The 42,428-nt window shown below is 71.2% G+C and carries 41 protein-coding genes; 22 read left to right on the forward strand and 19 right to left on the reverse strand.

What is annotated here, in order from left to right:
- Positions 1 to 163: 163 nt before the first annotated feature.
- From RB628_RS11910 to RB628_RS11920, 3 genes are all read right to left on the reverse strand, one after another.
- Positions 164 to 961: a hypothetical protein gene (locus RB628_RS11910; RefSeq protein WP_318320323.1), complete on the reverse strand. Its 798-nt coding sequence runs from the start codon at positions 959 to 961 to the stop codon at positions 164 to 166.
- A 285-nt stretch (positions 962 to 1,246) separates the two neighbouring features.
- Positions 1,247 to 2,467 carry an acetyl-CoA C-acetyltransferase gene (locus RB628_RS11915; RefSeq protein ID WP_318320324.1) on the reverse strand — a complete coding sequence of 407 codons (1,221 nt, stop codon included), beginning with the start codon at positions 2,465 to 2,467 and terminating at the stop codon, positions 1,247 to 1,249.
- Between the two features lie 522 nt (positions 2,468 to 2,989).
- Complete coding sequence (locus tag RB628_RS11920; RefSeq protein WP_318320325.1) at positions 2,990 to 4,027, reverse strand: SGNH/GDSL hydrolase family protein; 1,038 nt, start codon at positions 4,025 to 4,027, stop codon at positions 2,990 to 2,992.
- A gap of 150 nt (positions 4,028 to 4,177) precedes the next feature.
- On the opposite strand from RB628_RS11920, the gene RB628_RS11925 reads away from it, so the two are divergent.
- On the forward strand, positions 4,178 to 5,569 hold the full coding sequence (locus tag RB628_RS11925; RefSeq protein WP_318320326.1) for a cystathionine beta-synthase: 1,392 nt from the start codon (positions 4,178 to 4,180) through the stop codon (positions 5,567 to 5,569).
- Positions 5,570 to 6,045: 476 nt separating this feature from the next.
- Here the strand turns inward: RB628_RS11925 and RB628_RS11930 are convergent, their stop codons facing one another.
- The gene (locus RB628_RS11930) at positions 6,046 to 6,492 is read right to left on the reverse strand and encodes a hypothetical protein (RefSeq protein WP_318320327.1); all 447 of its coding nucleotides are present in this window, start codon (positions 6,490 to 6,492) and stop codon (positions 6,046 to 6,048) included.
- Between the two features lie 108 nt (positions 6,493 to 6,600).
- The gene (locus RB628_RS11935) at positions 6,601 to 7,563 is read right to left on the reverse strand and encodes a glycine betaine ABC transporter substrate-binding protein (RefSeq protein ID WP_318320363.1); all 963 of its coding nucleotides are present in this window, start codon (positions 7,561 to 7,563) and stop codon (positions 6,601 to 6,603) included.
- A 142-nt stretch (positions 7,564 to 7,705) separates the two neighbouring features.
- Here RB628_RS11935 and RB628_RS11940 point away from each other — a divergent pair, with 142 nt between their 5' ends.
- From RB628_RS11940 to RB628_RS11950, 3 genes are all read left to right on the forward strand, one after another.
- On the forward strand, positions 7,706 to 9,268 hold the full coding sequence (locus tag RB628_RS11940; RefSeq protein WP_318320328.1) for an aromatic amino acid ammonia-lyase: 1,563 nt from the start codon (positions 7,706 to 7,708) through the stop codon (positions 9,266 to 9,268).
- Positions 9,265 to 10,254 (forward strand): MurR/RpiR family transcriptional regulator, encoded by a 990-nt coding sequence (locus tag RB628_RS11945; protein WP_318320329.1) that lies wholly within the window; start codon positions 9,265 to 9,267, stop codon positions 10,252 to 10,254. The genes RB628_RS11940 and RB628_RS11945 overlap by 4 nt, the downstream gene beginning before the upstream one ends.
- Positions 10,255 to 10,366: 112 nt before the next feature.
- Entirely contained in the window at positions 10,367 to 10,960 is a 594-nt protein-coding gene (locus RB628_RS11950) for a hypothetical protein (RefSeq protein WP_318320330.1), read from the forward strand.
- 31 nt (positions 10,961 to 10,991) lie between these two features.
- Here RB628_RS11950 and RB628_RS11955 read toward each other — a convergent pair whose 3' ends face one another.
- From RB628_RS11955 to RB628_RS11975, 5 genes are all read right to left on the reverse strand, one after another.
- Positions 10,992 to 11,366 (reverse strand): hypothetical protein, encoded by a 375-nt coding sequence (locus RB628_RS11955; protein ID WP_164318636.1) that lies wholly within the window; start codon positions 11,364 to 11,366, stop codon positions 10,992 to 10,994.
- 26 nt (positions 11,367 to 11,392) lie between these two features.
- Complete coding sequence (locus RB628_RS11960; protein WP_318320331.1) at positions 11,393 to 11,896, reverse strand: roadblock/LC7 domain-containing protein; 504 nt, start codon at positions 11,894 to 11,896, stop codon at positions 11,393 to 11,395.
- A 34-nt stretch (positions 11,897 to 11,930) separates the two neighbouring features.
- Positions 11,931 to 12,797 (reverse strand): transcriptional regulator, encoded by an 867-nt coding sequence (locus RB628_RS11965; protein WP_318320332.1) that lies wholly within the window; start codon positions 12,795 to 12,797, stop codon positions 11,931 to 11,933.
- Positions 12,794 to 13,219: a hypothetical protein gene (locus RB628_RS11970; protein ID WP_318320333.1), complete on the reverse strand. Its 426-nt coding sequence runs from the start codon at positions 13,217 to 13,219 to the stop codon at positions 12,794 to 12,796. The genes RB628_RS11965 and RB628_RS11970 overlap by 4 nt, the downstream gene beginning before the upstream one ends.
- Positions 13,220 to 13,460: 241 nt before the next feature.
- Entirely contained in the window at positions 13,461 to 14,843 is a 1,383-nt protein-coding gene (locus RB628_RS11975) for a diaminopimelate decarboxylase (RefSeq protein WP_318320334.1), read from the reverse strand.
- A gap of 148 nt (positions 14,844 to 14,991) precedes the next feature.
- Between RB628_RS11975 and hutU the strand changes: the two genes are divergently transcribed.
- From hutU to hutI, 4 genes are all read left to right on the forward strand, one after another.
- Positions 14,992 to 16,656, forward strand: coding sequence for a urocanate hydratase (gene hutU / locus RB628_RS11980; protein WP_318320335.1), 1,665 nt, complete (start codon positions 14,992 to 14,994; stop codon positions 16,654 to 16,656).
- 179 nt (positions 16,657 to 16,835) lie between these two features.
- The gene (locus RB628_RS11985) at positions 16,836 to 18,047 is read left to right on the forward strand and encodes an allantoate amidohydrolase (protein ID WP_318320336.1); all 1,212 of its coding nucleotides are present in this window, start codon (positions 16,836 to 16,838) and stop codon (positions 18,045 to 18,047) included.
- Positions 18,044 to 19,408, forward strand: a complete 1,365-nt coding sequence (locus tag RB628_RS11990) for a formimidoylglutamate deiminase (protein WP_318320337.1) — start codon at positions 18,044 to 18,046, stop codon at positions 19,406 to 19,408. Before RB628_RS11985 ends, RB628_RS11990 begins: the two co-directional genes overlap by 4 nt.
- A gap of 59 nt (positions 19,409 to 19,467) precedes the next feature.
- A complete protein-coding gene (gene hutI, locus RB628_RS11995; RefSeq protein WP_318320338.1) occupies positions 19,468 to 20,733 on the forward strand; it encodes an imidazolonepropionase in 1,266 nt (421 codons plus the stop codon).
- On the opposite strand, the gene RB628_RS12000 is transcribed toward hutI, so the two are convergent.
- The 3 genes from RB628_RS12000 to RB628_RS12010 form a co-directional block, all read right to left on the reverse strand.
- Positions 20,734 to 21,612 carry a hypothetical protein gene (locus tag RB628_RS12000; protein ID WP_318320339.1) on the reverse strand — a complete coding sequence of 293 codons (879 nt, stop codon included), beginning with the start codon at positions 21,610 to 21,612 and terminating at the stop codon, positions 20,734 to 20,736. It lies immediately after the preceding gene.
- Between the two features lie 155 nt (positions 21,613 to 21,767).
- A complete protein-coding gene (locus RB628_RS12005) occupies positions 21,768 to 23,348 on the reverse strand; it encodes an RICIN domain-containing protein (protein ID WP_318320340.1) in 1,581 nt (526 codons plus the stop codon).
- Positions 23,349 to 23,576: 228 nt separating this feature from the next.
- On the reverse strand, positions 23,577 to 24,506 hold the full coding sequence (locus RB628_RS12010) for an RNA polymerase sigma factor SigF (RefSeq protein WP_412180644.1): 930 nt from the start codon (positions 24,504 to 24,506) through the stop codon (positions 23,577 to 23,579).
- Between the two features lie 299 nt (positions 24,507 to 24,805).
- On the opposite strand from RB628_RS12010, the gene RB628_RS12015 reads away from it, so the two are divergent.
- From RB628_RS12015 to RB628_RS12040, 6 genes are all read left to right on the forward strand, one after another.
- Positions 24,806 to 25,201: an STAS domain-containing protein gene (locus RB628_RS12015; protein ID WP_318320342.1), complete on the forward strand. Its 396-nt coding sequence runs from the start codon at positions 24,806 to 24,808 to the stop codon at positions 25,199 to 25,201.
- Positions 25,202 to 25,383: 182 nt separating this feature from the next.
- Entirely contained in the window at positions 25,384 to 25,860 is a 477-nt protein-coding gene (locus RB628_RS12020) for an ATP-binding protein (RefSeq protein ID WP_318320343.1), read from the forward strand.
- Positions 25,861 to 25,997: 137 nt separating this feature from the next.
- The gene (locus RB628_RS12025) at positions 25,998 to 26,738 is read left to right on the forward strand and encodes an LPXTG cell wall anchor domain-containing protein (RefSeq protein ID WP_318320344.1); all 741 of its coding nucleotides are present in this window, start codon (positions 25,998 to 26,000) and stop codon (positions 26,736 to 26,738) included.
- A gap of 37 nt (positions 26,739 to 26,775) precedes the next feature.
- Positions 26,776 to 27,630 (forward strand): hypothetical protein, encoded by an 855-nt coding sequence (locus RB628_RS12030; protein WP_318320345.1) that lies wholly within the window; start codon positions 26,776 to 26,778, stop codon positions 27,628 to 27,630.
- On the forward strand, positions 27,627 to 28,721 hold the full coding sequence (locus RB628_RS12035; protein ID WP_318320346.1) for a hypothetical protein: 1,095 nt from the start codon (positions 27,627 to 27,629) through the stop codon (positions 28,719 to 28,721). The genes RB628_RS12030 and RB628_RS12035 overlap by 4 nt, the downstream gene beginning before the upstream one ends.
- Positions 28,718 to 30,055 (forward strand): hypothetical protein, encoded by a 1,338-nt coding sequence (locus RB628_RS12040; protein ID WP_412180641.1) that lies wholly within the window; start codon positions 28,718 to 28,720, stop codon positions 30,053 to 30,055. Before RB628_RS12035 ends, RB628_RS12040 begins: the two co-directional genes overlap by 4 nt.
- Positions 30,056 to 30,139: 84 nt before the next feature.
- On the opposite strand, the gene RB628_RS12045 is transcribed toward RB628_RS12040, so the two are convergent.
- From RB628_RS12045 to RB628_RS12055, 3 genes are read right to left on the reverse strand one after another with little or no spacing between them, the layout of a single operon-like run.
- Positions 30,140 to 30,328: a hypothetical protein gene (locus RB628_RS12045; protein WP_318320347.1), complete on the reverse strand. Its 189-nt coding sequence runs from the start codon at positions 30,326 to 30,328 to the stop codon at positions 30,140 to 30,142.
- Positions 30,325 to 30,489, reverse strand: a complete 165-nt coding sequence (locus RB628_RS12050; RefSeq protein WP_318320348.1) for a hypothetical protein — start codon at positions 30,487 to 30,489, stop codon at positions 30,325 to 30,327. The genes RB628_RS12045 and RB628_RS12050 overlap by 4 nt, the downstream gene beginning before the upstream one ends.
- Complete coding sequence (locus RB628_RS12055; RefSeq protein ID WP_318320349.1) at positions 30,486 to 30,638, reverse strand: hypothetical protein; 153 nt, start codon at positions 30,636 to 30,638, stop codon at positions 30,486 to 30,488. Before RB628_RS12055 ends, RB628_RS12050 begins: the two co-directional genes overlap by 4 nt.
- A 770-nt stretch (positions 30,639 to 31,408) precedes the next feature.
- Here RB628_RS12055 and RB628_RS12060 point away from each other — a divergent pair.
- Together RB628_RS12060 and RB628_RS12065 are read left to right on the forward strand one after the other, a co-directional pair.
- Complete coding sequence (locus RB628_RS12060) at positions 31,409 to 32,086, forward strand: response regulator transcription factor (RefSeq protein WP_318320350.1); 678 nt, start codon at positions 31,409 to 31,411, stop codon at positions 32,084 to 32,086.
- A 188-nt stretch (positions 32,087 to 32,274) separates the two neighbouring features.
- Positions 32,275 to 33,546 (forward strand): ATP-binding protein, encoded by a 1,272-nt coding sequence (locus tag RB628_RS12065; protein ID WP_318320351.1) that lies wholly within the window; start codon positions 32,275 to 32,277, stop codon positions 33,544 to 33,546.
- Between the two features lie 45 nt (positions 33,547 to 33,591).
- Here RB628_RS12065 and RB628_RS12070 read toward each other — a convergent pair whose 3' ends face one another.
- Positions 33,592 to 34,176 carry a GtrA family protein gene (locus RB628_RS12070; RefSeq protein ID WP_318320352.1) on the reverse strand — a complete coding sequence of 195 codons (585 nt, stop codon included), beginning with the start codon at positions 34,174 to 34,176 and terminating at the stop codon, positions 33,592 to 33,594.
- Between the two features lie 144 nt (positions 34,177 to 34,320).
- Between RB628_RS12070 and RB628_RS12075 the strand changes: the two genes are divergently transcribed.
- The 4 genes from RB628_RS12075 to RB628_RS12090 all read left to right on the forward strand — a co-directional run bounded on the left by RB628_RS12075 (position 34,321) and on the right by RB628_RS12090 (position 38,507).
- Positions 34,321 to 35,472 (forward strand): 5-(carboxyamino)imidazole ribonucleotide synthase, encoded by a 1,152-nt coding sequence (locus RB628_RS12075; protein WP_318320353.1) that lies wholly within the window; start codon positions 34,321 to 34,323, stop codon positions 35,470 to 35,472.
- Positions 35,469 to 36,014, forward strand: a complete 546-nt coding sequence (gene purE / locus RB628_RS12080) for a 5-(carboxyamino)imidazole ribonucleotide mutase (RefSeq protein WP_318320354.1) — start codon at positions 35,469 to 35,471, stop codon at positions 36,012 to 36,014. The genes RB628_RS12075 and purE overlap by 4 nt, the downstream gene beginning before the upstream one ends.
- A 5-nt stretch (positions 36,015 to 36,019) precedes the next feature.
- A complete protein-coding gene (locus RB628_RS12085) occupies positions 36,020 to 37,198 on the forward strand; it encodes a dipeptidase (protein ID WP_412180645.1) in 1,179 nt (392 codons plus the stop codon).
- A 160-nt stretch (positions 37,199 to 37,358) separates the two neighbouring features.
- Positions 37,359 to 38,507: a dipeptidase gene (locus tag RB628_RS12090; protein WP_318320356.1), complete on the forward strand. Its 1,149-nt coding sequence runs from the start codon at positions 37,359 to 37,361 to the stop codon at positions 38,505 to 38,507.
- Between the two features lie 33 nt (positions 38,508 to 38,540).
- On the opposite strand, the gene RB628_RS12095 is transcribed toward RB628_RS12090, so the two are convergent.
- Positions 38,541 to 38,900, reverse strand: a complete 360-nt coding sequence (locus RB628_RS12095) for a VOC family protein (protein WP_318320357.1) — start codon at positions 38,898 to 38,900, stop codon at positions 38,541 to 38,543.
- 96 nt (positions 38,901 to 38,996) lie between these two features.
- On the opposite strand from RB628_RS12095, the gene RB628_RS12100 reads away from it, so the two are divergent.
- Positions 38,997 to 39,506, forward strand: coding sequence for a CGNR zinc finger domain-containing protein (locus tag RB628_RS12100; RefSeq protein WP_318320358.1), 510 nt, complete (start codon positions 38,997 to 38,999; stop codon positions 39,504 to 39,506).
- Positions 39,507 to 39,662: 156 nt separating this feature from the next.
- Here RB628_RS12100 and RB628_RS12105 read toward each other — a convergent pair whose 3' ends face one another.
- Positions 39,663 to 41,006, reverse strand: coding sequence for a UDP-glucose/GDP-mannose dehydrogenase family protein (locus tag RB628_RS12105; RefSeq protein ID WP_318320359.1), 1,344 nt, complete (start codon positions 41,004 to 41,006; stop codon positions 39,663 to 39,665).
- A gap of 223 nt (positions 41,007 to 41,229) precedes the next feature.
- Here RB628_RS12105 and RB628_RS12110 point away from each other — a divergent pair, with 223 nt between their 5' ends.
- Positions 41,230 to 42,387 (forward strand): acyl-CoA dehydrogenase family protein, encoded by a 1,158-nt coding sequence (locus RB628_RS12110; protein ID WP_318320360.1) that lies wholly within the window; start codon positions 41,230 to 41,232, stop codon positions 42,385 to 42,387.
- Positions 42,388 to 42,428 lie beyond the last annotated feature (41 nt).

The following is a 42,428-nucleotide window of genomic DNA, read 5'->3' on the forward strand; positions in this document are numbered from 1 at the left end:
GCGGGTGCGGGTGCGGGTGCGGGTGCGGGTGCGGGTGCGGGTGCGGGTGCGGGTGAGTGGGGGCTTGTCGCGCAGTTTCCCGCGCCCCTGTCGGGGCGCTTCTGCCAACGGCGCTTGAAGGCTCAGCCCCTTTGGGGACAGAAGCCGATGGCCATGCCCGCCGCTACAGGGACGCTATGACCCTGTCCGCCAGTACGTAGACCGTTTCCTCGCCGCACTCGAAGGTCAGGGCGTAGGCGCCCGAGATGCCCGAGCCGCCCAGGAGGACCGGGGCCTCGCCCGAGCGCAGCGCCGCGGAGAGACGTTCCGCCGTTTCGCGGTGGCCCGGGGTCATGCAGAGAGTGGTGCCGTCGGTGAAGACGTAGACGTCGAGGGTGCCCAGGGGGCCGGGGCGGACGTCGGCCAGGGCGGTGCGGGACTCGGCGAGGTCCTCCAGGCAGGTGACCGTGCGTTCGTGGTCGTTCACGATCGGCGACTGGGCCGGCACGAAGTCGGGGTGCGAGGGGTGCCGGCGACGGGCGGCGGCGAGTTCGGCGGACTCTCCCGCGAACTCGTCGGAGTCCGTGCTGGGCTCGGTCACCGGCTCCAGGGATTCCAGGCCCGCGAAGTCCGCCGGGCGCGCCAGGAACAGCTCGCTGTCGGGGAGGCCGAGCAGGGAGGGCGCGTCAGAGGCGTCACGGGCCTCCTGGGCGGCCCAGAAAGCACGCGCCTCGGCGAGCTCCCGCTCCCGCTCCTCGGCGAGCGCCTCGGCCACCGCGGCGCGTATCTCGTCGGTGTCACCGGAGGCGCGCGCCTGCGGTACGAGGCCGTGCGCGCCGACGGCGAGGCTCTGGGCGGCGAGTTCGGCGTGCAGCGCCGCGATCTGCCGACGCAACCCCAGCAGGGTGCGCAGAACGGCGACGCCCACGGCCGTGGTGATGGTGGCTGTGGCGAGCAGCAGAGCAAGAGGCGTAGTGCTCACTGACGTACTCCCGGTTCAAAGTCGACCCCCGACTTCCTACATCAGCTTGAAGGGTGGACTAACCACCTGTCAGTGCGTAACGTCACGAAACGGACAGGACTTTGGACCCGGGGTTTGGTGTCGAACCTGTCCTGACCTGCGCAAATACCCCTCCGGAGCGAGATAGGTCACATCCTGGGGGAGATTGGATCACAAATAGGCCCGGAGCCCCGGTGGTTACGGGGTTCCGGGCCTGTCCCTCACGCAGGGTTTCGGGTCAACTACGGTCGGAGACCGGGGTGGAGGTCAGCTCAGGCGCTCGATGACCATCGCCATGCCCTGGCCGCCGCCGACGCACATCGTCTCCAGGCCGAACTGCTTGTCGTGGAATTGGAGGGAGTTGATGAGCGTGCCGGTGATGCGGGCGCCCGTCATGCCGAAGGGGTGGCCGACGGCGATGGCGCCGCCGTTCACGTTCACCTTCTCCAGCGGGATGCCCAGGTCGCGGTAGGAGGGGATCACCTGGGCGGCGAACGCCTCGTTGATCTCGGCCAGGTCGATGTCGTCGATGGTGAGGCCGGCGCGGCGCAGCGCCTGCCGGCTCGCCTCCACCGGGCCGAGGCCCATGATCTCGGGGGAGAGGCCGGAGACGCCGGTCGACACGATGCGGGCCAGTGGCGTGAGGCCCAGCTCGCGCGCCTTGGTGTCGCTCATGACGACGACGGCCGCGGCGCCGTCGTTGAGCGGGCAGCAGTTGCCGGCCGTGACCATTCCGTCCGGACGGAACACCGGCTTCAGCCCCTGGACGCCCTCCAGCGTCACGCCCGCGCGCGGACCGTCGTCCTTGCTCACGACGGTGCCGTCGGGCAGCGTCACCGGGGTGATCTCGCGCTCCCAGAAGCCGTTCTTGATGCCTTCCTCGGCGAGGTTCTGCGAACGGACGCCGAACTCGTCCATGTCCTGACGCGTCACGCCCTTGATGCGGGCGAGGTTCTCGGCGGTCTGGCCCATCGCGATGTAGGCGTCCGGTACGAGGCCGTCCTCTCGCGGGTCGTGCCAGGAGGTGCCCTCCTGCTCGGCGACGGCGGCGGTGCGCGCCTCGGCCTCCGCGAAGAGCGGGTTGCGCGTGTCGGGCAGCGAGTCCGAGTTGCCCTTGGTGAACCGGGAGACCAACTCGACACCGGCCGAGATGAAGACATCGCCCTCGCCCGCCTTGATGGCATGCAGTGCCATACGGGACGTCTGGAGGGACGAGGAGCAGTAACGGGTGATCGTGCAGCCCGGCAGGAAGTCCATGCCCATCTGTACGGCGACGATCCGCCCGAGGTTGTTGCCTTGCTCGCCGCCGGGCAGACCGCAGCCGAGCATCAGGTCGTCGATGTCCCCCGGGTCCAGCTCGGGGACCTTGGCCAGCGCGGCCTGGATGATCGTGGCGGTGAGGTCGTCCGGCCGCAGCTCCTTGAGGGAGCCCTTGAAGGCGCGTCCGATGGGGGAGCGGGCGGTCGAGACGATGACGGCTTCCGGCATGACGGCTCCATTGGCGACGAGGGTGTAGCAGACCTGCTTGGGAAGTTACCCGTACGTATGGTTCCGGTCACGGGTGTGGCGGTGTGACGCGGGCCGCACTTTTCTAAGCGCTTGCTCAGGGTGGTGGGTGCCGTCGCCCCCCGGCCCTCCACTTACCCCCGGTATGCGGGTGCGGCCTGCGCCCCCACGGCGCACGGCTCGTCCCGCCCGACGGGCACATCGGCGCCCGCCGTCCTGCCTGCCCGCCGTCCTGCCCGAGCGCCCGCTCGCCGTCCTGCCCGCTCGCCTGCCCGAGCGCCCGCCGTCCTGCCTGCCCGCCTGCCTGCCCGAGCGCCCGCCCGCCGTCCTGCCCGCTCGCCTGCCTGCCCGAGCGCCCGCTCGCCTGCCTGCCTGCCTGCCTGCCTGCCCGCCTGCCCGAGCGCCCGCTCGACCGCCTGCCGGTCCGACCGCCTGCCGTCCCGCCGTCCCGACCGCCGTCCCGCCCGACCGGCGCCTTCGTCCTCCGGCACGCTCTTGGCGGGATCAGCCGCTCGATACCTCGCTCGACGTTGTCGGCGACGGATCCGTCGCCGATACCCGCCTCCGCCGCCTGCGCTTGAGGAGTGCCCAGGGTCCCCTGGGCCCCGTGGGCATCGCTGCCGCGACCTCCGTGCCCGGCTCGGATGCCGCTTCCGCCGCCGCCCGCGCCACCGGCAGGAAGCCCTCGCGGCGGGACACGTCCGGACGCTCCTCGTCCGACGGCCACAGGCCCAGCGCCGCACAGACGGTCGGAAGCACCGCCATCGCCGCCGTCGCGTAGCCCTCCGCCGAGGGGTGGTAGTTGTCCGGGCCGAACAGTTCGCGCGGGTTCGCCTCGAACTCGGGGCCCAGAAGGTCCCCCAGCGACACCGTGCGGCCCCCCTGCTCCACGGCCCCGATCGTCTGGGCCGCCGCCAGATGCCGGGACGCCCGCCGGGCCAGCCAGCGCAACGGCTGCTGGACCTGCTCCACGGTGCCCAGGTCGGGACAGGTGCCCACGACCACCTCCGCACCCGCCGTACGCAGTCTGCGTACCGCCGACGACAGATGGCGGACGGAGCGCGTCGGAGGCATCCGGTGTGTGACGTCGTTCGCGCCGACCATGATCACGCAGATGTCGGGGATCCGGCCGGACGCCGAGACGGTGAGCGCCACCTGACGGTCCAGATCGTCGGACTGGGCGCCGGGCAGTGCCACGTTGCGCAGCTCCACCGAGCGTTCCGCCACCGCCGCCAGGCCCGACGCGAGCAGCGCGCCCGGCGTCTGGCGGGCGCGGTGGACGCCCTGGCCGGCCGCCGTGGAGTCGCCCAGCAGGACGAGCCGGAGCGGGGGTTCACCGGGTGTGGCGTACCCGCGTCCGTACAGGCCGTCCGCGCTCGGCGGGTGCGGACCGCCGCCGTTTCCCACCTGGCGTCTCGCCATCCGTACCTCGGCCAGCACCAGTCCCACGGCCGCCGCGCTCATCAGGCCGATCCCGCCACCGCCGTACGCAGCGCCGGCCGCGATCCGCCGGGCCACCCTTGCCCTGGACATGCTCGTCATGCGTCGCCGCCACCTCCTCGTAGCCGTACAACCACTCCTTGCCCCGTACCGGCCGTCCGTCAATCGTGACGTGAGGTGAATGCCGAGGCGGAGCCTTAGGCTGGCGGGACCAATGACGACCACTTTCATGTGCGGCAACCGGAGACAACGGTGCGATTCCACGACTCGATGATCAGCCTCGTCGGCAACACCCCGCTGCTGAGGCTCAACAGTGTGACCGAGGGCATTCAGGCGACCGTCCTCGCGAAGGTCGAGTACTTCAACCCCGGCGGGTCCGTGAAGGACCGCATCGCCCTGCGCATGATCGAGGCGGCGGAGCAGAGCGGGGAGCTCAGGCCCGGCGGCACGATTGTCGAGCCCACCAGCGGAAACACCGGGGTCGGGCTGGCCATCGTGGCCCAGCAGAAGGGTTACAAGTGCATCTTCGTCTGCCCCGACAAGGTCTCCACCGACAAGATCAACGTGATGCGTGCGTACGGGGCCGACGTTGTCGTCTGCCCCACCGCTGTCGACCCGGAGCACCCGGACTCGTACTACAACGTGTCCGACCGGCTCGTCCGCGAGACGCCGGGTGCCTGGAAGCCCGACCAGTACTCCAACCCCAACAACCCCCTCTCGCACTATCACTCCACCGGCCCTGAGCTGTGGGAGCAGACCGAGGGGCGGATCACCCACTTCGTGGCGGGCGTCGGCACCGGCGGGACCATCTCCGGGACCGGGCGGTATCTGAAGGACGTCAGCGACGGGCGCGTCCAGGTCATCGGGGCCGACCCGGAAGGGTCCGTGTACTCCGGGGGGTCCGGGCGGCCGTACCTCGTGGAAGGGGTGGGCGAGGACTTCTGGCCCACCGCCTACGACCGGACCGTCGCCGACGAGATCGTCGCCGTGTCCGACAAGGACTCCTTCCAGATGACCCGGCGGCTTGCCAAGGAGGAGGGCCTGCTCGTGGGCGGGTCGTGCGGGATGGCTGTCGTCGCCGCGCTCCGGGTCGCGGAGCGGCTCGGGCCCGATGACGTCGTCGTCGTGCTGCTGCCCGACAGCGGGCGCGGGTACCTCAGCAAGATCTTCAACGACGAGTGGATGGCCGACTACGGCTTCCTGGAGGACACCGGCCCCTCCGCCCGCGTCGCCGACGTCCTCGACTACAAGGAGCACGGCCACATCCCCTCCCTTGTCCATATGCACCCGGACGAGACCGTCGGTCAGGCCATTGAGGTGCTGCGCGAGTACGGCGTCTCGCAGATGCCGATCGTGAAGCCCGGCGCCGGTCACCCGGACGTCATGGCGGCGGAGGTCGTCGGGTCGGTCGTCGAACGCGAGCTGCTCGACGCGCTGTTCACCCAGCGGGCCTCGCTCGACGATCCGCTGGAGAAGCACATGTCGGCCCCGCTGCCGCAGGTCGGCTCCGGTGAACCGGTCGGCGACCTGATGTCCGTACTGGGCGCCCACGACGCGGCGATCGTGCTGGTCGAGGGCAAGCCGACCGGTGTCGTCAGCCGGCAGGACCTGCTCGCCTTCCTGGCCAAGGGCGGCAAGCAGTAGCGAACGTCCGGTGAACGGGGCATGTCGGAACGGAACTTGCGGTGTCCGCCGCGATGTCCCGTTCCGATTCCTTTCCGACGGAGACTTCGTGGAAGTGGTACGAGGGCGTCACGTCCGCGCAGCACACGCTTAACACGGGTCCGGCACATTGGTGGATGTCGGCAAGGGCGGGAGCGGCTCCCCGCTCGGGCCGGCAACCAAAACGGCGTCACGGACCTCCGGAGCGGCTCCCGGACCTCCACCGACGCCCAGGACGCGCAAGCCCGGCCCTGACCCGGCCCGCGTCCCTCGCGGGGACCGCCGTCGTCCCGCCCCCCGGCAACGGGGGTGCGGCGGTCCCCGCGAAAGCTTTTCTTCGCGCCTGAATGGGCGCCGCTCTCGCGGACGTGGTCGCTGACCGTCGTGTTTCCCCATTGGTGGTTGCGGTCGTCTGCTCCGGAAAGACCGATGCACAGGTCCCTGCCGAGGGGGACGGGTCAGTCCTCCCAGTCGCTGTCCCGGCCGGACCTGCGGTGCCTGCTGCCGAAGAGCCACGCCGAACTGCGCGCCGCCTGGACCGCGTTGACGCCCACGATCCCGGCCCAGGCCACCAGCAGGCCGGGGAGGCCCGCGACGCCGCCGCCGATGCCGGACAGAGGTATCGCGAGGACCAGCGAGACGATGCCGAAGCCGAAGCGCTCGCCGAAGGTGTCGGTGGATTTGGGACCGCGCGAGTCGCGCGCCACCACCATCTGCTGCTCGGCGAGCTGCCGTCGTACCCGGCGCTCCACCGAGCCGTCGATCCGCTGGTCGACCTTCTCCAGGAACGAGTCGACCAGCGCGGACTCGTACTCGTCGCCCAGTTCCCTGCGGGCCTGCAGGGTGGCGTCGAGTTCCTTCTTCAGGTCGGCGTCATGCGCGCCCGTCGTGTCCATACCGGTCATACACACCACGGTAGAGAAACGGCCTGGGACCGGCACTGGGGTTAGCCCCCCTGTTGTCCCTGGGCCGGACCCCAGGGGCAGGACCGGCAGAGCGCACCCGCAGTGCGGCTACCGCGTCAGGCCCTTCTCCTTCGCGTACGCGTCCGCCACGTCCTCCGGGTCCTTCTTGTCCTTGTCCACCTTGCGGTTCAGCTCGGTGAGGTCGGCCGTCGTGAGGACGTTGCCGAGTTCGGCGAGGGTTTTGCGGACCGTCGAGTCGGCCTTGCGGTCGGCGATCAGGGGCACGATGTGCTGGCCGGGGATGAGGTTCTTGGGATCCGTCAGGACCACCCAGCCGTTGTCCAGGATGTCGGTGTCCGTGGTGAAGAGGTTCGCCACGTCGACATCGCCCTTCTTCAGGGCGCCCTTGACCAGCGGACCGGAGGAGTCGAGCGACTTGAACTCCTTGAACTCGACCCCGTACACCTCCTTGAGGCCCACCACGCCCACCTCGCCCGTCTTCACCTCGGCCGCCGCGCCGATGACCAGCTTGCCGTTCTGCTTCTTCAGGTCGGCCAGTGAGGTGAGGCCGTACTTCGCCGCCGTCTCGCGGGTGACGGCGAAGGCGTCGGAGTCCTCCGCCATGCCGTAGGCCACGCCGACGCGTTGCTGCTGGCCGCCGGAGAGCTGGTGCGGGTAACGCCGGCCGGCTTCGGCGGCGAGGCCGACCGTCTCCAGCAGTTCGGCCGCGCGGGCGCGGGCCTTCTTCCGGCCCCAGCCCAGCAGCAGCGGCACGGTCGCGATGTTGTCGAGGACCGTGCGGTGCGGGAAGAGACCGGACTGCTGGATGACGTATCCGATGGACCGGCGCAGGTCTGCGGCGTCCTGCTGGAGGACGTCCTTGCCGCCGACCCTGATCGTGCCGGAGGTCGGGTCGACCATTCGGTTGATCATCCGCAGGGTGGTCGTCTTGCCGCATCCGGAGGATCCGACGAGGACGGTCACGGCGCCTTCCGGCATCCGGAGGGAGAGGTCGTGGACCGCTGTGGTGCCGTTCGGGAAGCGCTTGTGGACCGCGTCGAACTGGATCATGGGGGGTCCCTTGCCGGGCTTGTATAGCGTCATGCAGAGTTCTCCGTGCCTGAATAGATTGTCAATGCCCTGGTGTTAATCCGAGGTGACGGACGCCCGGTGAGCAGGATCGGGTGTCTGGTTTGAGGGGAGTCTTCGCCTTATGTGGTCTCGGATCGTGGATACGGAGCCTTCGATGTCACCTTCGGTGTCCACCGGCATCGTCGTTCTGGACGGCGTCGGCCTCGGCGTCGAGGACGTCGTACGCCTCGCCGACGGGGCCGCGCGGCCGGTCCCCGGCACCGACGCGATGAAGCGCGTCGAGGAGGTCTGGGACGCCGCCCGCCGCATCGCCGCGACCGGCCGCGTGTACGGCCGTTCCACCGGCGTCGGCGCCAACCGCAACGAGGACGTCCCGACCGAGGCAGCCGCCGACCACGGCCTGCGCCTGCTGCGCAGCCACGCGGGCGCCATCGGCGCGGAACTGCCGGCGCGGCAGGTACGGGCGATGCTCGCCGTGCGCGCCAACCAGCTCCTGGCAGGGGGCGCCGGACTCCGCCCCGGAGTGGTCACGGCCCTGTGCGAGGCGCTGGAGAACGGGGCGCATCCCGTGGTCAACGAGTTCGGATCGGTGGGTACGGGGGACATCGCGGCGCTGGCGCAGATGGGGCTGGCGCTGGCGGGGGAGCACGAGTGGATCGCGACCGGGGCGGGGGCCGGACCGGCCTCCCGCGGGTGGAGCGTCGCCGGCGCCCCCCAGCCCCAGGCTCTCGACAACAACGACGCCCTCGCCCTGATCAGCAGCAACGCGCTCACCCTCGGGCAGGCCGCACTCGCCCTGCACGAGCTGCGCGGGCTCATCGCCGCCACGCAGGTCGTCGCCGCGCTCTCACTGCACGCCGTCGACGGTTCGCACGAGGCGTACGCCGCGCCCGTGCACGCCGCCCGTCCGCACCGGGGGTCGGTCGAGGTCGCGCGCCGGATGCGGGAGTTGATCGGTTCCGCGGACCGGCCCACCCCTCCCCTCGGGCGCATCCAGGACCCGTACGGCTTCCGGTGTCTGCCGCAGATCCACGGGCCCGCCCATGACGCGGCGGACGCGCTGGAGGGGGTGCTCGCGATCGAGATCAACGCCGCCGCCGAGAACCCGCTCATCTCCCCCGAGGACCTCACCGCCTACCACCACGGCGGCTTCTACCAGGCCCAACTCGCCCTTGCTCTCGACCACTTCAGGCTGGCCGTCACTCAGGTCGCGCGGCTGTCCACCTCGCGTCTGTCCACCCTCAACGAGCCCGCCTTCACCCGTCTGCGCCCCTTCCTCGCCGACCACGAGCGCGCCGCCTCCGGAGTGATGATCCTGGAGTACGCCGCCGGCGCCGCCCTCGGTGACCTGCGGGCCTTCTCCGCGCCCGCCTCGCTCGGGCACGCTGTACTCTCCCGGGGCGTCGAGGAACAGGCCAGCTTCGCCTCGCTCGCCGCCCGTCAGACACTGCGCGCGTGCGACGCGTACCGTCTCGTCGTCGGCTGCGAACTGGTCGCCGCCGTACGGGCGCTGCGCCAGCGCGACCTGCGGCCGGACCCGGAACTGCCGGCCGGACGGGCGCTGGAGCTGGCCGAGTCGGTCCTCGACGCCGACTCGGCCGACCGGCCGCTCACGGACGACGTGACGGCCGCGGTGGCACTGCTGGACCGGTTCACGGAGATCTGGAGGGGGAGCGGGGCATGAACACGCCGAGCGTGGACGACAGCGACAGCAGGGGTACGGGTACGGGTTCGGACCGGGACGTGGGCGTGAGCGGCAATCCGCCCGACAGCGACAGCGACAGCAGGGATACGGGTACGGGTTCGGACGGGGGCGTGGGCGTGAGCGGCAATCCGCCCGACAGCCCCGCCGCCCGCCTCCAGGCCCTCTTCGAAGGGCACCGGCTCACCCCGACGCAGCGGCGCATCGCGCACAGCATGGTGCGGCGGGCCGCCGAGGTGCCCTTCCTCTCCAGCGTCGAGCTGGCCGAACTGGCGGGCGTCAGCCAGCCGTCCGTCACGCGCTTCGCCGTGGCCCTCGGCTTCGACGGCTACCCCGCTCTGCGCAAGCACTTGCGCGAGGTCGGCCCCGCCGAACAGAGCACCGAGCCGGGCACGTACAACGAGTACCAGCAGGCCGTCGAGGCCGAGATCGAGAACCTGAAGCACCTGGCCGAGGTGCTCGCAGACCCCCGCCCGGTGCACCGGGCGGGGCGGCTGCTCGCCGCGTCGCGCCCGCTGCCCGTCCTCGGGCTGCGCGCCGCCGCCTCCCAGGCGTACGGCTTCGCGTACTTCGCCGCCAAGGTCCACCCGGACGTACGGCTGCTCCACGAGGGCGGCACGATGATCCACGACCGGATCGACGCGGCCGTACGGGCGGGCGCCACGACCCTGCTGTGTTTCGCGCTGCCCCGGCATCCGCGCGAGGTCGTCGACACCCTCGCCTACGCCAGGTCGGCGGGACTGACCGTCGTCACCGTCGCCGACTCGGCGTTCGCGCCGGTCGCGAAGGTCTCCGACCTGCTGCTGCCCGCCGCCGTCGGCACCGGCCTCGCCTTCGACACCGCCTGCGCGCCGATGCTGCTCGGCCGGGTACTGCTGGAGGCCATGTGCGACGACCTGCCGGACGCCCAGGCCCGGCTGGAGGAGTTCGACACGCGGGCGACGGCGCGGGGGCTCTTCGTCGAGTAGCCCCTTCGGTTCTCTCCCAGGGATTCAGCGGCTCTCAGACTCGTCTCACGTTCGCTCGTTATTCTCCCGCTCCGACAGGACTGTGCCGGGAGAGACGAACCGGGAGGCGGACGTGGCACGCGGAGTTCGCGGAGGGCAGGGCCTCGCTCGGGTGGCCGTGGTCGTACGGGCCGGAGCGGCGCCCATGTGGTGGCTCGGGGTGTTCGCGGCGGGCATCGGCACACTGGTGCCGGGGATTACCGGGCGCCGGATCGGGGTCATGGCGGGGGCCGCGCTGTTCATCATCGCGGCCGGGGTCGTGGCGTCCCTGCGGCGCAGGCGATACGCCGCGCTCGCCGCCGGTTTCGCCCGGGCCGGTAAGCACGACGTGCTCCAGGACCGTGCGGTGACCGTACGCAACTGGCGCCGGGGCCACCGCTGGTGGCTGCTGCTGGCCTTCGCCGCCGCGCTGGGCAGCTCCTTCGCGGTGCCCGCGGCGGGCGGAATGCTGCTCGCCGGGGCCGGTACCGGGCTGCGGCTGAAGGCCGCCTGGCTGGGCCGCCGCGAGCGCGCCGACGACGTACTGCTGTGGGTACGGGTGGACTGGCTCGGCCCGCGCTCCGGCGCCCCGGCGGGCAGACCGGTCAAGGCCTACCGCGCGACCGGAATCGCCGCGGGCGACGCGACCCCGGGCGGGGCGCGCCGCCGCGGCGACGTACTGGTCTAGCTTCGCGGTCGCTTCGGGCGCGGGGAGGGCCTCAGACCTCGATCTCCGCCTCGATCCGCTTCAGCTGGTGACGGGCCATCGCCAGGTTGGAACGGTTGATGTCGAGCACCAGGTAGAGGAAGAGGCCGTTGCCGCCGCGCCCCTTCATCATCCGGATCAGGTGGTACTGGCTGGAGAGCGTGATCAGGATGTCCTCGATCTCGCCCTTCAGACCGAGGTGCTCCATGGTGCGCATCTTGGCGCGCACGACATCGGTGTTCCCGGCGGCGGCGACGTTCAGGTCGAACGTCTTGCTGCCGCCCATCGTGCCCAGGGCCATGCCGCTGGTGTAGTCGACGAGCGCGACTCCGGTCGCGCCCTCGATGGAGGTCAGAGCCTCTTTCAACGCGGTTTCTGTGGTGGCCATGACGGTGTTCCTCTCCTGCTTCCGGTTCAATTTTCCGTGGTGGTACGCGCGTTGGGCGTGGTTGACGGTGTGCGTGGCGCGCGCGGGGTTCTGGTTCGGGTGGGCATGGGTGCGAGGGCGGCGGGTGCGGGGGCGACGGCCGGTCTGTCCGCCTGTTCGGCCGCCGCGTCCACCAGCTCACCTATACGGGCGCCGGCCCGGCGGCCCTCCAGATGCAGCCGGCCGACGTTGACACGGTCCTGGGCCAGCAGCGTCAGCACGGCGGTACTCCCCGCGGCGTACGTCGCCACATAGCCGTACACCCCGCGTACCAGCAGCTCGCGGAAGTCGCCCTGGCCGGTGGCGTCCGCCATGCGCACGGCGACGCTGAGCGCGGTGGCGGTGAGCGCCGCGATCGTCTCCGGTTCGACGCCGGGGGTGTCCTGGACGAGGACGAGACCGTCGACGCTGGCCGCGAGTGCGCCGGTGAGCTGGGGTACGCGGGCCCGCAACCGGCGTAGCTCGTCCATGACTTCGGCCTCGGCTGCCATGAGTTGTCTCCTCTCGGCACGCGGGCGCTGCCGCTCAAAGGGCCTCCAGCGCATCCCTGAGCCTTTTCAGCAGCGTGATGTTGGGGTCGGCGAACGCGGGCGGCAGCGCTCCCGGGGGAGCGGAAGACACCGGTGGCCGGTCCGGGGCCGTGGGTGGCAGCGCGGGGGGTGCGGCAGCCGGGGCCACGACGCCCGCGGCTGCCAGACGCCGTACGTCCACCAGGGTGTGGAAGGTCGGGCGGGCCAGCGCGCGGGCGATGTCCGCCGCCGTACGGACACCGTCGACCAGGTCCAGTACGGCGTGCTGGCGGGCGCTGACCGCCGGCGCGGCCGGACTGCCGGAGTGGAGCAGCGGGGCGCTGTCGGGGGCCGGGTCCGGCCAGATGCGGTGGAGCAGGGCGCGGCGGCGCAGTGTCTCGTGCTCCAGCGCCGCCACCGGTACCGGGCGCACCGGGCCGAGCCAGTGCGTGGCCCCGTACCGGAAGTGTCCCGGCGTGCCGCTGGGCGCGAGGGCGAAGTACGCCGCGTCGTACAGCGCCCCCAGGTGGCACACCTCCAGGGCGCCCGCGCCGATCCGGCCGCTCTCGACCAGGAACCGCCCGACCCGGTTGTGCTCGCCCGCCGCGTCGACCGCGTCCCGCCAGCCGCCGGCGTCCAGCGTGCCGCGCGCGGTGAGCAGGACGTCGAGGCCGGGTACGGCCGGGCTCTCGGCGTGCACGACCTGGCCGTCGGTGAGATAGAGCGAGCCGCGCTCGCGGACCAGGACGCCGGTGGCCCGCTCGGTGGCGAGCCGGCCGAGCATCGGCGAGACCCCGCCCCACGCCCGCTGCCGGGCCGCCGCCTTGTCCCGCACCGGCAGGCGCGGCGGCGGCGTCGTCAGATTCGTGCGCAGAGTCGTCATCCCAGCACCAGCCGTCCGGCCATCTCGCCGAGCCGGATGCGGGCCAGCGCGAGATTGCCGTCCGCGCGGGCCAGCCACAGGTGCAGGAACACACTGCTGTCGAAGCTCGTCGTGACGAACCGCAGGACGTGATAGCTGTCGCGGTTGCTGATGATCAGGTCCTCGACGGGAGGATCCTGTCCCAGCCGGCCGCCGGTGAGCTCGTCGGCATCGGCGTCGTACTCCTCCTCCGGGGCGAACGCGCGATGCTCGGCGGCCAGCCGGGCCAGCTCGGCCGCCTCGGCCGCCATCGTCTCCGGATCACCGCCCGGGGACTCCCCGACGGTGCCCAGTGCCAGCCCGCTGGTCCAGTCGACCAGCGCGGCGCCCCGGGCGCCGGGCAGCCGCATGGCTTCCAGTAAGCACTCGTCGATTCCGGGCACCCTTGGCCCCTCCCGCCTGTCCCGCTCGCGTCTGTCCGGCTGGTGTTCGTCGCCCTGCCTGGAGTTCGGCCGATGGATGTTCGGCCAACCTGGTGTTCGGCTGAGTGACGCAGACGCTACGCAACGTGTGCACGGGGAGTGAGAGATCTGGCATTTTCCGGTGGAACATGCGGCGGATGACTAAGGTGGGTCGACTGACCCTGTTTTCAGGGCAGTTGACCTGCATGTTCCCCCGGACCCGTCAAGGTTGTGCGGACGGGGAGGTGGTTGTGGGGAGGGTGGTGAGTGCGGCGACGTGCGCCCCTCCGGATTCGGCCACGATCTCGGCGACGGTCTGCGGCTCCCGTACGACCGCGAACGCGACCCCCTCGCTTCCGTCCTCGCTCCTGCTCGGGACGAAGCCGTAGATCCCGGGACGGGCGAGGGAGTTGTACGCGTAGTGGTGCGCGAAGTAGTACGCGCCCGTGTCCAGCGCCGCCGCGTGGTCGCCCTGTTCGAGCAGCGGCAGCGCGCGCCCCTCGGCGAGCAGGTCGCCCGAGAAGCAGGCGGGCCCGGCCACGTCCTGCACCACGTCCGCCCCGGACTTGGGGCGCCCCTTCCCGTCGTACGCGGCGATCCTGAGCGGCCACGACCCCGGCGCGTACACCGTCCGTGCCGCGACCTGCACGCCCGCGTGCGTGACCGCGACCGGCCGCCCGCCGGCGCTCTTCGTGTACTCGACCCGCGCCACCACCGTGCCGTGCCTGGCCAGCAGCGACCGCCCGAATTCGGTCACCAGCCCGTACCGCCCCCCGAACAGCCCCGGCACCGCGTCACTCAGCAGCCGCGCGTACTGCGCGTACGTCGGACTCGTCGCGTCCGACGCGAAGTTGACCGGCAGGCCGCCGCCGATGTCGATCGTGTCGATCTGGCGGCGCCCGACCCGCCGGTTGATCTCCTCGGCCAGCGCGAACGTCTCCGCCACGCCCCGCACCATCAGTGACAGGGGGATGCCCTGCGACCCGGTGTGCGCGTGCAGCCGGGTCAGCCACGGGCGCTCGGCGTACGCCCCCACGATCCACTCGCGCGCCCCCTCGTCCAGAAGCGCGACCCCGAACTTCGAGGTCGCGGTGGCGGTGGACGTGGCCCCGATCGACCCTCCGCCGATCTGCGGGTTCACCCGTAGCCCGATCGGGGACCGGCTGATCGCGGACCGCACCAGCGCGTCGATCCGGTCCAGCTCCTGAGGGTTGTCGGCGTTCACGGCGATGCCCAGCGCCAGCGCCTCGCGCAGTTCGGCGGGCGTCTTGGCGGGCGAGTCGAGCACCGTCCGGGACGGCGGCACCCCGGCCGCCCGCGCCAGCGCCAGTTCCCCCGGACTCGCCACCTCGGCCCCGATCCCCTCCTCGCGCAGCAGCCGCAGCACGGGCACCAGGGGAGTCGCCTTCACCGCGAAGGCGTGCAGTACGGGCGTGCCGGGCGCCAGGACCGCGTCGAAGGCGGCGCGCAGCTCGGCGGCGGACTCGCGGATGCCGGTGACGTCGAGCAGTCCGACGATGGGCGCGTCGGTGCGGAGCAGACCCTGTTCGACGGCGGTCCGCACGGCATCGTCCCGCCGGTTCGTGCGGGCTCCGTCGTCTCCCATTGTGTTCCCCGTGGTGTCGATGTCCCTGTTGGCGTGTCAAGCCAAACATCCGCGACGCGCGCGTGCTGGCGCAAGAATGTATTGACTAGTTCTATTCATGGAGTCAGGATGTGAATATCCGCTGCAACAGTCCGCTAGGAGGCAGACCATGTCAGGACCCCGGCCCGTACGAGCCCCGCGCGGTACGGAACTGAGCGCCCTGGGATGGCAGCAGGAGGCCGCGCTGCGGATGCTGCAGAACAACCTGGACCCCGAGGTCGCCGAGCACCCCGACAAGCTCGTCGTCTACGGCGGCACCGGCAAGGCCGCCCGTGACTGGCGCTCCTTCGACGCCATGGTCCGCACCCTGAGGACGCTGAAGCAGGACGAGACGATGCTCGTCCAGTCGGGCCGCCCGGTCGGTGTCATGCAGACCCACGAGTGGGCCCCGCGCGTACTGATCGCCAACTCCAACCTGGTCGGCGACTGGGCCAACTGGGAGGAGTTCCGCCGCCTGGAGGCCCTCGGCCTGACCATGTACGGGCAGATGACGGCCGGCTCGTGGATCTACATCGGCACGCAGGGCATCCTCCAGGGCACCTACGAGACCTTCGCCGCCGTCGCCGCCAAGAAGTTTGGCGGCACCCTCGCCGGGACGATCACCCTCACGGCCGGTCTCGGCGGGATGGGCGGCGCGCAGCCGCTCGCCGTGACGATGAACGACGGAGTCGCGATCTGTGTCGACGTCGACCCGCGCGCCATCGAGCGCCGCATCGAACACCGGTACCTCGATGTGAAGGCGGACTCCCTGGAGCACGCCCTCCAGCTCGCGGTGGAGGCGCGTGACGCCCGCCGCCCGCTCTCCATCGGCCTGCTGGGCAACGCGGCCGAACTGCTGCCGCGCATGCTCGCAGAGGGCGCCCCCATCGACATCGTCACCGACCAGACCTCGGCCCACGACCCGCTGTCCTACCTGCCCGTCGGTGTCGACTTCGACGACCTGGCGTCCTTCGCGGCGAAGGACCCGGCGGGTTTCACGACCCGGGCGCGCGAGTCGATGGCACGGCACGTGGAGGCGATGGTCGGCTTCATGGACGCCGGTGCCGAGGTCTTCGACTACGGCAACTCGATCCGCGGCGAGGCCCAACTGGCCGGATACGAGCGGGCGTTCGCCTTCCCCGGCTTCGTTCCCGCGTACATCCGTCCCCTCTTCTGCGAGGGTAGGGGCCCCTTCCGCTGGGCGGCCCTGTCCGGCGAGGCGTCCGACATCGCGAAGACGGACAAGGCGATGCTGGAGCTGTTCCCCGAGAACGAATCGCTGCACCGCTGGATCAAGATGGCGGGGGAGCGGGTCCACTTCCAGGGACTGCCGGCCCGGATCTGCTGGCTCGGCTACGGCGAGCGGGACAAGGCGGGCGAGCGCTTCAACGACATGGTGGCGAGCGGTGAGCTGGCCGCGCCGCTGGTGATCGGCCGCGACCACCTGGACAGCGGGTCCGTCGCGTCCCCCTACCGGGAGACGGAGGCCATGCTCGACGGCTCCGACGCGATCGCCGACTGGCCGCTGCTGAACGCGATGGTGAACGTGGCGTCGGGCGCGTCGTGGGTCTCCATCCACCACGGGGGCGGTGTCGGCATGGGACGGTCGATCCACGCCGGGCAGGTTTCGGTGGCCGACGGCACGAAGCTGGCGGGCGAGAAGATCCGGCGGGTGCTGACGAACGACCCCGGGATGGGCGTGATCCGGCACGTGGATGCCGGGTACGACATCGCGGAGTCGGTCGCTGACGAGCGGGGCGTGCGGGTGCCCATGCGTGAGGGGGGCGACGCGTGAGGGGCGTTTCCGGCGGGGGCGGCGACTCTTCGGTGGGGGCGGGTGGGTCGTCACCGACCGCGGGTTCGGCTGCGCCCGACCTCCCCCACTCCCCACTCCGGCCGAGCGGGGGGACGCCCCCCATCGCCCTGCGGAACGACTGCCCACAGCCTGGACTGCCGGGTGCCTCCTTCCAGGAGATGTGGCGGGAGCTCGCCCCCATCGGGCGGCACCCCGACTCCCGCGGCTATCGCCGCTACGCCTGGACCGGTGCCGATCTCGAATGCCGGGCCTGGTTCAAGGAGCAGGCCGAGTCGCGAGGGCTGAGCTACGAGGTCGACCGGAACGGGAACCAGTGGGCCTGGCTGGGGGATCCCGCCCAGGGGAATGCCGTCGTCACCGGATCGCATCTCGACTCCGTACCCGACGGAGGGGCCTTTGACGGGCCCCTCGGTGTGGTCTCCTCCTTCGCCGCCCTCGATGAACTCCGGGGCCGGGGTGTGCGGTTCGGCAAGCCGCTGGCCATCGTCAACTTCGGGGACGAGGAAGGTGCCCGGTTCGGGCTCGCCTGTGTCGGGTCGCGGCTCACCGCCGGTGCCGTCACCGTCGAGCAGGCTCGGCTGCTCACCGACGGCGACGGGGTCACGCTGCCGCGGGCCATGGAGGCCGCCGGGTACGACCCGGACGCCATCGGGCCGGACCCCGAGCGCCTCGCCCGCATCGGTGCCTTCGTCGAACTGCACGTCGAGCAGGGCAGGGCACTCGGTCTGAGCGGCGACCGCGTCGGCATCGCCAGTGCCATCTGGCCGCACGGACGCTGGCGGTTCGACTTCCACGGCGAGGCCAATCACGCCGGTACGACACGGCTCGTCGACCGGCGCGACCCCATGCTGCCGTACGCCGGGACAGTCCTCGCCGCCCGTCGCGAGGCACAGCTCGCCGGTGCGGTCGCCACCTTCGGGAAGATCGCCGTCGAGCCCAACGGCGTCAACGCCATCCCCTCCCTCGTACGCGGCTGGCTCGACTCCCGCGCCGCCGACCAGCACGCCCTCGACACCGTCGTCTCCGGCGTCGAGAAGGCGGCCCGCGAGTACGCCGAGGCACACGGCGTCGATCTCGACGTCGTCCGGGAGTCGTTCACCCCCGTCGTCGAGTTCGACCACGCCCTGCGCGACGAACTCGCCCGGCTGCTGGGCCGGGACGGAGAGGACACCGAGCTCAAGGTCCCCGTCCTGAGCACCGGTGCCGGACACGACGCCGGGATCCTCTCCGGGTCCATCCCGACCGCCATGCTGTTCGTGCGCAACCCCACGGGCATCTCGCACTCCCCGGCGGAGCACGCCGACGAGGACGACTGCGTGGCCGGGGTGACCGCACTCGCCGACGTACTGGAAGGGCTGGCCCGCACGTGACGCATCCGCAAACGCAGCGCACCTACTGGCTGGAACACGCCTGGCTCGGTACCAGCGTCGAGCCGGGCGTCGCCCTGGACGTCACGGACGGCCGGATCGCCGCCGTCCGCACCGGAGTCCACGCCCCGCCGCCGGGCGCCGGGGTCCTTCGCGGCCTCACCCTTCCCGGGCTCGCCAACGCCCACAGCCACGCCTTCCACCGTGCCCTGCGCGGCACCGCCCAGGTCGGCTCCGGCACCTTCTGGACCTGGCGCGAGGTCATGTACTCCGTCGCCGACAAGCTGACCCCGGACACCTATCACGCCCTCGCGCGTGCCGTGTACGCCGAGATGGCCCTCGCCGGCATCACCGCGGTGGGCGAGTTCCACTACGTCCACCACGCCCCCGGCGGCATCCCGTACGCCGACCCGAACGCGATGGGCGAGGCCCTCGTCGAGGCCGCCGCCGACGCCGGGATCCGCATCACCCTCCTCGACACCGCCTATCTCTCCTCCGCCATCCTGGACAAGCACAGCGGACAGGCCCCGAACCGGCACCAGCTCCGCTTCTCCGACGGCACGGCCGACGCCTGGGCCGAACGCTGTTCAGTTCTCAAGGAACGGGATCACGCGCGGATCGGTGCCGCCATCCACTCCGTACGGGCCGTGCCCGCCAGCCAGCTGTCGACCGTGGCCCGCTGGGCCGAGGAACGCCGGGCGCCCCTGCACGTGCACCTGTCCGAGCAGACGGCGGAGAACGACGCCTGCCAGGCCGCGCACGGGTGCACCCCGACCCGACTCCTCGCCGACCACGGGGTTCTCGGCCCCCGCACCACCGGCGTCCACAACACCCACCTCACCGACGAGGACGTCGCGCTGCTCGGCGGCAGCGGCACCGGCACCTGTATGTGCCCCACCACCGAACGCGACCTCGCCGACGGCATCGGCCCCGCCGTCGCCCTCCAGCGCGCGGGCTCACCGCTCTCCCTCGGTTCCGACAGCCACGCCGTCATCGACCTGCTCGAAGAGGCGCGCGCCATGGAGCTGAACGAGCGCCTGCGCACCCGCACCCGCGGGCACTGGACGGCGGCCGCCCTGCTCCGCGCAGCGTCCGCCGACGGCCACGCGGCTCTCGGCTGGGACGACGCGGGCACCCTTGGAGCGGGTGCGCCCGCCGACTTCACGACGATCGCCCTCGACTCGGTCAGAACTGCGGGGCCGGTGCCTCGCCTGGGCGCGGAGACGGCGGTATTCGCAGCGTCGGCAGCGGATGTGCGCCATACGGTCGTGGCCGGCCGGCACGTCGTGCGCGACGGGGCGCACACCCTCGTACCCGACGTGCCGCAGGCGCTGGCGGCGGCTGTCGAAGCCCTGCGCGGCTGAACCCCGTACGCACCCCCGTACGTCCCCCCGCCCGCAGGCACGCCACCCACGAGGACGCCATGAACAGCACCAGCACGCCGAGCAGTCCGAGCAGCCCGAACCGGACGAACAGCGCTATCGGCAGCACGACCGACACCACCACCGGCACGACGACTGTCATCACGAACATCGGCAGCCTGGTCACCAACGACCCCTCTCTCGGCGACGAATCCCCCCTGGGACTGGTCCTGGACGCGGCCGTCGTCATCGAAGGCGACCGCGTCGTCTGGACCGGTGAATCCAGCAAAGCACCCACCACTGACAATCGGGTCGACGCCGGTGGCCGGGCCGTCCTCCCGGGCTTCGTCGACTCCCACTCCCACCTCGTCTTCGCCGGCGACCGGACCCAGGAGTTCAACGCCCGGATGTCGGGGCGCAGCTACACGGCAGGGGGCATCCGCACGACCGTCGCCGCCACCCGCGCCGCCACGGACGCGGAACTGGAGGCCAACCTCACCCGTTACCTCCGCGAGGCCCTCCACCAGGGCACGACGACCTTCGAAACCAAGTCCGGGTACGGCCTGACCGTCGAGGACGAGGCGCGTGCCCTGCGCATCGCCGCCGCCCACACCGACGAGGTCACCTACCTCGGCGCCCACATCGTCTCCCCGGACTACGCCGACGACCCGGCCGCCTATGTCGCCCTGGTCACCGGCGAGATGCTCGACGCCTGTGCCCCGTACGCCCGTTGGGTCGACGTCTTCTGCGAGAAGGGCGCCTTCGACGGCGACCAGGCGCGCGCGATCCTCACGGCGGGGAAGGCGAAGGGGCTGCATCCGCGCGTCCACGCCAACCAGCTCTCGTACGGGCCCGGGGTGCGGCTGGCCGTCGAACTCGACGCCGCCAGCGCCGACCACTGCACCCACCTCACCGACGCCGACGTGGACGCCCTCGCGAACAGCCGTACGGTCGCGACGCTCCTTCCCGGCGCCGAGTTCTCCACCCGCGCCCGGTGGCCGGACGCCCGCCGTCTCCTCGACGCGGGCGTCACGGTCGCGCTCTCCACCGACTGCAATCCGGGGTCCTCCTTCACCTCCTCCGTCCCCTTCTGCGTCGCACTGGCCGTACGGGACATGGGCATGACCCCGGACGAGGCGGTCTGGTCGGCCACGGCGGGGGGCGCGGCAGCCCTCCGGCGCGATGACATCGGCCGTGTCGCGCCGGGGGCGTACGCCGATCTGACGCTCCTGGACGCGCCGAGCCACGTACACCTGGCCTACCGGCCGGGGGTCCCGCTGGTCGCCGGGGTGTGGCGCAGGGGCGTTCAGGTGGTCCGAAACGGCTGATCAGAGGCCGTAGCGGTTCTTCAGGTGGCGCCAGAAGTCACGGAACATCCACTTGTCGAAATCCGTGATCCGGGCCGCGCTTCCCGCCTTCATGAGGAAGCAGCACTGGCCGGTGGGGCTCCAGTCGTAGAAGTCGTCGAGCCCGAACGTGTGGCCGACCTCGTGCAGGTAGATGTGGATGTCCTCCTGGTCCAGCGTGCTGGTGAAGTACTCCTGGCCGACCCGCTGGCCCCAGTCACCGCCGGCACCGCCCTGGAACCCCTTCGTCAGCCACAGGGACTGGTCGTAGTGGCGGGAGGCGCCGCCCGGGCACCTCGAGTAGTCGCCGTCCTGGTGGAAGAAGCGGCCGCAGTCCGGAGCGCACTGCGGGGCGCCGCCGCCGTCGAGGTTCCCGGCGTAGATGTCGACGGAGTCGTCGGTCCACTGGAGGGTCGAGCGGTTCTTGACCGCCCAGCCGACGATGTCGACCGGGACGCTGGTGTACGGCCAGGCGTTGTGCCCCCTGCCGTTCTCGACCATGGCGGACATCCATTTGCCGAACTGTTTCTTCAGCGCAATGTGGATCCGGTCGCGCAGGGCGGCGCTCACGGGCGCGTCGGACTCCCAGCGGACGCAGTAGCTGACGCTTCCGCGGTTGGCCATGACCTGGTCCCAGCCGTAGTTGCGGAAGCCGTAGAGGTTCGGGTAGGTCGACTGGACGTGGTTCCAGACCTCGTTCAGCGGCTGTACGAGGTGGGAGGGCGGGTTCCAGTCGTCGGCGGCCCGCGTCTGTGCCGCCGTCACGGCGGGAGCGGCGAACGCCGCCGGCAGACCGGGAGCGGCGATCAGCGCGGCCAGCGAGGCCAGCACGGCCAACAGACGTGCGATGCGCTTGCGCATGGGTGAACTCCCTTTGTGGGGAACGGGATTCACCCTCGGGTCGCCACCGGTCGCGCGCCGGGTTGCCCACGCGTCCCCGGCCGCTTTTCACTCCCTGCCCGTCCGGGGGGAGTGAATCGCGCCGCCCGTGAAGGAGGTTGGCGGACACGGGCCTTTCAGGTAACGCCCGCCCGCCATCGCTGCCCCGACCCGCCCGTCAGCGCCAAGAAGGTCAGGCCCCCGTCGCCGTCCGGGGTCAGCCCCGTCGCGAAGGCGACCGCCGGGCGGATCACGCCGTCGTCGTCCACGGTGAAGCGCAGGTTGTCGCCGTTGTCGCCGTCCACCGACGCGCACTCCCAGATACCGACGCCGTCGTCCACATCACCCCGGCTGTCCAGGCACAGGCCGGTGTCGGCGGCCGAGCGCAGAACCCCCAGGCCGGCGTCCACACCCCAGCGCTGGGTGTCGGCCGACGCGGAGCAGGGCGCCGTGAGAACGTCCGTGCCCTTCTCCAGCACACCGCCCCGGATGTCCAGGCAGCGTCCCGAGGCGACGTTCACCACCTGGGCGTACGAGGCTCCGGGCGCCCGGAAGACGGGCGTGGCCGTGGGCGTGGGTTTGACCGTGGGAGCCGGGGTCGGTGTCGGAGCCGGAGTGGTGGGCGGCCGTGAAGTCGACGACGACGAAGGGGAGTCGGTGGCCGCCGGCGATGAGGGGACCGGCGCTTCGGGGCTGCCCGGCACGGCGGTGACCGGGAGCGTGCCCGCCGAACCCCGCTGGTCCGGCGAGCCGCCGTCCGGCGACAGCAGCACGATCAGCAGCGGCACCAGCGTCACGCCCAGCACCGCCGAGGCCAGCACGAAGCGCCGACGGGACGGCCGCGCCGGTGACCAGGTCCGGCTGTCGTCCGAGGGGGCGGCGTTGATGCGCGTGACCGTCGGCGCGTCCCTCGCGTACGCCGTGCCGCTCCACGACAACAGGCCCTCACCCAGGGCGGTGCGCGGGCTGTCGCGCAGGGCGGAGAGTTCCTCGTAGGCCACCGAGCAGTGCGGGCAGATGACCATGTGGGAGTTCAGGTCGGTGCTGTGGCGGGGGTTGACCGGGCGGACCGACTCCTCGATCAGCCGGCGGAAGTCCTGGCAGCGCGGGTCCTCCGAGGCGGCCAGCCGGGACCGCAGACAGGCCTGGGCCAGGGCCTGGAGTGCCGAATCCGTCTCGTACGTCACGTCTTCGGGCGTCAGACCGAGGAGCGCGGCGGTCCGGTCCTCGGCTTCGCGTTCCACGGTGCTGTACCAGATGAGGCCCTGTGCACGGGTCGGAAGCGACTGGAAGGGGCCCAGCATGGGCGGGGGCGGCATCGGACGGATGCCGCCCGCCGTGTTCGGTGGGCGCAGTGTGTTCAGAACGAGGAGCAGGCTCGGGTCGAGGCCCGCCGCGCGTTCGTCCGTTGCCCAGGTGGCCGCCAGGTCGGTGGTCAGCAGCAGGAGCTGGTGGCGCCACGGCACGTTCGGCTCGGTACCGCGTGCCGTGTCCCGGGCCGCCGCCGTGAACGCCTGGGCCGCCAACTGCTGTGCCGTGGAGTCGCTCGTCGTGCACAGGCGGGCGTAGGCGAGTACGGACGCGCGGTGCCGGGTACGGAGTTCCTGCAACGCCGGATACGCGGTGGGGGAGTTGGTGCGCAGCAGCTCGGTGAGGCGGGCGTCGGACGCGCCCGCGTACACCCCGAACAGCTCGGTGTCATCGGTGTCCTCGGACATCCGCCTGCCTCCCAGCACCCCCGGCCCCGGTCCCCGTCCTGACGTACCAGCCAGTCTGGGGGCGGTCCCGGTGGCGCAGGGGGCCTTTGGGAAAAGAGAGGAGGGGTTTCCGTAGGTAACCGGAAACCCCTCCCCGACGGGACGCCAGACCTCGCCCCGTCGAGCCCCGACCCGCAGGCCCCGACCGTCAGTCCTGGACAGCCGGTCCCGGCGGCCGGGCCTGGACAGTCAGTCCTCGACCGTCAGGCCCTTCCGCAGGTGCCGCAACGTCCGCGAGAGCAGCCGTGAGACATGCATCTGGGAGATTCCCAGTTCGTCGCCGATCTCCGACTGGGTCATGTTGGCGACGAACCGCAGCGCGAGGATCTGCCGGTCCCGGGGCGGGAGTTCGGCGATCAGCGGCTTCAACGACTCGACGTACTCGATGCCCTCGATGCCGTGATCCTCGTACCCGATGCGGTCCCCGAGGGCGCCCTCGTCGTCCTCCTCGGGCTGCGCGTCGAGTGAGCTGGCGGTGTAGGCGTTCGAGGCCGCCATGCCCTCCAGCACCTCTTCCCTGGAGAGGTCGAGACGCTCTGCCAGCTCGCCCACGGTGGGGGCGCGGTCGAGTTGCTGGGCGAGCTCGTCGCCGGCCCGCGCCAGGTCGAGCCGGAGCTCCTGGAGGCGGCGCGGTACGCGGACCGACCACGACGTGTCCCGGAAGAAGCGCTTGATCTCGCCGACGATCGTCGGCATCGCGAACGTCGGGAACTCGACGCCACGGCTCAGCTCGAAGCGGTCGATCGCCTTGATCAGGCCGATGGTGCCGACCTGGATGATGTCCTCCATGGGTTCGCTGCGCGAACGGAAACGGGAGGCGGCGAACTTGACCAGCGCGAGGTTGAGCTCGACGAGGGTGTTACGGACGTACGCGTGGTCGTGTGTGCCTTCTTCGAGGGACTCCAGCCGCGCGAAGAGGGTCTTGGACAGAGCCCGGGCGTCGACCGCCCCCACCTCGTCGAACGGCGGGATCTCGGGGATCCCGTCCAGGAGGTCCGCAGCGCGCGGGCCCGGGAAATGCTGGTCCAGCTGCTGGGAGTCCGCGTGGGAGTCCGTGTGTTCCGGAGGGGGTGCCGACGTCGCCCTCTGGGTATGCGATGCGTCGAGCCGGGGTGACATGGTGTCCTCCATGGTTCTCGGCATAAGGCTGCCGAAGCCGGTGCGTGTCCTGCGGTGTGCGGCGCCTCCAATGCCGGCCGTGTCGGGTGCGGTGTTTCAAGCCGGCTCGCTCCAGGAACTGGCTCCGTACTAGCCCTACCCGGTTTCCTGAGCCCGCCGCAAGTGCGTTTCATTCCCATATGTCCATATGTGGGCGTTAGTTCAGGTGTCGGAGAGTGTGAGGAAGGCGTAGTGTTCATGGACGTCAGGGGGCGCGAGTGAGCGCCGGGAAGCAGTCAAGGCCTCGGGAGAGAGACGGCATGGACCGCGGGACGGTCGGCAGCGCACAGTCGGGCCGGCTTCTGGTCGAGGTGCGGCGTGAAGGCTCCAGCGCCGTTGTGACTCCGGCGGGTGAGCTGGATCACCACACCGCCGATCTGTTGCGTGAACCACTTGAGGAGTGCCTCGCGAAGGGTCTCGCGCGGCTGGTCGTCGACTGTGCGCGCCTGGAGTTCTGTGACTCCACCGGCCTCAACGTGCTGCTCGGTGCCCGGCTGAAGGCGGAGGCCGCGGGTGGCGGGGTGCATCTCGCCGCGATGCAGCCCGTGGTCGCACGTGTGTTCGAGATCACCGGGGCGGACGCGGTGTTCACCGTGCACGGGTCGCTTGCCGCTGCCCTGGCCGATCAGCCTCCCGAGCCCCCTGAGTCCTCCTAGCCACTTGGCCGAGTTTTCCCGCTCGGCCGCGCGGGCTGTTGAGCGCGATCTTTTTGGGGGGTGTTCTGTCGGTTCCGTCGGGCAGAAGACATCCAGAATGTGCGCACAAGGGCGCGCGTGAAAAACAGTGTTGAAATGACGACCGTGTACGTGAACTGGTGAATCGGTGAGGTGAAGCGCTGATGAGCACCACCCGGCCCGACTCGCCGGGCTCTCCGGAGTCCTCCGAGTCCTGCGGCGCTTCCGGGGGTCGTGAGACCCGCAGCCTGAGTTTCGGCGGCGAGAGCGGTGTCGTTCCGCTCGCCCGTGACTTCGCCAGGCAGGCGCTGTACGCGTGGGGCTGGCTGCCCGCCGCGAGCGCAGACCGGCGGGCAGCCGCCGAGGACGTGCTGCTCGTCGTCTCCGAACTCGTCACCAATGCCTGCCTGCATGCCGAGGGACCGGACGAGATGTGGATCACCTGCGACAACAAGGTGATCCGCGTCGAGGTCTCGGACCGGGGTACGGGTCAGCCCGCCCCGCGTACCCCGCACCGGGCCGGGCGGCCCGGTGGCCACGGGATGTTCATCGTGCAGCGGCTGTGCCTGGACTGGGGGGTCGTACGGACCCCCGGTGTCGCGGGCAAGAAGGTGTGGGCGGAGCTCGGCGCTCCGGCGTAGTTCCCGCCTCTGGCCCGCCGGTGTCGGGTCGATTCTCCGCCGATCCGGTGTGTGCTGTGTCTTCCTTCTCCTGGTCCCCGGGCGTACCTTGACGGCCGATCCGCGATCTGATGTGCCGTCAGGAATGGGGGACGACGATGTCGTACCACCGGACATGCCGCCGAACGCACCCGAAACGAAGCGCCGCGCTCGCGTCCGCCGCGGCTCTGGCCGGATCGGTGGTGCTGCTGGCCGCCCCCGCCGCCCGGGCCGAGGTCGTGGACGTCAACTACCAGTGCAAGACGCCGATCGGCGACAAGAGCGCCCTCTCGCCCATCGACATCAAGGCGGTGGAGAGCGACGGCGGCTACCAGGTCACGATGTCCTGGCAGAAGGGCGTCTCCTCCAGCCCGGTGGAGCTGGGCAAGGGTGCGATGAGCCCGAGCGCCACGATCGAACTGGGCGGCGCGGACAGCGGCACCCTGAACGTCAGCGGGCCCGCGAACGCCGCCGCCGTCCCCGCCGACACCCCGATAAAGATCAGCGACCTGAGCGGCACCTACAAGCCGTCGAAGAGCGGCAAGGTCACCTTCACGGCCGGTGTCCTCACGATCAAGGCCCTCGGCACGACCACCACGTGCACGCCCACCAACGACCCCAAGCCGTCCCTGACCCTCGACGTCACGGTGGGCTCGGGCTCGGGCGGCGGTGACACCGGGGGCACGCAGGGCGGCAGCGGCGGTACGGACACCGGCGCCGAACTCCCGCAGACCGGCCTCGAGGACTCCGTGATCGCGCTGGGCACCCTCGGCGGCACGGTGCTGCTCGCGGGCGCGGCGGGCGTGCTGTGGCTCACGCGCAGGAACCAGGCCGGGCGGCAGCCGACGGCACGCCGCTGAGGACCGTACGAGACCGTACGACATCCGGGAGCCGCCGATGCGTGTCCTCTGCCCCAGCCTCTGCCTTGCCGGCCTCGTCGCGCTGCTGTCGGCGGGTACGCCTGCCGTGGCCGCCGAGGGCTGGTCCGTCGCGCCCCTGGGCACCGGCCGGCCGTACTTCTACGCGGAGGGCACTGCGGGAACGGTTCTCCAGGACACGCTCTCCGTCCGCAACCCGACGAGGCGCACCCTCGACGTGCGCCTGTCCGGCGGCAGCTGGCTCACCTTCGCCGCCCCCGGGGTCGACGTCCCCGCCCGCACCCGCGCCGACGTGCCCTTCACGCTACGCATCCCCGACGGCACCCCGCCCGGCGACCGCACCGCCACGATCACCGCCCGCGCCTCGGGCCGGACCGAGACGCTGCGCGTACGGTTTCGGGTCAGGGGCCCCCGGTTGCCGGCGCTCACGGTCGAGCACGTGACGGTACGCGGCGACCGCATAGCCTACGAGCTGGTCAACCGCGGCACCACCGAACTGACCCCGACGCTCGCCGTCCACGCCGACGGTGTCCTCGGCCCCCTCCTCGACCGGGCCCCGCGCACTCTCCCCGTACGGCTCCCTCCGGGCCGGCGCCTCGCCCTCACCGAACCCTGGTCCGAGTCCGGGCGCCCCGTGTTCGACGCGGTCGACGTACGTCTGACGGTCACGGCGGCGGGCGGGACGGTACGCGACGAGGCGAGCACCTCCGCACGGTTCGTGCCGTGGGACGGGGTGGCGGGGGTCGTGGGGGCGCTGTCGGCGGGCGGCGCCCTGTTGGTCGTACGACGGCTCGGGAGGCGGCGCCGCGAACGCGGCGAACCGCCTTACGGGCGTGAGCGGTTGGCGGACGAGCTGACGGGGGCGATGACGTGAATCGGCGGATTCCCGCACTGGTGGCGGCGCTGGCGCTCGCCGTCCTGCTGTCCGTCTCCCTCGTGCCGACGGTCGCCGCGGCGGCCGACGGGCCGACCGTCAGGGTCTCCAGGTCCGAGGCGGGGACCGGGGGTTCGGTCACCGTGACCGGGACCGGCTGGCGCCCGAAGACGCTGCTGATGATGCTGATCTGCGGCCGGTCCGAGCCGGGCCGGGGAGTGATCGGCGGCACCAACTCCTGTGCCAACGCGGACGGAAGAGCCGTCACCACGGATACGAGGGGCGGCTTCAGCCAGAGCCTGCCGGTGGTCGAACCGCCGGTGCCGTGTCCCTGTGTGGTGCATGTGGCGACGGTGACGGGAGCCTCGGAGGAGGCGGCCGACGCGGTGTTCCAGGTGGCGGGCCACGCGGTCGAACCGTTGCCCGTACAGGAGGGCGCCGGACGTCTCTCCGTTCTCACGGACACGCGGCTCGACGGGTCGAGCGGGCTGCTGACCTGGTTCGGGGCGCCGCCGACGCGGACGCTGGCGCTCACCGTCGGCAACCTCGGTACGGCCGCGGTCAAGGACCCGGTCTTCCAGGTCGGCACCTCCCACGGGGTCTTCGCCCCGCAGTGGGAGGAGCAGCAGTGGCGCGGCACGATCGAGCCGGGCGGAAAGGCGCGCGTCGAGCTGCCGGTGTCCCTGGCGGGCGGGGCGCACGGCGACTACACGGTCTCGCTGAGGTACGGCGGCAAGGTGCTCGCGGAGCAGCCGTGGGGCGTGGGCCGGCCGTGGGGCGTGACGCTGTTCTGGGTCCTGGCGGGTGTCGTCGTACCGGCGGCGCTGTTCCGCGTCGGGATGGCGGTGGTGGACCGGGTACGGCCACGCGGACCGGGCGGACAGCCGTCGGTGCGACGCGGCAGGACGCTGCGGATGCCCGAACTGACGCTGCGCATGCCCAGGCCGGGCGCGCGGGAGGACCGCGACCGGGACCGGCCGGCGACCGCTTCCTCGACCCTGCCGTGGTTCACCCCGGACGCCGACCCCGGCGCGGGCACGGACGCGGGCACTCCGACGACGAACACGACGAAGACGAAGGGGAACACGTGAGAACCCAACGGAGACGGAGCGCGAGTGCGGCAGGGGCCCTGTTGCTGCTCGGCGGAGCGGGCGGTGTCCTGCTGGGCCTGGCCGCGGCGGGGCCCGCCCAGGCCGCCGAGGTGTCGTACGCGACCAGGTGCGTGCCGCCGCCGGCGGCCGGTCTGGAGCCCGTCAACGGCACGACCAAGGTGGAGATCACCGCGCCCGCCACGGCGAAGGTCGGCGACGAGGTGGACGTGGTCTGGAAGTTCACGCAGGCCGCGTCCAGGAACCCGGACCTGATCGACCTCCCGGCCAACTCCGTCCAGCCGAGCGGGGTGTTGAAGGCGGCAGGGGCACAGACCGCCGACGTCGCGATGGTGGGCCCGCGCGAGAACCCGGCGATCCCCAAGGGCGGGGCGATGGTCCTGTCCGACATGAAGGGCAAGCTGAAACTGACGACGGCGGGTGACGTGACGCTGACGCCGGACGCGTACACGATCAACGCCTTCTCGACGGACACGAAGTGCGCGCCGACGGAGACGGTGCAGCCGTCGGTGACGATCAAGGTGACGGCGGGGGACGGCAGTTCACCGTCGACGTCGGCCTCACCGTCCACCTCGGCCTCACCCACGCCGACGCCGACGGATTCCGCGTCCCCGACCCCGACCGGGTCGGACGACGAGAGCGGGTCGCCGAGCAGCACACCGAGTGCGACCGACGGCGGCCAGACGGACTTCACCGGCAAACTCGTGCAGGTCCCGTACAGGTGCGTCACGCCCATCGGCGACAAGGACGTTACCTCCCCCATCCAGATCAACGCCAGGAAGAACGCCGGGAGTTACGACATCACGGTCCAGTTCAAGGGCTCGGTGATGAACAGTCCGGCGGACCTCCCGGCGGACTCGGTGAAGCCCTCCATGGAGGTCGTCCTGGGTGGGTCCGACTCGGGCACGGTCCATGTCGAGGGCCCGGCCAACTCGGAGCCGATCAAGACGGGCGACCCGATGACGATCTCCGACATGACGGGTACGTACAAGCCGGGCGCGACCGGTGAATCGACCCTGTCACCAGGCGTGTTGACGGTGAGCGCCCTCGGCACGACGACCACCTGCACCCCGACCCGGAACATGGTCTCCCTGACCCTGGACACGGAGGAACAGGCGAGCGGAGCGTCGGGCGGGTCCTCGACGTCGGGCGGCACGACGTCCGGCTCCGGCGGTACGTCGACCAGCGGCGGCCTCGCGAACACGGGCGCCGAGGACAACGGGGCCCTGAAGGCGCTCGGGCTGGTAGCCGGAACGGCGGTTCTGCTGGGCGTGGCGGTGTTCACGTTCATGCCGGGGCGCCGGCGCCTGCGCTGAGCGGCGGGGCAGAGCGTCAGGACCCCGCTCCGAAGCGTGTCGTCGGGCGGGGTCCGGCGTTCCCCGCTGCCCCGGACGTGCCGCTCACGTGCTGCTGTGGGCGTCCAGCAGGTGGGCCCGCAGCAGCACGTTCGCGTCGCTGACCGCGCTGTGGTCGAAGGCGGCCCGCGCGGTGTCCCGGCGTACGGCGAGGTCCCGGCACGGCCCGCGGTCGTGCATGGGGACGGGTGGACGGCGCTCCTCGTGCGGGGAGCGGACCTGGCGCGGTGTCACGTCGCGCACCCCTGGCCGTGCGCGTCGTGCTCCCGCAACTCCCTCTCGCAGTCACCGGCTTCGCCCGTACGCCCGGCCTCCTGCGCCGCGTCCCGCTGCGCGGCCAGCGCCTCGCACACGTCGCAGGGCGCCGTCTTCGGCCCGGCGGGCACCGTGGTCACGACGACCACCGGGCGAGCGCCGCCTCCAGCGTGCGCAGCAACTCGGGGGTGGGCGCCGCCCAGCCACGGGACGAGGGGGCGGGGACGATGCGGTGGGCGGGGGCGATAGGGATGCGGCGGGGGAGAAGGGGGAGGGTGTTCGTCGTCATGCGGGTTCACTCCTCGGGTGGGGCGGTGCCGACGTATGCCTGTGCCACGAGCATGACGCGTGAACGGGGTGAAAACGTCGTGGACAGGGCCGGGTTGACACGTTCGGCGGGGCGGATTCCCCGGCGCCCCCGTCCACTGCCGGACGTACGAGCGAAACGGAAAGGGGCCGCCGCGCCCATCCGGACACCGCGGCCCGGTCGCGTACGACCCCGCACAACCGACGTGCGGATAACGTCGGTTGACCCTCGGTTGACGCTGCCCATCAGCCGCTTGACGTTGTCGCGGTACGCCCACACCGCAGCGCCCGCCACCACCGCGAGCGCCGCCTCCAGGGCCACCACAGGGTGGCCAGTCCGCGGGGTGGCCGAAGAAGGACCGTTCGGAACCGGGGGTGCCCGGTGTCAGGGATTCCTCGTCAGGCTGGACGCCATGGGTCGTTCCTTGCCGGTCGGGGCGCACAAAGAAGACCTTCGGCGGAAAAATCACCAAAGGTCCACAGCTGCTGCTAAAGGCGTCCTTTCACCATGCAGCAGTTCACTACCGTAAATGGAAGGACTTGAGGCGTAGATCACAGGTGATGCTTGGGTGTCAGTCGCTCATTCGAAGGTAAGAAGCGGATATTCATCGCAGAGGCACAGGTTCGGGTGCCGGCGTGCGGTGCGTGACCGGCCGCACCGCCGCGGGTGCCCTCGTCCTGGCGTCCGAAGGTAAGAATCAAGAACGCCTGGTCACACCCCAGACGGCGGCCAGAGCGGTCTACCATCAGGGCATGACCCGTGTACTGCTCGCCGAGGACGACGCGTCCATCTCGGAGCCGCTGGCCCGCGCACTGCGCCGGGAAGGTTACGAGGTCGAGGTGCGCGAGGACGGTCCGACCGCGCTCGACGCAGGCATCCAGGGCGGTATCGACCTGGTCGTACTCGACCTGGGACTGCCCGGTATGGACGGCCTCGAAGTGGCCCGCCGGCTGCGTGCCGAGGGACTCACCGTCCCGATCCTCATCCTGACCGCGCGCGCCGACGAGGTGGACACCGTCGTCGGCCTCGACGCGGGTGCCGACGACTACGTCACCAAGCCGTTCCGGCTCGCCGAACTGCTCGCCCGTGTCCGGGCCCTGCTGCGGCGCGGCGCCGCCGAGCCGCAGCAGCCGCCCGCGACGCACGGTGTGCGCATCGACGTCGAGTCGCACCGGGCGTGGATGGGTGAAGAGGAACTCCAGCTCACGGCGAAGGAGTTCGATCTGCTCCGGGTTCTGGTGCGTGACGCGGGGCGGGTCGTCACCCGTGACCAGCTGATGCGGGAGGTCTGGGACACGACGTGGTGGTCGTCGACCAAGACGCTCGACATGCACATCTCCTGGCTGCGGAAGAAGCTGGGCGACGATGCGGCGAACCCTCGGTACATCGCGACTGTCCGGGGCGTCGGTTTCCGGTTCGAGAAGAGTTAGCCGACCACGCGCGTAACGTCCTGGGGCTTGTCCGTCGTGCGGCTCAGGCCTGCGGGGGCTTGTCGCGCCCGCGCGGCCGAAGCCGCATCTCAGGTACAGCCTCGCGCCCCTGAGAGCGCCCCTGCGGGGCGCCCAGGGGCCGGACCCGGGGCATGCTCGTCGTTGGTCAGCCATCGCCCGGAGGGGCCGTGCGTCGTCGTCTCATCCAGTCCACCCTTGCCGTCGTGCTCGTGGTGATCGCCGTCTTCGGTGTGTCCCTCGTCATCGTCGAGACGCGGACCATCAGCGCCAGTGCCCAGGAACGGGTGGACTCCGAGGCCGTGCGGCTGGCCAGCATCGTGGACAGTCGCATCCTCGGCGACGAGCAGATCAACTCCGACGTGCTGCGCGGCCTCGTCACCGGTGACCGGTACGCCGTGGTGCGCATCCCCGGCCGGGCGGCGATCGAGGTCGGGGACAAGCCCTCCGGTGACGTCATCGCGGCCGAGGAGGACGGCGAGGAGGGCGAGACCGTCCGGGTCGAGGAACCCCGCTCCTCCGTGACCCGTGAGGTCGGCCGCACCCTCCTGATCATCGGCGCCGTCGCGCTGCTCGCCGTCATCGCCGCCGTCCTGCTCGCCGTACGGCAGGCGAACCGGCTCGCCTCGCCGCTCACCGACCTCGCCGAGACCGCAGAACGCCTCGGCTCGGGCGATCCGCGCCCCCGTCACAAGCGCTACGGCGTCCCGGAGCTCGACCGCGTCGCGGATGTGCTGGACGCTTCGGCGGAACGCATCGCCCGGATGCTCACCGCGGAACGCCGGCTGGCGGCGGACGCCTCCCACCAGCTGCGTACGCCCCTCACCGCCCTCTCCATGCGCCTGGAGGAGATCACGCTCACCGACGACCCGGACACCGTGAAGGAGGAGGCCACGATCGCGCTCACGCAGGTCGAACGCCTCACGGACGTCGTCGAACGGCTCCTCACCAACTCCCGCGACCCGCGCACCGGCTCCGCCGTCTCCTTCGACCTCGACGAGGTCATCCAGCAGCAGCTCGCCGAGTGGCGCCCCGCCTACCGAAGCGCGGGCCGCGCCATGGTGAGCTCCGGCAAGCGCCATCTGCAGGCCGTCGGCACGCCGGGTGCGGTCGCCCAGGTACTGGCCGCCCTGATCGAGAACTCCCTCATGCACGGTGGTGGCACGGTCGCCCTGCGCACCCGCGTCATCGGCAACCAGGCCGTGATCGAGGTCACGGACGAGGGACCCGGCGTCCCGGCCGACCTGGGCGCGCGGATCTTCGAGCGCGCGATCAGCGGCCGCAACTCCACGGGGATCGGCCTCGCGGTCGCCCGCGACCTCGCGGAGGCCGACGCGGGCCGCCTGGAGATGCTCCAGGCGCAGCCGCCGGTCTTCGGGCTGTTCCTGTCCCGGACCCCGCTGAAGAAGACGCAGGGGGACGAGGAGCGGACGGTCCGATAAACGCCCCGAGGGGCGCGATGCTGGATCGGTGTGCCGGCGGAGCGCTCAGCCGACGCGCTGGCGCTGGTTGCGTCGCTCGGGAATCGTCCGTCCCTCCGGGAGGGACGCCGCCTCCGCCTCCTCCAGGAACGACTCGGCGCTGGCCACAGCCTCACGTGCCGGAAGCGTACGGAACACCCACGTACGGTACGACCAGAACCGGAACAGGGTCGCGACACCGATCCCGACGAACTTGAAGATGTTGCTCTGCAGCGGGCTGTCCATGCCGAAGCCGTACGTCGCCGCGTACAGCACACCGTTCTCGATGACCAGTCCGACCGTGCTGAACAGCAGGAACAGCGTCAGTTCCTTCGTACGGCCGCCCTTGTCACGGTCCCGGTACGTGAAGTAGCGGAAGCCGATGTAGTTCGAGCAGATCGCGACGACCGTGGCGACGACACTGGCGCGGACCACCGGGAGGTCGGTCGTGTGGCGCACCAGGTTGAACACGAGCAGGTTGACGAGAAGCCCCGCCGTGCCCACCGCCCCGAACTTCGCCACCTCGGCTGCGAGCTGGTCGAAGCGCTGGCGTACGGCGCTCCGGGGCGCGGTATGAAGCCCGTCGGAACCACCTTTGGAACCACGTTCCATGGTCTGTCGGCCCCCGTCTGTGGGATCGCAGTGTGGGATTTCGTCAACTCAGCCATGCTAACCACCCCCTCCGGGGCTTGCCTGTGCGCATCGGGTCACAGGCGTGTAATCAGGCCGCGGTGGCCGGGCCGATACTCTTGGAGGGTGACGTTCCCTGTAGTCGGCATGGTCGGCGGGGGTCAGCTCGCTCGTATGACACACGAGGCGGGCATCCCGCTCGGCATCAAATTCAAACTCCTCAGCGACACCCCGCAGGACTCCGCTGCGCAGGTCGTCGGCGATGTCGTCATCGGCGACTACCGCGACCTGGACACGCTGCGCGCGTTCGCGCAGGGGTGCGATGTGATCACTTTCGATCACGAGCACGTCCCGACCGAGCATCTTCGGGCCCTGGAGGCGGACGGCATCCCCGTCCGCCCCGGCCCCGACGCGCTCGTTCACGCCCAGGACAAGGGCGTGATGCGAGCGAAGCTCGACGAGATCGGGGTGCCGTGCCCGCGCCATCGCATCGTGCGCGACGTCGAGGACGTGGTGGCCTTCGCGGCCGAGGGGGACGGCTTCCCGGTCGTCCTCAAGACGGTCCGCGGCGGATACGACGGCAAGGGCGTGTGGGTCGTCCGGTCCGCGGCGGAGGCCGCCGACCCCTTCCGGGCCGGCGTGCCGGTCCTGGCCGAGGAGAAGGTCGACTTCGTACGGGAACTGGCGGCGAACGTCGTCCGCTCCCCGCACGGCCAGGCGGTCGCGTACCCGGTCGTCGAGTCGCAGCAGGTCGACGGCGTGTGCGACACCGTCATCGCCCCGGCGCCCGGCATAGCGGAGGAGCTGGCCCTCCAGGCCGGGGAACTGGCCCTGCGCATCGCCAAGGAACTCGGCGTGGTCGGCCACCTGGCCGTAGAGCTGTTCGAGACCCGCAATGACGACGGGTCTTCTGGTGTCCTCGTCAACGAGCTCGCGATGCGCCCGCACAACTCGGGCCACTGGACCCAGGACGGCGCGATCACCAGCCAGTTCGCCAACCACGTCCGCGCGGTCCTCGACCTCCCGCTCGGCGACCCGCGCCCGCGTGCGAAATGGACGGTCATGGCGAACGTCCTGGGCGGCGACTACCCCGACATGTACTCCGCGTACCTGCACTGCATGGCCCGCGACCCGCAGCTGAAGATCCACATGTACGGCAAGGACGTGAAGCCCGGCCGCAAGGTGGGCCACGTCAACACCTACGGCGACGACCTCGACGACGTGCTGGAACGCGCCCGTCACGCAGCCGGCTACCTGAGAGGCACGATCACAGAATGAGCCCCGTTGCAGGCCCCCTCGTGGGCATCGTCATGGGTTCGGACTCCGACTGGCCAGTCATGGAAGCCGCCGCCCAGGCCCTGGACGAGTTCGAGATCGCGTACGAGGTCGACGTCGTCTCCGCGCACCGCATGCCGCACGAGATGATCGCGTACGGCGAGCAGGCCGCCGAGCGCGGGCTGAAGGCGATCATCGCGGGCGCGGGCGGCGCGGCCCACCTGCCCGGCATGCTGGCGTCGGTGACCCCGCTCCCGGTGATCGGCGTCCCGGTCCCCCTCAAGCACCTCGACGGCCTGGACTCGCTGCTGTCGATCGTGCAGATGCCGGCCGGGGTGCCGGTCGCCACGGTCTCCGTCGGCGGTGCGCGCAACGCGGGCCTGCTGGCGGCCCGCATCCTGGCCTCGCACGACGAGGAACTCCTCGGCCGGATGCGGGAGTTCCAGCAGGAGCTGAACGACCAGGCCACCGAGAAGGGCAAGCGGCTGCGCGCCAAGGTCGAGAGCGGCGCGGGCGGCGGCAGCGGCTTCGGCTTCGGGAAGTGACGTCCGTGAGCTCCCTGGAGCAGGCCCGGGAACTCCTGCGCGAGTTCCCGGTCGTCGACGGCCACAACGACCTCCCGTGGGCGCTGCGCGAACAGGTCCGCTACGACCTCGACGCCCGTGACATCGCCACCGCCCAGAACACCCACCTGCACACCGACATCCCGCGCCTGCGCGAGGGCGGGGTCGGTGCGCAGTACTGGTCGGTGTACGTCCGCTCGGACCTGCCCGACGCGGTGCCCGCGACCCTCGAACAGATCGACTGTGTACGTCAGTTGATCGCGCGGTACGGGAACGAGCTGCGCCCTGCCCTGACGGCCGCCGACATGGAGGCGGGCCGGCGAGAGGGCCGTATCGCCTCGTTGACGGGCGCCGAGGGCGGTCACTCGATCGCCAACTCCCTGGGCACCCTGCGGGGGTTGTACGAGCTGGGCGTGCGCTATCTGACCCTCACCCACAACGACAACGTGGCGTGGGCGGACTCGGCGACGGACGAGCCGGGCGTCGGCGGGCTGTCGGAGTTCGGCCGCGAGGTGGTCCGGGAGATGAACCGCCTCGGCATGCTGGTCGACCTCTCGCATGTCGCCGCGACGACGATGCGGCACGCCCTGGACACGTCCGTCGCGCCGGTGATCTTCTCCCACTCCTCCTCGCGCGCGGTGTGCGACCACCCGCGCAACATCCCGGACGACGTACTGGAACGCCTGCCCGCCAACGGCGGGATGGCGATGGTGACGTTCGTACCGAAGTTCGTGCTCCAGGCGGCCGTCGACTGGACGGCCGCCGCGGACGACAACATGCACGCCCACGGCTTCCACCACCTCGCCACGACCCCCGAGGCGATGAAGGTCCACCGGGTCTTCGAGGAGACGAACCCGCGTCCGGTCGCCACGGTCTCGACGGTCGCCGACCACCTGGACCACATGCGCGAGGTGGCCGGAGTCGACCACCTGGGCATCGGTGGCGACTACGACGGCACGGCGTTCACGCCGGAAGGCCTGAACGACGTCTCCGGTTACCCGAACCTCATCGCGGAACTCCTCGACCGGGGCTGGTCGAAGGGCGATCTCGCCAAGCTGACCTGGGAGAACGCGGTGCGCGTGCTGGGGGCGGCGGAGGACGTGGCGCGGGAGGTGCGGGGAAGAAAAGGTCCGTCCAACGCCACGCTGGAGGAACTGGACGGCTGAGGGACCGGTGCCCCCCCCGATCGCGCCGGAGAGACGACCGTCCGAGGGGCTCTGGTGGGGCGTACCCCCGAACGCCCCACCCACCAGGAAGCCCCCTTCCCGCCGTGCGACGGTGACCGTATTGCGATCACGAGGTAGATCACGACGTACGGAGCCCGTCATGGCCGACCTGCAGGACGAACTGCACACCACAGCCGAGATCGGGGAACTCGACCCGCCCCTCCCCTTGCCGGAGCCCGACGACCGCCCCGACGACCACAGCGCGGCGGAACCCGGCTTCGCGCCCGTCTCCGACCCGGACGCCACCCCCCTCGACCGCGCCCACACCATCCTCGCCGCACACCCCGTCGCCGACGGCTACAGCGGCCTGCCCTGGGCGTTGCGGCACCTGCCCTGGTACGACCTGGAGCTCGGTGAGAGCACCGTCGACACCGATGTGCCCCGGCTGCGACGCGGCCACGTGGGCGCGCTGTTCTGGGCGTTGCACCTGCCCGAGGGGCTCGCCGGTGACCGGGCCGTCGGTGCCACCCTGGAGCAGCTGGACCTGGTCAGGACGGTGACCCGGAGCCACCCCGAGGGGCTGCGTCTCGCGAGTACCCCCGGGCAGGTCACCGACGCCCGCAACTGCGGACGGGTCGCTGTCGTCCTCGGGCCCGCCGCGGCCGCCGCGCTCGACGACTCGATCGCCATCCTGCGCGTCCTGCACTCCCTGGGCCTGCGCGTGCTCACCCTCGCCGGCACGTCCTGGGCGAGCGAGGCGGGGCTCACCCGGTTCGGCGAGGAGGTGGTCCGCGAGATGAACCGGCTCGGTGTGATGGCCGACCTCTCGGGTGCCTCCGCGGCCACCATCCACCGCACCGTCACGATCTCCAAGGCCCCGGTCCTGTGCACCCGCTCCGCGGCCCGCGCCCTGCGCCCCCACCCCGCCAACCTCCCCGACGAGACGCTCGCCGAGCTGGGCGCGGCCGGAGGCCTGTGTCTGGTGCCGCTGACGGCCGAGCAGACCGGGCCCTCCGTCCGTGACGTCGCCGACCATCTCGACCACGTCCGTGCGGTCGCGGGCCCGGAGTGTGTCGGCCTGTCCGGCACGTACGACTCCGGCAGCGCCCACCCCCAGGAGCTCGGTGACGCCTCCTGCTACCCGAACCTGATCGCCGAACTCCTGCGCCGCGGCTGGACCGAGCCCGACATCACCCTCCTCACCTGGGCGAACGTCCAACGCGTCCTGCGCGGCGCCGACTTCACGGCCAAGGCGGCCCAGCAGCGCCGGGAGCCGTCGACGGCGCGGATCGCCGAACTGGACGGCTGACCGGCCTCGGCACTCAGGGGTGCTGGATCGGTGCTAGATCCGGCAGAGGCAGAACGGATGCCCCGCCGGGTCCGCGTAGACCCGGAAGGAGCGGGCCCGGTCCTCCGTCTCCAGCGGCTTCGCGCCCAGCGCGAGCACCTCCCGCTCGGCCGCGTCCAGGTCGGCCACGGACACGTCCAGATGGAACTGCTGCGAGGCGTCGGGCGACGGCCACTTCGGGGGTACGTGACCGGGGGCGGCCTGGAAGGCCAGCGTCGGCCCGTCCGGGATCCGCAGGTCGATCCAGTCCTCCTCGGCCTCGGGCGTGCCGCCCAGCAGCTCGGCGTAGAAGGCGGCGAGCACGCGGGGGTCGGGACAGTCCAGGACGACGGACTCGAGCTTGGCGATGGGCATGGCTTCCTCCGTTGTTACCCGTTGACGGGGTTCATACGGTAACGGTTACCGGATGCCCGTGTATAGGAGGTAACGCCAAGAGGTACCGTCACCGGTATGAGCGAGAACGGGTCCGCGCCCGGAGGGCTGGCCCTCGTGGAGGCCCTGGTGAACACCAGGGACCTGGAACTGGGCAGGGACGCGCTGGACACCGCCGAGGGGCGTGCCGCGTTCGGCATCGAGGAGGTCGGCGCGGGAGAACTGGCGGCCGTGAAGGAGCTGCGGGAGTCCCTGCGGGCCGCCTGCCTCGCACACGCCGGGCATCCACCGCACGACGCCGTCACGCCCCTGGGCCAACTGCTGTCCCGCGCGCCGCTGCTGGTGACCGTCGACGAACGGGACGGCTCGGCCCGCCTGGCCGCCGCCGACCAGGGGCCGCTGCTCTCCCGCGTGGCGGCGGCGGTCGCGGAGGCGCTCACCGACGGCACCTGGCTGCGCCTCAAGGCGTGCGAGCTGCCCGAGTGCCACTGGGCGTACTACGACCGCAGCCCCGCCGGGCGACGGCGCTGGTGCTCCATGTCGGTGTGCGGGGCGCGCGCGAAGATGCGGCGGTACCGCGCCAAGTAGGGGGGTGCGCGCGAAGTGGCCGCCCGGGATGTGGAATGCGCTTCCCGAAGCATGGCGGGGGCGTGGAGAATGGGGCGGGCGCCGGTCCGGCCGACTGAGCCTCGGCCGGACCGGCGTCCTTCCCCGGGGCGGACTCCGTCAGCGGGCAGCCGCCCGTCAGGCGGTCGGGCGCCCCATGGCCCGGTACGTCCACCCGGCCCGCCGCCACACCTCCGGGTCGAGGGCGTTGCGCCCGTCCAGGACGAGCCGGTGGGCCACCGCCTTGCCCAGCGCCGCCGGATCCAGCTCGCGGAACTCCCGCCACTCGGTCAGATGCAGTACGGCATCGGCGCCCCGTACCGCCTCCAGGGCCGTGTCGGCGTACGCCAGCGTCGGGAAGAGCCGGCGGGCGTTGGCCATGCCTTTCGGGTCGTACACCGTCACCTGGCCGCCCTGGAGGTGTATCTGCCCGGCGACGTTGAGGGCCGGCGAGTCACGGACGTCGTCCGAGTCGGGCTTGAAGGTCGCGCCGAGCACCGCGACCCGCTTCCCGAGGAACGGACCGCCGCCCAGCGCCTGCCGGGCCAGCTCCACCATCTGGCCGCGCTGGCGCATGTTGATCGAGTCGATCTCGCGCAGGAAGGTCAGTGCCTGGTCCGCGCCCAGCTCACCGGCGCGCGCCATGAACGCCCGGATGTCCTTGGGCAGGCAGCCGCCACCGAACCCGATGCCGGCCCGCAGGAACTTCCTGCCGATCCGGTCGTCGTACCCGATCGCCTCGGCGAGCATCGCCACATCCCCGTCGGCGGCCTCGCAGACCTCCGCCATGGCGTTGATGAACGAGATCTTGGTGGCCAGGAAGGAGTTCGCGGAGGTCTTCACCAGCTCGGCGGTCGGGAAGTCCGTGACGACGAACGGCGTCCCCTCTCCGATCGGCGTGGCGTACACCTCGCGCAGCAGCTTCTCGGCCCGCTCGCTCCGAACGCCGACGACGATCCGGTCGGGGTGCAGCGTGTCCTGAACGGCGAAGCCCTCGCGCAGGAACTCCGGGTTCCAGGCCAGCTCGGCGTCCGCGCCGGCGGGGGCCAGCCCGGAGATCGTCCGGGCGAGCCGGTCCGCCGAGCCGACGGGCACGGTCGACTTGCCGACGACGAGGGCGGGGGCGGTGAGGTGCGGGGCGAGGGACTCGATCGCGGCATCGACGTACGACATGTCGGAGGCGTACTCGCCGTGCTTCTGCGGGGTGTTCACACAGACGAAGTGGATGTCGCCGAAGGCGGCGACCTCGGCCCAGTCCATGGTGAAGCGCAGCCGGCCGGTGGACCCCTCGATCCCCACGACATGCTTGCGCAGCAGCTCTTCGAGCCCCGGCTCGTACATGGGGGCCTGCGCGCGCCGCAGCAGGTCGATCTTCTCCTCGACGACATCCAGCGCCAGCACCTCGAAACCGAGTTCGGCCATGGCGGCGGCGTGGGTGGCGCCGAGATATCCGGTGCCGATCACGGTGATCTTGAGAGCCATGGGTGCTCCTGGGGTATGGCTTCGGGTGCGGCCTGGGGTGTGGTCGTACGTGCGATGGCGAGCATAGTCGGGGCGTTCGGGGGCCTTTCACCGGGCAGATTTCCCCCGTGTTCTCCCCCTGTCGCCAAGCTCACGTATCACTCCCGTGAGCGGGCCCTTAAAATTTGGGTTACTTAACGGTAGTTAGCCTGCGTCACACAGCGTCTTTGGAGCGTGAGAGACCTTGGCCGGATCGGCTGATTTCGACCTGTACCGCCCGTCCGAGGAGCACGACATGCTCCGGGACGCGATCCGCTCCCTGGCCGAGGCGAAGATCTTGCCGTACGCCGCGGCCGTGGACGAGGAGGCCCGCTTCCCCCAGGAGGCCCATGACGCGCTGGTCGCCAACGACCTGCACGCCGTGCACGTACCGGAGTCGTACGGCGGCGCGGGCGCGGACGCGCTGGCGACGGTGATCGTGATCGAGGAGGTGGCCCGTGTCTGCGCCTCCTCGTCCCTGATCCCGGCGGTGAACAAGCTCGGCTCCCTGCCCGTGATCCTCTCCGGCTCGGAGGAGCTGAAGAAGAGGTACATGACACCGCTCGCCAAGGGCGAGGGCATGTTCTCGTACTGCCTCTCGGAGCCCGACGCGGGCTCGGACGCGGCCGGCATGAAGACGAAGGCGGTCCGCGACGGCGACTTCTGGGTCCTCAACGGCGTGAAGCGCTGGATCACCAACGCGGGCGAGTCCCAGTACTACACGGTCATGGCCGTGACCGACCCCACCAGGCGCAGCAGCGGCATCTCGGCGTTCGTCGTCGAGAAGTCCGACGAGGGCGTCTCCTTCGGGGCCCCGGAGAAGAAGCTCGGCATCAAGGGCAGCCCGACCCGCGAGGTCTACCTGGACAACGTTCGCATCCCGGCCGACCGCATGATCGGCGAGGAGGGCACCGGCTTCGCCACCGCGATGAAGACCCTGGACCACACCCGCGTCACGATCGCCGCGCAGGCGCTGGGCATCGCGCAGGGTGCCCTCGACTACGCCAAGGGGTACGTCAAGGAACGCAAGCAGTTCGGCAAGCCGATCGCCGACTTCCAGGGCATTCAGTTCATGCTGGCCGACATGGCGATGAAGCTGGAGGCGGCTCGTCAGCTGACGTACTCGGCGGCGGCGAAGTCGGAGCGGGGTGACGGCGACCTGACCTTCTTCGGGGCTGCCGCGAAGTGCTTCGCGTCGGACGTGGCGATGGAGGTCACCACGGACGCGGTCCAGTTGCTGGGCGGCTACGGCTACACCCGTGACTACCCGGTGGAGCGCATGATGCGCGATGCGAAGATCACACAGATCTACGAGGGTACGAACCAGGTCCAGCGGATCGTGATGGCCAGGAACCTGCCGTAACCCCATACAGACGTCCGCCCCTGCCCATCGGGCAGGGGCGG

This window comes from Streptomyces sp. ADMS (assembly GCF_033441795.1).
Classification (GTDB): Bacteria; Actinomycetota; Actinomycetes; order Streptomycetales; family Streptomycetaceae; genus Streptomyces.

Bases quoted from the DNA above. Each gene is read 5' to 3' on its own strand.
- RB628_RS11940 (WP_318320328.1), top strand. From the start codon at position 7,706: ATGTGGTCTCGGATCGTGGATACGGAGCCTTCGATGTCACCTTCGGTG.
- RB628_RS12030 (WP_318320345.1), top strand. From the start codon at position 26,776: ATGCGTGTCCTCTGCCCCAGCCTCTGCCTTGCCGGCCTCGTCGCGCTG.
- RB628_RS12095 (WP_318320357.1), bottom strand. From the start codon at position 38,900: ATGCCCATCGCCAAGCTCGAGTCCGTCGTCCTGGACTGTCCCGACCCC.
- RB628_RS12090 (WP_318320356.1), top strand. From the start codon at position 37,359: ATGGCCGACCTGCAGGACGAACTGCACACCACAGCCGAGATCGGGGAA.
- RB628_RS12100 (WP_318320358.1), top strand. From the start codon at position 38,997: ATGAGCGAGAACGGGTCCGCGCCCGGAGGGCTGGCCCTCGTGGAGGCC.
- RB628_RS11960 (WP_318320331.1), bottom strand. From the start codon at position 11,896: ATGGCAGCCGAGGCCGAAGTCATGGACGAGCTACGCCGGTTGCGGGCC.
- hutI (WP_318320338.1), top strand. From the start codon at position 19,468: ATGAACAGCACCAGCACGCCGAGCAGTCCGAGCAGCCCGAACCGGACG.
- RB628_RS11930 (WP_318320327.1), bottom strand. From the start codon at position 6,492: ATGACCGGTATGGACACGACGGGCGCGCATGACGCCGACCTGAAGAAG.
- RB628_RS11965 (WP_318320332.1), bottom strand. From the start codon at position 12,797: ATGACGACTCTGCGCACGAATCTGACGACGCCGCCGCCGCGCCTGCCG.
- RB628_RS12005 (WP_318320340.1), bottom strand. From the start codon at position 23,348: ATGTCCGAGGACACCGATGACACCGAGCTGTTCGGGGTGTACGCGGGC.
- RB628_RS12020 (WP_318320343.1), top strand. From the start codon at position 25,384: ATGAGCACCACCCGGCCCGACTCGCCGGGCTCTCCGGAGTCCTCCGAG.
- RB628_RS12025 (WP_318320344.1), top strand. From the start codon at position 25,998: ATGTCGTACCACCGGACATGCCGCCGAACGCACCCGAAACGAAGCGCC.
- RB628_RS11945 (WP_318320329.1), top strand. From the start codon at position 9,265: ATGAACACGCCGAGCGTGGACGACAGCGACAGCAGGGGTACGGGTACG.
- RB628_RS11920 (WP_318320325.1), bottom strand. From the start codon at position 4,027: ATGACGAGCATGTCCAGGGCAAGGGTGGCCCGGCGGATCGCGGCCGGC.
- RB628_RS12015 (WP_318320342.1), top strand. From the start codon at position 24,806: ATGGACCGCGGGACGGTCGGCAGCGCACAGTCGGGCCGGCTTCTGGTC.
- RB628_RS11955 (WP_164318636.1), bottom strand. From the start codon at position 11,366: ATGGCCACCACAGAAACCGCGTTGAAAGAGGCTCTGACCTCCATCGAG.
- RB628_RS11935 (WP_318320363.1), bottom strand. From the start codon at position 7,563: ATGATCCAGTTCGACGCGGTCCACAAGCGCTTCCCGAACGGCACCACA.
- RB628_RS11985 (WP_318320336.1), top strand. From the start codon at position 16,836: ATGTGGCGGGAGCTCGCCCCCATCGGGCGGCACCCCGACTCCCGCGGC.
- RB628_RS11915 (WP_318320324.1), bottom strand. From the start codon at position 2,467: ATGCCGGAAGCCGTCATCGTCTCGACCGCCCGCTCCCCCATCGGACGC.
- RB628_RS12070 (WP_318320352.1), bottom strand. From the start codon at position 34,176: ATGGAACGTGGTTCCAAAGGTGGTTCCGACGGGCTTCATACCGCGCCC.
- RB628_RS12000 (WP_318320339.1), bottom strand. From the start codon at position 21,612: ATGCGCAAGCGCATCGCACGTCTGTTGGCCGTGCTGGCCTCGCTGGCC.
- RB628_RS12010 (WP_412180644.1), bottom strand. From the start codon at position 24,506: ATGTCACCCCGGCTCGACGCATCGCATACCCAGAGGGCGACGTCGGCA.
- RB628_RS12060 (WP_318320350.1), top strand. From the start codon at position 31,409: ATGACCCGTGTACTGCTCGCCGAGGACGACGCGTCCATCTCGGAGCCG.
- RB628_RS12105 (WP_318320359.1), bottom strand. From the start codon at position 41,006: ATGGCTCTCAAGATCACCGTGATCGGCACCGGATATCTCGGCGCCACC.
- hutU (WP_318320335.1), top strand. From the start codon at position 14,992: ATGTCAGGACCCCGGCCCGTACGAGCCCCGCGCGGTACGGAACTGAGC.
- purE (WP_318320354.1), top strand. From the start codon at position 35,469: ATGAGCCCCGTTGCAGGCCCCCTCGTGGGCATCGTCATGGGTTCGGAC.
- RB628_RS11975 (WP_318320334.1), bottom strand. From the start codon at position 14,843: ATGGGAGACGACGGAGCCCGCACGAACCGGCGGGACGATGCCGTGCGG.
- RB628_RS12055 (WP_318320349.1), bottom strand. From the start codon at position 30,638: ATGACGACGAACACCCTCCCCCTTCTCCCCCGCCGCATCCCTATCGCC.